Annotated in this window: 51 protein-coding genes, 10 tRNA genes, 3 rRNA genes and 1 riboswitch (2 of these 65 running past the window's edge); of the genes, 57 read left to right on the forward strand and 7 right to left on the reverse strand. The window is 43.8% G+C overall.

Going from position 1 to position 57,671, the window contains the following annotated elements:
• The 14 genes from AABM38_RS00950 to rocF all read left to right on the forward strand — a co-directional run.
• A 16S ribosomal RNA gene (locus AABM38_RS00950) occupies positions 1-910 on the forward strand; it begins 640 nt to the left of the window's first position.
• A 221-nt stretch (positions 911-1,131) separates the two neighbouring features.
• Positions 1,132-4,066, forward strand: a 23S ribosomal RNA gene (locus AABM38_RS00955).
• A gap of 119 nt (positions 4,067-4,185) precedes the next feature.
• A 5S ribosomal RNA gene (rrf, locus tag AABM38_RS00960) occupies positions 4,186-4,301 on the forward strand.
• The 16S, 23S and 5S rRNA genes sit together here with 10 tRNA genes alongside, the layout of an rRNA operon.
• A gap of 77 nt (positions 4,302-4,378) precedes the next feature.
• A tRNA-Asn gene (locus tag AABM38_RS00965) sits at positions 4,379-4,453 on the forward strand.
• Positions 4,454-4,495: 42 nt separating this feature from the next.
• Positions 4,496-4,568, forward strand: a tRNA-Thr gene (locus tag AABM38_RS00970).
• Between the two features lie 19 nt (positions 4,569-4,587).
• Positions 4,588-4,659, forward strand: a tRNA-Glu gene (locus AABM38_RS00975).
• A gap of 10 nt (positions 4,660-4,669) precedes the next feature.
• Positions 4,670-4,745 (forward strand) — tRNA-Val (locus AABM38_RS00980).
• 16 nt (positions 4,746-4,761) lie between these two features.
• Positions 4,762-4,837, forward strand: a tRNA-Thr gene (locus AABM38_RS00985).
• Positions 4,838-4,934: 97 nt separating this feature from the next.
• A tRNA-Tyr gene (locus AABM38_RS00990) sits at positions 4,935-5,019 on the forward strand.
• A 55-nt stretch (positions 5,020-5,074) separates the two neighbouring features.
• Positions 5,075-5,149 (forward strand) — tRNA-Gln (locus AABM38_RS00995).
• Between the two features lie 212 nt (positions 5,150-5,361).
• Positions 5,362-5,434: transfer RNA gene (locus tag AABM38_RS01000), tRNA-Lys, on the forward strand.
• A 72-nt stretch (positions 5,435-5,506) separates the two neighbouring features.
• A tRNA-Gly gene (locus tag AABM38_RS01005) sits at positions 5,507-5,581 on the forward strand.
• A gap of 3 nt (positions 5,582-5,584) precedes the next feature.
• A tRNA-Ala gene (locus AABM38_RS01010) sits at positions 5,585-5,660 on the forward strand.
• Positions 5,661-5,853: 193 nt separating this feature from the next.
• On the forward strand, positions 5,854-6,750 hold the full coding sequence (gene rocF, locus AABM38_RS01015; RefSeq protein ID WP_423408741.1) for an arginase: 897 nt from the start codon (positions 5,854-5,856) through the stop codon (positions 6,748-6,750).
• A 115-nt stretch (positions 6,751-6,865) separates the two neighbouring features.
• Here the strand turns inward: rocF and AABM38_RS01020 are convergent, their stop codons facing one another.
• A complete protein-coding gene (locus AABM38_RS01020; RefSeq protein ID WP_335376204.1) occupies positions 6,866-7,036 on the reverse strand; it encodes an aspartyl-phosphate phosphatase Spo0E family protein in 171 nt (56 codons plus the stop codon).
• Between the two features lie 380 nt (positions 7,037-7,416).
• Here AABM38_RS01020 and sigW point away from each other — a divergent pair, with 380 nt between their 5' ends.
• The 7 genes from sigW to AABM38_RS01055 all read left to right on the forward strand — a co-directional run bounded on the left by sigW (position 7,417) and on the right by AABM38_RS01055 (position 16,330).
• A complete protein-coding gene (sigW, locus tag AABM38_RS01025) occupies positions 7,417-7,980 on the forward strand; it encodes an RNA polymerase sigma factor SigW (protein ID WP_335376205.1) in 564 nt (187 codons plus the stop codon).
• Between the two features lie 15 nt (positions 7,981-7,995).
• On the forward strand, positions 7,996-8,634 hold the full coding sequence (locus AABM38_RS01030) for a zf-HC2 domain-containing protein (protein WP_423408742.1): 639 nt from the start codon (positions 7,996-7,998) through the stop codon (positions 8,632-8,634).
• A gap of 419 nt (positions 8,635-9,053) precedes the next feature.
• On the forward strand, positions 9,054-9,881 hold the full coding sequence (cdaA, locus tag AABM38_RS01035) for a diadenylate cyclase CdaA (protein ID WP_423408743.1): 828 nt from the start codon (positions 9,054-9,056) through the stop codon (positions 9,879-9,881).
• Positions 9,874-11,106, forward strand: a complete 1,233-nt coding sequence (locus AABM38_RS01040) for a CdaR family protein (protein ID WP_423408744.1) — start codon at positions 9,874-9,876, stop codon at positions 11,104-11,106. The genes cdaA and AABM38_RS01040 overlap by 8 nt, the downstream gene beginning before the upstream one ends.
• Before the next feature lie 38 nt (positions 11,107-11,144).
• Entirely contained in the window at positions 11,145-12,494 is a 1,350-nt protein-coding gene (gene glmM, locus AABM38_RS01045) for a phosphoglucosamine mutase (protein ID WP_423408745.1), read from the forward strand.
• A gap of 729 nt (positions 12,495-13,223) precedes the next feature.
• Positions 13,224-15,026 carry a glutamine--fructose-6-phosphate transaminase (isomerizing) gene (gene glmS, locus AABM38_RS01050; RefSeq protein WP_423408746.1) on the forward strand — a complete coding sequence of 601 codons (1,803 nt, stop codon included), beginning with the start codon at positions 13,224-13,226 and terminating at the stop codon, positions 15,024-15,026.
• 335 nt (positions 15,027-15,361) lie between these two features.
• On the forward strand, positions 15,362-16,330 hold the full coding sequence (locus AABM38_RS01055) for a diguanylate cyclase domain-containing protein (protein ID WP_423408747.1): 969 nt from the start codon (positions 15,362-15,364) through the stop codon (positions 16,328-16,330).
• An 88-nt stretch (positions 16,331-16,418) separates the two neighbouring features.
• Here AABM38_RS01055 and AABM38_RS01060 read toward each other — a convergent pair whose 3' ends face one another.
• On the reverse strand, positions 16,419-17,483 hold the full coding sequence (locus tag AABM38_RS01060) for a M14 family zinc carboxypeptidase (RefSeq protein WP_423408748.1): 1,065 nt from the start codon (positions 17,481-17,483) through the stop codon (positions 16,419-16,421).
• Positions 17,484-17,728: 245 nt separating this feature from the next.
• On the opposite strand from AABM38_RS01060, the gene AABM38_RS01065 reads away from it, so the two are divergent.
• The 9 genes from AABM38_RS01065 to AABM38_RS01105 all read left to right on the forward strand — a co-directional run bounded on the left by AABM38_RS01065 (position 17,729) and on the right by AABM38_RS01105 (position 27,420).
• Positions 17,729-18,406 (forward strand): response regulator transcription factor, encoded by a 678-nt coding sequence (locus AABM38_RS01065; RefSeq protein ID WP_423408749.1) that lies wholly within the window; start codon positions 17,729-17,731, stop codon positions 18,404-18,406.
• The gene (locus AABM38_RS01070; RefSeq protein WP_423408750.1) at positions 18,403-19,782 is read left to right on the forward strand and encodes a sensor histidine kinase; all 1,380 of its coding nucleotides are present in this window, start codon (positions 18,403-18,405) and stop codon (positions 19,780-19,782) included. Before AABM38_RS01065 ends, AABM38_RS01070 begins: the two co-directional genes overlap by 4 nt.
• Before the next feature lie 98 nt (positions 19,783-19,880).
• The gene (locus AABM38_RS01075; protein ID WP_423408751.1) at positions 19,881-20,267 is read left to right on the forward strand and encodes a hypothetical protein; all 387 of its coding nucleotides are present in this window, start codon (positions 19,881-19,883) and stop codon (positions 20,265-20,267) included.
• 32 nt (positions 20,268-20,299) lie between these two features.
• Positions 20,300-22,501 (forward strand): MMPL family transporter, encoded by a 2,202-nt coding sequence (locus tag AABM38_RS01080; RefSeq protein WP_423408752.1) that lies wholly within the window; start codon positions 20,300-20,302, stop codon positions 22,499-22,501.
• A 566-nt stretch (positions 22,502-23,067) separates the two neighbouring features.
• The gene (locus AABM38_RS01085) at positions 23,068-23,268 is read left to right on the forward strand and encodes a cold-shock protein (RefSeq protein ID WP_041967029.1); all 201 of its coding nucleotides are present in this window, start codon (positions 23,068-23,070) and stop codon (positions 23,266-23,268) included.
• A 431-nt stretch (positions 23,269-23,699) separates the two neighbouring features.
• Positions 23,700-24,935, forward strand: a complete 1,236-nt coding sequence (locus AABM38_RS01090) for an ATP-binding protein (protein ID WP_423408753.1) — start codon at positions 23,700-23,702, stop codon at positions 24,933-24,935.
• Positions 24,936-25,104: 169 nt separating this feature from the next.
• Positions 25,105-26,325, forward strand: a complete 1,221-nt coding sequence (gene mtnK / locus AABM38_RS01095; RefSeq protein ID WP_423408754.1) for an S-methyl-5-thioribose kinase — start codon at positions 25,105-25,107, stop codon at positions 26,323-26,325.
• A 43-nt stretch (positions 26,326-26,368) separates the two neighbouring features.
• Positions 26,369-27,010 carry an L-fuculose-phosphate aldolase gene (locus AABM38_RS01100; protein ID WP_423408755.1) on the forward strand — a complete coding sequence of 214 codons (642 nt, stop codon included), beginning with the start codon at positions 26,369-26,371 and terminating at the stop codon, positions 27,008-27,010.
• Between the two features lie 272 nt (positions 27,011-27,282).
• On the forward strand, positions 27,283-27,420 hold the full coding sequence (locus AABM38_RS01105; protein WP_423408756.1) for a hypothetical protein: 138 nt from the start codon (positions 27,283-27,285) through the stop codon (positions 27,418-27,420).
• Positions 27,421-27,468: 48 nt separating this feature from the next.
• On the opposite strand, the gene AABM38_RS01110 is transcribed toward AABM38_RS01105, so the two are convergent.
• Positions 27,469-29,109 carry a mechanosensitive ion channel gene (locus tag AABM38_RS01110; RefSeq protein WP_423408757.1) on the reverse strand — a complete coding sequence of 547 codons (1,641 nt, stop codon included), beginning with the start codon at positions 29,107-29,109 and terminating at the stop codon, positions 27,469-27,471.
• Between the two features lie 350 nt (positions 29,110-29,459).
• Positions 29,460-30,038: a YqaA family protein gene (locus tag AABM38_RS01115; RefSeq protein WP_423408758.1), complete on the reverse strand. Its 579-nt coding sequence runs from the start codon at positions 30,036-30,038 to the stop codon at positions 29,460-29,462.
• A gap of 122 nt (positions 30,039-30,160) precedes the next feature.
• On the opposite strand from AABM38_RS01115, the gene AABM38_RS01120 reads away from it, so the two are divergent.
• Positions 30,161-31,027, forward strand: coding sequence for a sulfite exporter TauE/SafE family protein (locus AABM38_RS01120; protein WP_423408759.1), 867 nt, complete (start codon positions 30,161-30,163; stop codon positions 31,025-31,027).
• A gap of 18 nt (positions 31,028-31,045) precedes the next feature.
• On the opposite strand, the gene AABM38_RS01125 is transcribed toward AABM38_RS01120, so the two are convergent.
• Complete coding sequence (locus tag AABM38_RS01125; protein ID WP_423408760.1) at positions 31,046-32,029, reverse strand: GNAT family N-acetyltransferase; 984 nt, start codon at positions 32,027-32,029, stop codon at positions 31,046-31,048.
• Positions 32,029-33,213, reverse strand: a complete 1,185-nt coding sequence (locus tag AABM38_RS01130; RefSeq protein WP_423408761.1) for an FtsW/RodA/SpoVE family cell cycle protein — start codon at positions 33,211-33,213, stop codon at positions 32,029-32,031. The genes AABM38_RS01125 and AABM38_RS01130 overlap by 1 nt, the downstream gene beginning before the upstream one ends.
• A 420-nt stretch (positions 33,214-33,633) precedes the next feature.
• On the opposite strand from AABM38_RS01130, the gene AABM38_RS01135 reads away from it, so the two are divergent.
• The 15 genes from AABM38_RS01135 (at position 33,634) to AABM38_RS01205 (ending at position 49,020) form a co-directional block, all read left to right on the forward strand.
• Entirely contained in the window at positions 33,634-34,410 is a 777-nt protein-coding gene (locus AABM38_RS01135; RefSeq protein ID WP_423408762.1) for a hypothetical protein, read from the forward strand.
• 77 nt (positions 34,411-34,487) lie between these two features.
• A riboswitch (cobalamin riboswitch) is annotated at positions 34,488-34,689 on the forward strand.
• Between the two features lie 354 nt (positions 34,690-35,043).
• Positions 35,044-36,006 carry an ABC transporter substrate-binding protein gene (locus tag AABM38_RS01140; protein ID WP_423408763.1) on the forward strand — a complete coding sequence of 321 codons (963 nt, stop codon included), beginning with the start codon at positions 35,044-35,046 and terminating at the stop codon, positions 36,004-36,006.
• Positions 35,972-37,030, forward strand: coding sequence for a FecCD family ABC transporter permease (locus AABM38_RS01145; protein ID WP_423408764.1), 1,059 nt, complete (start codon positions 35,972-35,974; stop codon positions 37,028-37,030). Before AABM38_RS01140 ends, AABM38_RS01145 begins: the two co-directional genes overlap by 35 nt.
• On the forward strand, positions 37,030-38,472 hold the full coding sequence (locus tag AABM38_RS01150; RefSeq protein ID WP_423410620.1) for an adenosylcobinamide amidohydrolase: 1,443 nt from the start codon (positions 37,030-37,032) through the stop codon (positions 38,470-38,472). Before AABM38_RS01145 ends, AABM38_RS01150 begins: the two co-directional genes overlap by 1 nt.
• A 92-nt stretch (positions 38,473-38,564) precedes the next feature.
• Positions 38,565-38,948, forward strand: coding sequence for a VOC family protein (locus AABM38_RS01155; protein WP_423408765.1), 384 nt, complete (start codon positions 38,565-38,567; stop codon positions 38,946-38,948).
• Between the two features lie 131 nt (positions 38,949-39,079).
• Complete coding sequence (locus tag AABM38_RS01160; RefSeq protein ID WP_423408766.1) at positions 39,080-39,325, forward strand: STAS domain-containing protein; 246 nt, start codon at positions 39,080-39,082, stop codon at positions 39,323-39,325.
• Between the two features lie 86 nt (positions 39,326-39,411).
• Complete coding sequence (locus AABM38_RS01165) at positions 39,412-39,831, forward strand: universal stress protein (RefSeq protein WP_423408767.1); 420 nt, start codon at positions 39,412-39,414, stop codon at positions 39,829-39,831.
• A gap of 487 nt (positions 39,832-40,318) precedes the next feature.
• On the forward strand, positions 40,319-41,401 hold the full coding sequence (locus tag AABM38_RS01170) for a D-alanine--D-alanine ligase (RefSeq protein WP_423408768.1): 1,083 nt from the start codon (positions 40,319-40,321) through the stop codon (positions 41,399-41,401).
• A 158-nt stretch (positions 41,402-41,559) separates the two neighbouring features.
• Complete coding sequence (locus tag AABM38_RS01175) at positions 41,560-42,939, forward strand: UDP-N-acetylmuramoyl-tripeptide--D-alanyl-D-alanine ligase (protein ID WP_423408769.1); 1,380 nt, start codon at positions 41,560-41,562, stop codon at positions 42,937-42,939.
• A gap of 130 nt (positions 42,940-43,069) precedes the next feature.
• Positions 43,070-43,780 (forward strand): alpha/beta hydrolase, encoded by a 711-nt coding sequence (locus AABM38_RS01180; protein ID WP_423408770.1) that lies wholly within the window; start codon positions 43,070-43,072, stop codon positions 43,778-43,780.
• 311 nt (positions 43,781-44,091) lie between these two features.
• Positions 44,092-45,567: a DEAD/DEAH box helicase gene (locus AABM38_RS01185; protein ID WP_335376235.1), complete on the forward strand. Its 1,476-nt coding sequence runs from the start codon at positions 44,092-44,094 to the stop codon at positions 45,565-45,567.
• A gap of 134 nt (positions 45,568-45,701) precedes the next feature.
• Positions 45,702-45,845 carry a hypothetical protein gene (locus tag AABM38_RS01190; RefSeq protein WP_423408771.1) on the forward strand — a complete coding sequence of 48 codons (144 nt, stop codon included), beginning with the start codon at positions 45,702-45,704 and terminating at the stop codon, positions 45,843-45,845.
• A 91-nt stretch (positions 45,846-45,936) separates the two neighbouring features.
• Positions 45,937-46,902 carry a UV DNA damage repair endonuclease UvsE gene (uvsE, locus tag AABM38_RS01195; RefSeq protein ID WP_423408772.1) on the forward strand — a complete coding sequence of 322 codons (966 nt, stop codon included), beginning with the start codon at positions 45,937-45,939 and terminating at the stop codon, positions 46,900-46,902.
• A 194-nt stretch (positions 46,903-47,096) separates the two neighbouring features.
• Complete coding sequence (locus AABM38_RS01200) at positions 47,097-47,579, forward strand: PH domain-containing protein (protein ID WP_423408773.1); 483 nt, start codon at positions 47,097-47,099, stop codon at positions 47,577-47,579.
• Positions 47,572-49,020, forward strand: a complete 1,449-nt coding sequence (locus AABM38_RS01205; RefSeq protein WP_423408774.1) for a PH domain-containing protein — start codon at positions 47,572-47,574, stop codon at positions 49,018-49,020. Before AABM38_RS01200 ends, AABM38_RS01205 begins: the two co-directional genes overlap by 8 nt.
• Before the next feature lie 178 nt (positions 49,021-49,198).
• Here the strand turns inward: AABM38_RS01205 and AABM38_RS01210 are convergent, their stop codons facing one another.
• Entirely contained in the window at positions 49,199-49,786 is a 588-nt protein-coding gene (locus tag AABM38_RS01210) for a rhomboid family intramembrane serine protease (RefSeq protein ID WP_423408775.1), read from the reverse strand.
• A 103-nt stretch (positions 49,787-49,889) separates the two neighbouring features.
• Between AABM38_RS01210 and acpS the strand changes: the two genes are divergently transcribed.
• From acpS to rsbW, 11 genes are all read left to right on the forward strand, one after another.
• Positions 49,890-50,243, forward strand: coding sequence for a holo-ACP synthase (gene acpS, locus AABM38_RS01215; protein ID WP_423408776.1), 354 nt, complete (start codon positions 49,890-49,892; stop codon positions 50,241-50,243).
• A 187-nt stretch (positions 50,244-50,430) separates the two neighbouring features.
• The gene (locus tag AABM38_RS01220) at positions 50,431-51,447 is read left to right on the forward strand and encodes a LolA family protein (RefSeq protein ID WP_423408777.1); all 1,017 of its coding nucleotides are present in this window, start codon (positions 50,431-50,433) and stop codon (positions 51,445-51,447) included.
• 371 nt (positions 51,448-51,818) lie between these two features.
• The gene (gene alr / locus AABM38_RS01225; protein ID WP_423408778.1) at positions 51,819-52,976 is read left to right on the forward strand and encodes an alanine racemase; all 1,158 of its coding nucleotides are present in this window, start codon (positions 51,819-51,821) and stop codon (positions 52,974-52,976) included.
• A gap of 219 nt (positions 52,977-53,195) precedes the next feature.
• Positions 53,196-53,477 (forward strand): CopG family ribbon-helix-helix protein, encoded by a 282-nt coding sequence (locus AABM38_RS01230; protein WP_207503024.1) that lies wholly within the window; start codon positions 53,196-53,198, stop codon positions 53,475-53,477.
• 4 nt (positions 53,478-53,481) lie between these two features.
• Complete coding sequence (gene ndoA, locus AABM38_RS01235) at positions 53,482-53,832, forward strand: type II toxin-antitoxin system endoribonuclease NdoA (protein ID WP_041967053.1); 351 nt, start codon at positions 53,482-53,484, stop codon at positions 53,830-53,832.
• A 566-nt stretch (positions 53,833-54,398) separates the two neighbouring features.
• Positions 54,399-55,232: an RsbT co-antagonist protein RsbRA gene (locus AABM38_RS01240; protein ID WP_423408779.1), complete on the forward strand. Its 834-nt coding sequence runs from the start codon at positions 54,399-54,401 to the stop codon at positions 55,230-55,232.
• Positions 55,229-55,585 carry an STAS domain-containing protein gene (locus tag AABM38_RS01245; protein WP_335376244.1) on the forward strand — a complete coding sequence of 119 codons (357 nt, stop codon included), beginning with the start codon at positions 55,229-55,231 and terminating at the stop codon, positions 55,583-55,585. Before AABM38_RS01240 ends, AABM38_RS01245 begins: the two co-directional genes overlap by 4 nt.
• Before the next feature lie 4 nt (positions 55,586-55,589).
• On the forward strand, positions 55,590-55,991 hold the full coding sequence (locus AABM38_RS01250; RefSeq protein WP_335376245.1) for an anti-sigma regulatory factor: 402 nt from the start codon (positions 55,590-55,592) through the stop codon (positions 55,989-55,991).
• Between the two features lie 11 nt (positions 55,992-56,002).
• The gene (locus tag AABM38_RS01255; protein ID WP_335376246.1) at positions 56,003-57,013 is read left to right on the forward strand and encodes a PP2C family protein-serine/threonine phosphatase; all 1,011 of its coding nucleotides are present in this window, start codon (positions 56,003-56,005) and stop codon (positions 57,011-57,013) included.
• A 58-nt stretch (positions 57,014-57,071) separates the two neighbouring features.
• The gene (locus tag AABM38_RS01260) at positions 57,072-57,404 is read left to right on the forward strand and encodes an anti-sigma factor antagonist (RefSeq protein ID WP_423408780.1); all 333 of its coding nucleotides are present in this window, start codon (positions 57,072-57,074) and stop codon (positions 57,402-57,404) included.
• A protein-coding gene (gene rsbW / locus AABM38_RS01265; RefSeq protein WP_335376248.1) for an anti-sigma B factor RsbW crosses the window boundary here: on the forward strand, positions 57,401-57,671 show its 5' portion. Its footprint extends 203 nt past the window's final position; only the first 271 of its 474 coding nucleotides appear in the window; its start codon is at positions 57,401-57,403; its stop codon lies off the right edge, out of view. Before AABM38_RS01260 ends, rsbW begins: the two co-directional genes overlap by 4 nt.

Below are 57,671 nucleotides of genomic sequence, written 5' to 3' on the forward strand. Positions count from 1 at the left end.
ATTGGAAACTGGGGAACTTGAGTGCAGAAGAGGAGAGCGGAATTCCACGTGTAGCGGTGAAATGCGTAGAGATGTGGAGGAACACCAGTGGCGAAGGCGGCTCTCTGGTCTGTAACTGACGCTGAGGCGCGAAAGCGTGGGGAGCGAACAGGATTAGATACCCTGGTAGTCCACGCCGTAAACGATGAGTGCTAAGTGTTAGAGGGTTTCCGCCCTTTAGTGCTGCAGCAAACGCATTAAGCACTCCGCCTGGGGAGTACGGCCGCAAGGCTGAAACTCAAAGGAATTGACGGGGGCCCGCACAAGCGGTGGAGCATGTGGTTTAATTCGAAGCAACGCGAAGAACCTTACCAGGTCTTGACATCCTCTGACAACCTTAGAGATAGGGCGTTCCCCTTCGGGGGACAGAGTGACAGGTGGTGCATGGTTGTCGTCAGCTCGTGTCGTGAGATGTTGGGTTAAGTCCCGCAACGAGCGCAACCCTTGATCTTAGTTGCCAGCATTAAGTTGGGCACTCTAAGGTGACTGCCGGTGACAAACCGGAGGAAGGTGGGGATGACGTCAAATCATCATGCCCCTTATGACCTGGGCTACACACGTGCTACAATGGATGGAACAAAGGGCAGCGAAGCCGCGAGGTGAAGCCAATCCCATAAAACCATTCTCAGTTCGGATTGCAGGCTGCAACTCGCCTGCATGAAGCCGGAATCGCTAGTAATCGCGGATCAGCATGCCGCGGTGAATACGTTCCCGGGCCTTGTACACACCGCCCGTCACACCACGAGAGTTTGTAACACCCGAAGTCGGTGGGGTAACCTTTTGGAGCCAGCCGCCTAAGGTGGGACAGATGATTGGGGTGAAGTCGTAACAAGGTAGCCGTATCGGAAGGTGCGGCTGGATCACCTCCTTTCTAAGGATATTGCCGTAATGGCAATCGGAATGCGAATCTTATGATTCGTACTGTTGACCGCTTGTTTGTTTAGTTTTGAGGGAGCAAGTGCCTCAAAACTTTTTTGTTCCTTGAAAACTAGATAATCGTAAGTAAGAAGAACCAAGAAAAACCGAGTGATCGCCATTTTAGTTTTTCTCTCTATTAAATAGAGAATCAACCACGACAATTTATTGTCAAACGGTTAAGTTAGAAAGGGCGCACGGTGGATGCCTTGGCACTAGGAGCCGATGAAGGACGGGACTAACACCGATATGCTTCGGGGAGCTGTAAGTAAGCTTTGATCCGGAGATTTCCGAATGGGGAAACCCACTGTTCGTAATGGAACAGTATCTTTACCTTAATACATAGGGTATTGAAGGCAGACCCGGGGAACTGAAACATCTAAGTACCCGGAGGAAGAGAAAGCAAACGCGATTCCCTGAGTAGCGGCGAGCGAAACGGGACATAGCCCAAACCAAGAGGCTTGCCTCTTGGGGTTGTAGGACACTCTACATGGAGTTACAAAGGAACGGGGTAGATGAAGTGGTCTGGAAAGGCCCGTCAGAGAAGGTAAAAACCCTGTAGTTGAAACTTCGTTCCCTCCTGAGTGGATCCTGAGTACGGCGGGACACGAGAAATCCCGTCGGAAGCTGGGAGGACCATCTCCCAAGGCTAAATACTCCCTAGTGACCGATAGTGAACCAGTACCGTGAGGGAAAGGTGAAAAGCACCCCGGAAGGGGAGTGAAATAGATCCTGAAACCGTGTGCCTACAAGTAGTCAGAGCCCGTTAATGGGTGATGGCGTGCCTTTTGTAGAATGAACCGGCGAGTTACGATCCCATGCAAGGTTAAGTTGAGAAGACGGAGCCGCAGCGAAAGCGAGTCTGAATAGGGCGAATGAGTATGTGGTCGTAGACCCGAAACCAGGTGATCTACCCATGTCCAGGGTGAAGGTTGGGTAACACCAACTGGAGGCCCGAACCCACGCACGTTGAAAAGTGCGGGGATGAGGTGTGGGTAGCGGAGAAATTCCAATCGAACTTGGAGATAGCTGGTTCTCTCCGAAATAGCTTTAGGGCTAGCCTCACGTTGTAAGAGTCTTGGAGGTAGAGCACTGTTTGGACTAGGGGCCCTCATCGGGTTACCGAATTCAGACAAACTCCGAATGCCAAAGACTTATCCGTGGGAGTCAGACTGCGAGTGATAAGATCCGTAGTCAAAAGGGAAACAGCCCAGACCACCAGCTAAGGTCCCAAAGTATACGTTAAGTGGAAAAGGATGTGGAGTTGCTTAGACAACCAGGATGTTGGCTTAGAAGCAGCCACCATTTAAAGAGTGCGTAATAGCTCACTGGTCGAGTGACTCTGCGCCGAAAATGTACCGGGGCTAAACGTATCACCGAAGCTGTGGATTGACATCTTTGATGTCAGTGGTAGGAGAGCGTTCTAAGGGCGTTGAAGCTAGACCGTAAGGACTGGTGGAGCGCTTAGAAGTGAGAATGCCGGTATGAGTAGCGAAAGATGGGTGAGAATCCCATCCACCGAATGCCTAAGGTTTCCTGAGGAAGGCTCGTCCTCTCAGGGTTAGTCGGGACCTAAGCCGAGGCCGAAAGGCGTAGGCGATGGACAACAGGTTGATATTCCTGTACCACCTCTTTATCGTTTGAGCAATGGGGGGACGCAGTAGGATAGGGTAAGCGCGCTGTTGGATATGCGCGTCTAAGCAGTAAGGCTGCAAGTGAGGCAAATCCCGCTTGCGTGAAGGCTGAGCTGTGACAGCGAGGGAAATATAGTACCGAAGTTCCTGATTTCACACTGCCAAGAAAAGCCTCTAGCGAGATAAAAGGTGCCCGTACCGCAAACCGACACAGGTAGGCGAGGAGAGAATCCTAAGGTGAGCGAGAGAACTCTCGTTAAGGAACTCGGCAAAATGACCCCGTAACTTCGGGAGAAGGGGTGCTCATTTGGGTGAATAGCCTAGATGAGCCGCAGTGAATAGGCCCAGGCGACTGTTTAGCAAAAACACAGGTCTCTGCGAAGCCGCAAGGCGAAGTATAGGGGCTGACGCCTGCCCGGTGCTGGAAGGTTAAGAGGAGGGGTTAGCGCAAGCGAAGCTCTGAATCGAAGCCCCAGTAAACGGCGGCCGTAACTATAACGGTCCTAAGGTAGCGAAATTCCTTGTCGGGTAAGTTCCGACCCGCACGAAAGGCGTAACGATCTGGGCACTGTCTCAACGAGAGACTCGGTGAAATTATAGTACCTGTGAAGATGCAGGTTACCCGCGACAGGACGGAAAGACCCCGTGGAGCTTTACTGTAGCCTGATATTGAATTTTGGTACAGCTTGTACAGGATAGGTAGGAGCCTGAGAAACCGGAGCGCCAGCTTCGGTGGAGGCGTCGGTGGGATACTACCCTGGCTGTATTGAAATTCTAACCCACGCCCCCGATCGGGGCGGGAGACAGTGTCAGGTGGGCAGTTTGACTGGGGCGGTCGCCTCCTAAAGAGTAACGGAGGCGCCCAAAGGTTCCCTCAGAATGGTTGGAAATCATTCGCAGAGTGTAAAGGCACAAGGGAGCTTGACTGCGAGACCTACAAGTCGAGCAGGGACGAAAGTCGGGCTTAGTGATCCGGTGGTTCCGCATGGAAGGGCCATCGCTCAACGGATAAAAGCTACCCCGGGGATAACAGGCTTATCTCCCCCAAGAGTCCACATCGACGGGGAGGTTTGGCACCTCGATGTCGGCTCATCGCATCCTGGGGCTGTAGTCGGTCCCAAGGGTTGGGCTGTTCGCCCATTAAAGCGGTACGCGAGCTGGGTTCAGAACGTCGTGAGACAGTTCGGTCCCTATCCGTCGTGGGCGCAGGAAATTTGAGAGGAGCTGTCCTTAGTACGAGAGGACCGGGATGGACGCACCGCTGGTGTACCAGTTGTCTTGCCAAAGGCATCGCTGGGTAGCTATGTGCGGACGGGATAAGTGCTGAAAGCATCTAAGCATGAAGCCCCCCTCAAGATGAGATTTCCCATAGCGCAAGCTAGTAAGAACCCTGAAAGATGATCAGGTTGATAGGTCAGAGGTGGAAGCGCGGTGACGTGTGGAGCTGACTGATACTAATCGTTCGAGGACTTAACCAAATATAGATTACTCGTGCTTCTAAATTCTTCTTACACATTATCTAGTTTTGAGGGAATGAAAAATTTCTCTTGCAAAATGCATAAAAGACGGTATAATCAATATTGTCTTTGAAAAAATGTCTGGTGGCGATGGCGAGAAGGTCACACCCGTTCCCATATCGAACACGGAAGTTAAGCTTCTCAGCGCCGATGGTAGTTGGGGGTTTCCCCCTGTGAGAGTAGGACGCCGCCGGGCAAGATGCATTTTCATCCTGGACATTCCTGGATGAGGCATTCGAATCAACTGCATAGAGTTATGAAAAATACCATTATTCCGCAGTAGCTCAGTGGTAGAGCACTCGGCTGTTAACCGAGCGGTCGTAGGTTCGAATCCTACCTGCGGAGCCATTATCTCTAAATGACATTGATCATTTGAGCTGGCAGCAAAATGCTTCCATAGCTCAGCAGGTAGAGCACTTCCATGGTAAGGAAGAGGTCAGCGGTTCGAGCCCGCTTGGAAGCTCTGAAAATATTAATAATATGGCCCCTTGGTCAAGCGGTTAAGACACCGCCCTTTCACGGCGGTAACACGGGTTCGAATCCCGTAGGGGTCACTTTTTAAACGGAGGATTAGCTCAGCTGGGAGAGCATCTGCCTTACAAGCAGAGGGTCGGCGGTTCGATCCCGTCATCCTCCACCATATTTTTTCAAACCACGCCGGTGTAGCTCAATTGGTAGAGCAACTGACTTGTAATCAGTAGGTTGGGGGTTCAAGTCCTCTCGCCGGCACCATCTTTCTAACATCTCTGAATAAACTTCAGTGGAAAGATGCGAGAAAGACCGAAGGTCTTTTGAGCATGTAGCTTAGTAAAGAAGCTATTTGTTTTATGGAGGGGTAGCGAAGTGGCTAAACGCGGCGGACTGTAAATCCGCTCCCTCAGGGTTCGGCGGTTCGAATCCGTCCCCCTCCACCATTTTAATACATATTAAAATTGGACAAGTAACTGATGTCCTTTTTATTTTTCCCATTGGGCTATAGCCAAGCGGTAAGGCAACGGACTTTGACTCCGTCATGCGTTGGTTCGAATCCAGCTAGCCCAGCCATTTATTTTCTTTTAGCATTTCATGCTTAGCGGACGATAAATAGGGTAGATTAAGCTTATTAGCGATTCACTCAGTCGGTAGAGCAAGGTGCTCACTTCCTGGTTTTGCTTCTGCGACAACTTGCGAGAAAGACCGTAAGGACTTTCGAGCATCTAAGATGCGACAGTGAAACTGATTGTGTAAGTCCAACTTTGAATTAATTTAAACTTCATGAGCCATTAGCTCAGTCGGTAGAGCATCTGACTTTTAATCAGAGGGTCGAAGGTTCGAGTCCTTCATGGCTCACTCATGTTAAGACCCCTAAGAATAAACTTAATCCTTTATTTTTAGGGGTTTTATCGAATATAATAAAAATATGCGGAAGTAGTTCAGTGGTAGAATACAACCTTGCCAAGGTTGGGGTCGCGGGTTCGAATCCCGTCTTCCGCTCCATATGGGGCCTTAGCTCAGCTGGGAGAGCGCCTGCCTTGCACGCAGGAGGTCAGCGGTTCGATCCCGCTAGGCTCCACCATTACACTACATAAATACCATTTCAGTCATAAATCCATTAGGGTTTATGGCTTTTTTTATTCTCTCTTTTAAACATTCTCGATTTTATTATTCGCTAAATTCTAAACTGTATATATATTCATGAAATTGTCCAGTTGAGTCATTGGATTGAAAGCGGTTAAAATGGTGTAAAAGGGGAGAAAGTAGGGGTTGGTATGAGAAAGCTTTCAATTATCGGTATGCCTATGGATTTAGGACAGATGAGAAGGGGCGTAGACATGGGGCCAAGCGCCATCCGCTATGCTGGGATCAATGAAAGATTAAAAGAATTATTTGATGAGATTGAAGATTTAGGAGATATCGCTGTTGGCAGGCCCGAGGTTAAGATTGATCCAAACAGTAATTTGAGAAATCTTGAGTTGGTGGCAGAGAAAAATAACCTGCTTGCGACTGAAGTTGATAAAATCATAGAATCTGGTTCTTTTCCCCTCGTTTTAGGTGGGGACCATAGCATTGCGATCGGAACATTGGCTGGAGTTTCTAAACATTATAAGAACTTGGGTGTCATTTGGTATGACGCGCACGGGGATTTAAATACTGCTGATACATCACCATCAGGGAATATCCATGGAATGCCTCTGGCGGCCAGCCTGGGACTTGGACATGAATCTTTGACTCGATTAGGGGGATTTGCGCCTAAAATAAAACCTGAAAATATCGTCATCATCGGCGCCCGTGCTCTTGACGAAGGTGAAAAAGATTTAATAAAGGAACTCGGCATCAAGGTGTTCACGATGCATGAAATTGATAGACTTGGAATGGCGAAGGTTATGGAAGAAACCATCAACTATTTGAAAGATAAAACGGATGGTGTCCATCTTTCTTTGGATCTTGACGGTTTGGATCCTACCGATGCACCAGGTGTGGGAACGCCGGTTTTCGGGGGCATCAGCTACCGGGAGAGTCATTTAGCAATGGAGATGCTGGAAGAGGCAGGCATTATCACCTCCGCAGAGTTTGTTGAGGTCAACCCGATTCTTGATGAAAAGAACAAGACAGCAATAGCTGCTGTGGCTTTGATGGGTTCTTTATTCGGAGAGAAACTATTATAAGAATTTATTTCACCACAAATATTCGTTTCATATCCAACACTTTTATTGAATATAAATATCTGTATGATTGGAAAAATAGGAGCAGCAGCCAGATCCGGCTGCTGCTCCTTTATAGTTAATACATAACTGTCTTATTGGATAATAAGTTATAATATTTATTTAGTAATCGATCCAGCTTTGTGCTGATATCTACCACTCTTTGGTTTGACAGCGAGGTTTTAGCAGCTAGTTCAACCATTTCTTTACGGCATTGTTCAATATCCTTCAACAAAGTTTCTGCGCACATTGCGAAAATTCCTCGCTTTCGTTAGAATATAGTTCATTTATACCCTAAATTAAAGTTTTTAAACCAATATGGTAAAAATTTGTTAATATTAACTTATTGGGTTTTTTTAGAGTTTTACCAGAACCGGTCTGTTAAAACTGAATATTGATTTTACCACCCTATTGGTTGTAGTGGAGGCACGAAGACTCTTCCAAAAATGCTAACGCATTTCCTTCTTGCGTGGGTCCATAGAAAAAAGGGCATCAATCAGCCGTTTTTCGTAAGAATGTGTCTAATTGTAAACTAATTCAAGGTGAAAATATTTTTATATAAAAAAAACGAAACCTTTTCCGGAATCGATTCGTATATCGATTAGCCGCATGAAGCGCGGAGGTAAATTAATGGAAACCATCGTAAAACAAAGAATAAAGCAAGTGATCAAGGGAGACCAAAATGCCTATGGCGAGATTGTTGAAATATACAAGGACAAGGTATTTCAGCTTTGCTACCGTATGCTTGGGAATCGTCATGAAGCAGAGGATATTGCACAAGAAGCCTTTATTCGTGCATATATCAATATTAATAGCTTCAATCAAAGCCTAAAATTTTCTACATGGCTATACAGAATTGCAACCAACCTTTGCATAGACCGGATTCGGAAAAAGAAACCAGACTACTTTCTTGATGCTGAAGTTCCGGGAACAGAAGGCTTGAATATGTATTCACAGGTGCCATCTGACACGCCATTGCCAGAGGATGAGGTGGAAAGTATTGAATTGCAGGACACGATTCAAAAAGAAATTTCAAAACTACCCGATAAATACAGGTCGGTTATCGTATTAAAGTATATTGAAGAGCTTAGCCTGAATGAGATCAGCGAGATTCTGGATCTCCCGCTTGGAACGGTAAAGACAAGAATACATCGCGGCAGAGAAGCCTTAAGACAGCAATTGCGACACGTATAATGTGAGGTGAAAGAAATGAAATGTCCAGAACATGTGATTGAATATATGCATGAATATTTAGATGATGAAATTCCTGAAGAACATGAGAAAATCCTGCGAGAACATTTACAGAGCTGTAACGATTGCCAGGAATACTTCAGGGAACTCAATAAATCCATTGCTCTCGTGCAGAGCACATCCCATATCCAGGCGCCAAGCGATTTTACCTCAAAGGTAATGGCTGGCTTGCCAAAGGAAAAGAAAAAGACAGAAATCCAGCGTTGGTTCAGAAGTCATCCGTTGTTGACAGCGGCTTCGCTTTTCCTGGCCTTGATGACAGGCAGCATATTGACTACATGGAACGAGGAGCACCAATTTTCAGTTTCAAAGCAGCCTAATCTTGTGGTGGAAAATGACACGGTCATTGTTCCTGAAGGAGAAGTGGTAAAGGGCGATGTGGTTGTCAGGAACGGCAAGGTGAAAATTGAGGGCGAGGTTCAGGGGAATGTGACTGTGATCAACGGCGAACAGTACATGGCTTCCGCGGGAAATGTCACAGGAGAAATAACAGAGGTTAATGAAGTTTTTGAATGGATTTGGTACCACATAAAAAAAACATTCAAAAACGCGGCGAACCTTTTCGAAACCGAAAAGAAAGAACAGTCATTCCAATAGGATTGGCTGTTTTTTTATCATGGATCTATACAGCTGGTTATTATGATTTTTAATTACCGTGGATTTTTCGGTTCAGACTTGTAGCTTTCCTTTGAATGTATGCTGACAATCCTTGTGAATTTACTTCATTATTAATTAAACTTCTCTTATGTTATAATAAAAAAGTTATATATGATTATGAGCAGAGGAGCGCGTTATATTTTTTGCTTATGAACCTGAGCTGTTTTCGAGATTCATGCTTTTTAAGGCAAGCCGAAAAGTTTTTGAAAAGAGCTTTTCTAAAGGCTGTTTTCTCTTTAAGGCAGGGCGTTTTCTTACATAAAATGTTGTTTATCTTCTGGAATTGAAATGGAGATCGTTTGTATGAAAAGCCACAAATAATACGAAAAGAGCCTTACTAATCTAATGGAGGAAGTGCAATGTCGTTTGCAGATTTCGATTTATTGGAATATCTAGCCAATATTGTTGACATACTCCTGGTTTGGTTCGTCATTTATAAGCTGATTGCCATCATTCGAGGAACGAAAGCTGTGCAACTTTTAAAAGGAATCTTCGTGATTCTAATTGTTAAATTTGTCAGTGATTTCTTCGGATTAAATACACTCAGCTGGATGATGGAACAAGTTTTAACCTGGGGATTCCTTGCCATCATCATCATCTTCCAGCCGGAATTAAGGAGAGCACTTGAGCAATTGGGCCGAGGGCGGCTTTTCTCCAGATCGGGGCTGCAGGAAGAAGAAGAGGAAGAGAAAATGGTGGAGGCAATTATTAAGGCAACCGATTATATGGCAAAGCGCCGGATCGGAGCATTGATCTCGATTGAAAGAGAGACCGGAATGAGTGATTATATCGAAACGGGCATTCCGCTTCAATCTAAGATTTCCTCTGAATTACTGATTAATTTATTTATACCGAATACACCGCTTCATGATGGAGCTGTCGTCATACAGAAAAACATCGTTGCAGCTGCTGCCTGTTATTTACCGCTGTCAGAAAGTCCGTTCATTTCTAAAGAGCTGGGAACAAGGCACAGGGCGGCGCTTGGAATCAGTGAGGTAACAGACAGTATTACGATCGTTGTTTCCGAAGAGACAGGGAATGTATCGGTTACTCGAAATGGAGAGCTTTATCGGGATTTGAGCGGGGAAACGCTAAGAGAACTGCTCGCCGCCGAATTAATTACACCATCAAGAATCAAGCAGGCAGCTTCTACCCGCTGGAATTGGAGGGGGAAGAAAAATGGATAAACTCATGGATAATCCATGGTTCATTAAAATGGTTGCCCTGGTTCTTGCGATTCTGCTCTTTGGGTCTGTCCCTAAAAATGAACCTGGTAAACCCGGGGATGTAAATGTCCCATCGGACGAAAAGGTTGAAACAATCGAAGAAGTGCCGGTAAAAAGCTATTACGACACAGATACACTTGTTGTAACAGGTGTTCCTGAGACAGTAACCATTACCCTTCAAGGTCCAAAAAACCTTGTACAGCAGGCAAAAGCGCTACGAAATTTCGAGGTGTTTGTGGACTTGACGAAGGCTGACATGGGCAAACAGCGAGTTCCAATCACTATAAGGGATATTTCCGATCGCCTTACGGTCACCATTGAACCCGGCTATGCCAATGTTTCCATTCAGGAAAAAGTAACGAAGGAATTCAAGGTAGAGGCGGAATACAGCCGCAATCTCGTTGAAGAAGGTTATATTGCCGATAAACCTACAGTAAATCCAAGTAAAGTTCAAATCACTGGTGCGAAGGATATCGTGGATAGAATTACTTATGTAAAAGCAACCGTTAATTCGAACGGGAAAATATCTGACAGCATAACGCGTGAGGCCAGTGTCCTCGTTTTAGATAAAGACATGAATAAGCTCGATGTCAATGTTGAACCTGATATGGTGGAAGTAACGATCCCTGTCAGGAGTTCCAGTAAAAAGGTACCAATCGATATCGTCCGAAAAGGGAATCCTCCCGAAGGAGTAACGATTGATTCCATTAATGTGGATACAAAGGAAGCGGAAATCATAGCGGCTCCGGAGATTTTAGCTGAAGTGAAAAATGTTCGAGTCGAAGTGGATCTCAGTGAAATTACGGATGACACCGAGTTGACGCTGCCAGTAATCATTTCTAATGGGGTCGTGAAGGTTTCACCGGAGACGGTAAAGGTTTCAGTGAGAATTACAAAGGAAACCGAAAAAACAATCTCAAATGTCCCAATTGAGATTGAAGGGATGAACGATGAGTTTGAAGTTGACTTTCTCAACCCTGCCAATGGCCAAACGGACATTACGGTAACTGGTCCAAGCAGCATCGTTTCTCCGCTTGGCGTCGGCAATTTTAAAATCCTGATAGATGTGTCCGGTTTGGATGAAGGGGAGCATGAAGTAGACATGAAGGTGACAGCACCTGAAAATATTACATGGAAACTGGCTAAAGGAAAAGCCAGCATAACTGTTGCGAAAAAAGAAGCATAAATTGACTGCAATTTTTCAAACAAGGAGAGATTTTAAGAATGGGTAAATATTTCGGTACAGATGGAGTACGCGGCGTTGCAAATAGTGAATTAACACCAGAATTGGCGTTCAAACTTGGACGTTTCGGAGGCTATGTTCTTACGAAAGACCATAACAGACCAAAGGTGTTGATTGGCCGTGATACCCGCATCTCGGGCCATATGCTTGAAGGAGCACTTGTTGCCGGCCTATTGTCAATTGGAGCAGAAGTAATGAGGCTCGGTGTGATTTCCACTCCAGGTGTATCTTACTTAACAAAGGCCCTTGGTGCTCAGGCAGGAGTTATGATTTCTGCTTCGCATAATCCAGTAGCGGATAATGGGATTAAATTCTTTGGTCCAGATGGCTACAAGCTTTCTGATGATCAAGAACTTGAAATTGAACAATTAATGGATCTAGATTCTGATGAACTTCCACGTCCGGTTGGTGCAGAACTTGGACAGGTTAATGACTATTTCGAAGGCGGACAAAAATACCTTCAATACTTGAAGCAATCTGTTGATGAAGATTTCACCGGCCTGCATATTGCATTAGACTGTGCTCACGGAGCAACATCTTCATTAGCGGCACATTTGTTTGCTGACCTGGATGCTGACCTTTCAACAATGGGCGCATCTCCCAATGGCTTAAACATCAATGATGGTGTGGGCTCGACTCACCCTGAGGCACTTGCTGCATTTTTAAAAGAGAAGGGTGCAGATCTTGGGCTTGCATTTGATGGAGATGGCGACCGCTTAATTGCAATCGATGAAAAAGGAAATATCGTCGATGGCGATCAGATCATGTACATTTGCGGTAAGTTCATGAAGGAAAGAGGCCAGCTGAAGCAAGGTACTGTTGTTTCTACAGTAATGAGCAACCTCGGCTTCTATAAGGGACTTGAAGAGCACGGAATCCAAAGTGTCCAGACTGCTGTCGGTGACCGTTATGTTGTGGAAGAAATGAAGAAGACTGGCTATAATCTCGGTGGAGAGCAGTCAGGCCACATCATTTTCCTTGATTACAATACAACAGGTGACGGTCTGTTGACAGGCTTGCAGCTGGCAAACATCATGAAGGTGACAGGAAAGCCGCTTTCAGAGCTTGCAGGCGATATGAAGAAATATCCACAGGTTCTTGTGAATATCCGTGTAACAGACAAGCATCACGTAACGGATAACCAAAAAGTAAAAGAAGTAATCGAGCAGGTTGAAGCTGAAATGAACGGAAATGGCCGCATACTTGTTCGCCCTTCCGGAACTGAACCACTAGTGCGTGTCATGGCTGAGGCCCCTTCCGCGGAGCTTTGCCAGGAATATGTTAACCGTATCGCAGCGGTTGTTGAGGAAGAAATGGGATTGAAGGAATAGAATTTATCCAAGCTTAGGCACCTTGTTGAGGTGCCTAAGCTTTTTTTCTTCTGGTACAAAATACGCATAAGTAACAGGGCTAACAGCCTTTTGTTTTTACATAATTAAGGATGTCCGGAACAAAACAAGGCCCTTTTGCATATTTATTTATGAAGGAATGTTTTAGCATGCCTGTGATGGGTAAGTGTACAGGTAGGCAGTTTCCTTTGTTTTCTATTGACGGATTCATCAGTATCATGTATGATAATCCTGTTTTTGTAAAAAGGTTCATTTCGTAAACTTTGTAGCAAATCGGTTTCTGGATTATATGCTCTTTGCTGCTTTCTTGTTTCAGGAATGTCTCGAAGGCAATCAGAAATGTTGTTCGAAAGTTACAGGTAATGCGGAAAAAACCTGTTAAAATCAAAAGCACCATTCCAATTGAAAGGTGGGCAGCGGTTCAAATAGAAAACTTAAAAGCGCCAGGACTAATCCTTGATCGGATATTTGGATTAGTTGACGAGGTGGAGGTTTATCGAATTTTCGGCGGATGCCTCCCGGCTGAAAGCACAGCCGCGAATTCCTTCTTTAAAACATTTTGGCAACTTAATGGACAAAGAGAAGGGGATGCTAAAACTAGAGAGGCAAGGATGTAAAAGTCTGACCTCAAACCAACTATAATAGAGATAAGGGGGCAAGCTGCCCCTAAAAAGGCTTCTTGCCCCCTATCGTTCAGGAGGAAAAGAAGTTATGTGTGGAATCGTTGGATATATTGGAAATAATGACTCGAAAGAGATTTTATTAAAAGGTCTTGAAAAGCTTGAGTATAGAGGTTATGACTCTGCGGGAATCGCAGTCATCAACGGCAATGGCGTGCATGTTTTTAAAGAAAAAGGACGCATTGCAGACCTTCGCAACGCAGTAGACCTTGATGTTATGGCAAACGCAGGTATTGGCCATACTCGCTGGGCTACCCATGGGCCGCCAAGCAAGGTGAATGCTCACCCTCACCAAAGCACTGCTGGCAGATTGACTCTTGTCCACAATGGTGTAATCGAGAATTACGATCTTTTAAAGCGCGAGTATTTGCAAAAGGTTGAATTGAAAAGTGAAACAGACACAGAGGTTATCGTTCAGTTAATTGAACTGTTCGTAAACGAAGGTTTGAGCGTGGAAGACGCATTCCGCAAAACGCTGACACTTTTACATGGTTCATATGCACTTGCCCTTATCGACGAGCAGAATGATGAAACCATTTTTGTGGCAAAAAACAAGAGCCCGCTTCTAGTAGGTCTTGGAGAAGGCTTCAATGTTGTAGCGAGTGACGCTATGGCAATGATCCAGGTAACAAGCCAATATGTTGAACTGATGGACAAGGAAATGGTTCTTGTCACGAAGGACGAAGTGACAATCAAGAACCTTGAAGGAGAAGTCATCGAACGTGCTCCTTATACAGCAGAGCTTGACGCAAGCGATATCGAAAAGGGAACATACCCTCACTACATGCTCAAGGAAATCGATGAGCAGCCGCTTGTAATGCGCAAAATCATCCAGAACTACCAGGATGGCCAAGGCGCTCTTGAAATCGACTCTGACATCGTTGCTGCGATGAAGGAAGCTGACCGCATCTACATCATTGCTGCGGGTACTTCTTACCACGCTGGTCTTGTCGGCAAACAGTTCATTGAAAAATTGGCGAAGATTCCTGTTGAAGTCCATATCTCAAGTGAGTTCGGCTACAACATGCCGCTTCTTTCTGAAAAGCCATTGTTCATCTTCATTTCACAGAGCGGTGAAACTGCGGACAGCCGTCAGGTACTCGTTCAAGTGAAGGAAATGGGCTATAAAGCTCTTACAATTACGAATGTTCCTGGTTCTACACTTTCTCGTGAAGCTGATTACACATTATTGCTTCATGCAGGTCCTGAGATTGCGGTTGCTTCTACAAAGGCTTATACAGCACAGCTTGCTGTTCTTTCTATCTTAGCTGAAGTGACAGCTCGCGGTCTTGGCCATGAAGTGGACTTTGATCTTGTACAGGAATTAGGTATCATCGCAACTGCTATGGAAGCTCTTTGTGATGACAAAGAAGAATTCGAAAGCATCGCTCGCGAATACCTGACTGTAACAAGAAACGCATTCTTCATCGGACGCGGAATTGACTTCTACGTAGGCCTTGAAGGCGCGTTGAAGTTAAAGGAAATTTCGTATATTCAGGCTGAAGGCTTTGCAGGCGGAGAATTGAAGCACGGAACAATCGCTTTGATTGAAGAAGGCACACCAGTCATCGCCCTTGCAACTCAAGACTTTGTAAACCTAAGCATCCGTGGAAACGTCAAAGAAGTCGTAGCCCGCGGAGCTAACCCGTGCATCATTTCCATGAGTGGACTGGAAACAGACGAAGATCGTTTCGTCATTCCAGAAGTGCACAGCCTATTAACACCTCTTATCTCTGTAATACCAATGCAATTGATTTCTTACTATGCAGCATTGCACCGCGACTGCGACGTAGATAAGCCGCGTAACCTGGCTAAGTCGGTTACGGTTGAATAGAATTATCATTAAACCTCTTCAGATCTAATCTGGAGAGGTTTTTTTGGATAAAATAGCGGGAACGCGACTGGTAAAAATATCGGGATATTTCCAGTTCACTGATAAAATGAAGATTTCGCCAAAAAAATTGAACACCGCCAAAAAAAAGGTTTTCCACCAATATCCGGTTTCCTGCTGCTTAAATAAATGAGTTACTGCTCAGAAAGTTGCAGTTTGGGTGATCAACTGGCCAAATGGTGCTCTTGTTTTTTAAAAGCAAACATATAGACGCTTGTTTGTCCCATTGCCCTGCTGTAAAATTTATGTGAAGGAAAATACTAGAAGAAGGTCAGTCTATGATACATCCATACTTTATATCAGGCTTCGGCACAGGAATTGTTGTTGGCATTATTGTTATTGCTTTGTTCTTTTACAGGTGGAAAAAAAGAGAGAAACGCTTGAAGGAACGGCATGATAATTTTATCCATGTTGTTGAGAATACAAAGGATTTTATTTATTATTATCAACTTTATCCTAAAAGGGGATATCAGTATCTCAGCCCATCGGCGGAGCATTTTTTCGGAGAAGGTTCTATTGAGCGGGCATTTAAAGATCCTGATGTGCCTTTTAAGGAAGCACATCCTGATGATTATGAGATCTTGATCAAAAAGATCAACGGTGAGCTCGATTTTAACAAGGGAATCGTCCAGCGATGGCTCGATAAAAATGGGGAATACAGATGGTTTGAGGAGTATGCCACGCCCATCTATCAAAATGGGAAGTTGGTTGCTCTTCAAGGTGTATTGAGAAATATTGATGAGAAGGTGAAACTGCAGCAGGAATTAGAATATCAACTTCATCATGATTCTTTGACGGGTATATACAATCGGACGTATTTCGAATCATGCTATTCAAAATATAACGAGAAAACGGACACATCCATTGCATTCATATTATGTGATTTGGATGATCTTAAAAATATAAACGACAGCTTTGGTCATAAGTATGGAGATGAGTTACTTAAGGAAGCGGCAGGATTGCTGAATCAATTCTCCGAGGATGGGATAACTGTAGCGAGGCTTGGGGGAGATGAATTCGTACTCCTTATACCAGGCATCACAGAAGAAGAGTTAGCTCAATTCGTTAGTAACCTCGTAAGAAGAATAGACGACCATAATGAAAATGAAGATGCGATAACGATAAAGCTGTCAATAGGCTGCGCCTTTTCGGCAACATCACTCGGATTAATGCCAGATTTGTTTTCTCAAGCTGATCGAAACATGTACAGGGATAAAAACAAAAGAAAGCAAGCTGGTCTAGTGTGACGATTGTAGGTTAATCTAAAATCGCAACTAGATCAACTTAGTACTAGAAAGAAGCAGTGTGACTTTTAAAATCACACTGCTCTTTTTATTATTCGTCCGCTTCCTCGCCCTGTCTGCTCTTCTGTGTAGGAAGGGTATCCCAGAAGCTTGTGTCCGCTTTTTCAATTGAATCATCGGCGATGGCTCTTACCGTTGCATCGAGGGTGGCGATGGTCTGCTTGATCAAATAGCCATTGCTCTTTTGGCCTAATGCATAAGACTCGATATAATGGTCGGACATGCCGCGCATTTCGAATAGAAGGGTTGAGATGCCGTAACGGGAAGCGGCTCCGTTGCGTCCGATGTTGTCTGTATTGCCGCCGGCATATTTGCCGATATGGCCCCACCCAGTATCTTCAAGAGCATTATAGACAACTGCACCCAGCTTTTTGGAGCCCTCAAGCACCTCTGGCTTCACATTCGGGCTGGTAGGATAAAGGATGGATCCTGAAACAAGCTCACCTTCTGTTTCGCTGAGGGTACCCTGGTGATGCAGGTCGATCATATAATCAATCTCATACTTGGCATAGACATTTTCGTGCAGTGACCTAATTTCAGGCTGCATCTCGCTCGTATTTTTATCGTGTTCACGGTTAAGGTCAATTTTGTTTGCGTTATAGCGGGTCAGGTGGCGGTCTCCATCGGCGTGGTAGTCCTCAAGTGAGAAGTCAACATCGCCCATCGCGCCATCCGCGTTCAGCATTGGGATGACGAGGATGTTCACATTCTCCAAAACCCCGCTGGTCTTCGAAGTGCCTAAATGCTTAATGAATTCCATTGCACCTTCTGTAGTCAGCTGCTCATTCCCATGCTGCTGGGTTAAAAATAATACCGTTGGATTCTCCTGATTTGAAATGTACTTCGCCATATAAATATCGCGGCCCTTCACCGTCTGTCCGATCACCTCAAGCTCCATCGACTCTTGTTTGGCATCCTGTGTTTTAAGGTAATCTACTAAACTCTCATATGTATGCAGAATGGAAGTTTGTACAGATCCATTTCCGGCACCAGGACCATTGCCGACGGCTCCAACAGGCAATGAAACAGCAGTCACGGCACCAAATGTCATGATACTTGATAAAGAAACGGATAAAACTTTTCTCTTAATGTTCATCTTCATACCTCCATAAAAGTAGATTCTACATAATTTTACAGAAGATTATAAATATATTTAATAGAGTATCCAGCCTATCTTTCAGACAAATTTCGAGCTGCGAAATAAGTAAATTTGGAGCAGTTTAGAATGTTAAAAAATGGGTGCTGGACAATTGCATAGGCAAAAAGTAATTAACTAGGATGCACAGACAGGAATCGCTATAATGAAAGGAACTAAGACCTTTGTAAGGAGACAGACAAACAATGGCAGCCATTTTAATTGTTGATGATGATGTGAATATTTTATATTTGGTAAAAAATCAGCTCCAGCAAGCGGGACATCATGTTTTCCAGGCATCACAAGGGAGTGAGGCTTTAAAGATTCTTGATCAGACCGTTATCGATTTAGCCGTGGTCGATGTCATGATGCCTGGCATGAATGGCTACGAACTGACTAGACAAATCAGGGGAACGCATGACATTCCTGTCATCATGCTGACGGCCAAGGGGCAAATCGAAGATAAGGAATTGGGTTTCCTTTCAGGTACGGATGATTATATCGTGAAGCCTTTCGATCCAAAAGAACTGACTTTCAGAATCAATGCGCTGTTTCGCCGTTATCAAAAGCGAAGCAATCTCATGATTACAATTGGAAATGTAACGATCAACCAGCAGAATTTTGAGGTTCAAGTTAATAACCGTACGATTCTTTTGCCGCTTAAAGAATTTGAACTGCTCTCATATATGGCTTCAAAGCCGAATCAAGTATTTACGAGAAACCAACTGATAGAGGAAATATGGGGACTGGATTTTACGGGAGATGAACGGACTTTAAACGTTCATATCAAAAGGCTGCGCGACCGTTTCTCTGAACTGACCAATGACTTTGTCATTAAGACAATCAGAGGAGTCGGATATTTAGTCGAGGTACAGGGCAAATGAAATCGATCTATTCAAAGTTTGTTTTTGCGACGGTTGCCATAATTTTCATAAGCACGATTCTTGGCTTCTTTATTTCCAATACGTACTACCATCAGTATATAAAGCCTTTGAATGATGAAAAAAATGTCAGTGTGGCGTACAATCTTGCACGGTATATTGATGGCGAGACAAATGTTAAGCTGGAAGCCTATTTGAAAAGTGCTGCTGCTATGGGCTATCAAATATACATAGTCAGTGAAAGCGGGTATGAACGATATTTTGGAGCGAATTTTAAACGACAGAACCTCGAGCAGAAAGCTGTGGATTCGGTGCTAAAAGGGAAAGTCTATCATGGCATGAAGGAATTCCCGATGGAAACCTTCGTGACCGGCTTTTTCGCTAATGAATTGCGTAATACAGTGGGTGTTCCGTTCAATTATCAAAACGAACGATATGCGATGTTTCTCCGCCCTGACATTAAGTTATTGTTCAGCGAAGTCCATGTCCTGATGGGCTGGATGATCCTGATTATGTTTTTAGTCAGCGTCATCCTTGTGCTGATTGCATCCAAATTCCTGGTCAAGCCAATCGCACAGTTGACCTCGGCAACCAAGGAAATCCAGGAAGGAAATTTTAATATCAAACTGGATATCAGCAGGCAGGATGAAATAGGGGTGCTGGCAAGGAGCTTTGAGGAAATGAGTTTAAGGTTGAGCCAGCTTGATCAGATGCGGACGGAATTTGTATCGAATGTGTCACATGATTTTCAATCACCGTTACAGAATATCCAGGGCTATACTCAACTATTGGCGAAGGAAAATCTTCCTCCAGCGGAAAAAGCGCAGTACATCCACGTTATTCAGCAGGAAACAGGCCGGCTTAGCTTGCTGACAAAGCAGCTGCTTCTTCTTACTTCTTTGGAAAAAGAGGATTTTTATTTCAAGCCTGCAGTTTTTCAATTAGGAAATCAGCTGAAGGATTTGGTTCAAACCTATTTATGGCTGCTTGACGAGAAGGGAATTACGATTACCTACAACATTCCGAGTTTAATTTTCTACGGAGACTCTTCGCTGCTTTATAATGTTTGGGAAAACCTTTTAACAAATGCCATTAAGTACAATAAAGAAAACGGAGAAATAGAGCTCTCTCTCCGTGATGAATCAGATTGCATCACAGTGGCCATCAAAGATACCGGAATCGGGATGGATACCGGAGAAATGGAGCGGATTTTTGAAAGGTTTTACCGGGCTGATCCTTCAAGGTTCAGAGGAATAGAAGGCACTGGCCTTGGCCTGTCAATTGTAGACCGAATCATAAAATTGCATAAAGGAACAATTTTGGTAAACAGTGAGCCTGATCAAGGGACTGAATTCATTGTTACTCTTCCGAAATTGTAATCTCTTGTTCACCTTCCGTTCACTTTCGATTCTTATAATGAGAATCGTAAGTAAACAGAAGGTGTTTTTTTTTGAAATCATTTAAGGGGTGGATTTTTTTGAAGGAAAGAAATTTAGCGCTACTCAGATTCTCAGCTATATTTTCAGTGATTGGAGCGATGCTGGGAGCCCACATGGCCGGCTCTGGCTCATATGCGTTTCGGCCGATCCATGCTCACATATTGGTGGTTGGCTGGTTAACTCTGTTTGCCTGGGCAGTCTATTATGAGGTTTTTACCATCACATCGAAAAAACTGGCTTTAATGCACACATGGTCAGCGATCATCGGGGCAACTGGGCTTACGGCAGGAATGTGGCTGCAAAATTTGAAGCCATTTGATCTGCCGGAAGCGGCTTCGCTGATTTTATATATTGGCGGTGGCGTGACTCTGCTAGTCAGTTTTATTCTATTTCTGGTTTCAACATTTTTTATCGAAAAGAAGTGAGGCGGAAAGGTCTCTAATAGTGGGGGGAACGTATGCTGAATTTGGCTAAGAAATTAACGGTTTTTTCAAGCGGTAAAAAGGGTGCAAAGGGCATTGTTGCAATCTGGTTTATAGCTGCCATGCTGATGGGATGGCTGGCACCGGGAGCGAGTGATTATGCGACTAGCATCAATGAGTCGGGCCTGCCGGAGGATTCTGTTTCAATTAAAGCGGATGAAAAATTGAAAGAGTATTTTCCAGAGGATAAAGGTACGCCAGCATTGCTTGTTTTTACTAAGAAGGGTGAATTCACCGATACCGATTTTGCGGTTATTGATAAAATCAGCAAAAAAATAGAAACGGCGAAGCTTGAACCTGTAAAGTCGGTTGTTCCTTTTCATAAGCTGCCTCCTCAGGCAAAAGCGTCGTTTCTATCAGAAAACAATACGACATTGATTTTACCGGTGTCATTGAAGGAAAATCTTGAGCGTAAGTCGATTAACGAGACGATCGAGAAGTTAGGCAAGATGGCGAAAGCAGAATTAAAGTCCAATGATGAAGTGAAGCTGGCTATTACCGGCCCAGCTGGTATTGTCGCCGATATGATCAGCATTTTTGCTAGAGCTGATGTGGTCCTGCTGCTTGGAACGATGGGGTTGATCTTTGTTTTGTTAATCCTGATTTACCGTTCACCACTTTTGGCTTTCGTTCCGTTATTGGGAGCGGGGATTGTCTATGAGGTAGTAAATAAAACAATCGGTATTTTTGGCTCAGCGGGCATGGGTATTGATAGCCAATCGACCTCGATTATGTCGATCCTGCTTTTTGCTGCATTAACTGATTATTCCTTGTTCATAGTGGCGCGTTTTAAGGAAGAATTGAAGAAAGAGGAAAATAAATACACAGCAATGAAGCGGGCGATGGAGGAGGTTACAGAGCCGATTCTCTTTAGCGGAGGTACGGTCCTTGCAGCGATGCTCGTCTTGTTTGCTGCTATTTATGAACCATACCGGAACTTTGCTCCGGTATTCTCGCTTGCTTTAGTGCTGATCATTTTAGGCGGACTCACTTTGCTGCCGGCCTTATATGTTCTCTTTGGAAGAAAAGCGTTCTGGCCAGCGATCCCGAAGGTCGATTTTACAGCAGAGGCAAAACAAACCTTTTGGGCGAATCTCGGCTCTGTTGTTGTAAAAAATCCATTGAAAAGCAGTTTTTTTGTGCTGATTCCGCTTGTCATCATTGCCTTGAACACATTGAACATAGAGTACTCCTTCAATTTGATCAAGTCATTCCCTGATGATATCGAGTCACGTCAAGGGTATGAAATCCTGGAAAAGAATTTCTCTCCAGGGGAGTTGGCGCCTACAACGGTTGTCGTTGAAAGCAGCCAGAAATTGGACTTGGAGAAGCTCCAGTTGTTGAGAGACGAGCTGCTGGAAGTTAAAGGGGTTGAAATGGTCAATCCGGACTTTTTATCGAAAAATCCAATGGAGGCAATGAAACTCGATTCATCTTTTTCGGAGGACCGCAAAGCGGCTTCGCTGGAGATTGTATTTTCCGGGAATCCTTATGATCAGAAAACATTTGATCTATTAAACGGGATTCACCATGACAAGTCTGAGCTCATTAACAATGCCGGTCTGGAAGGGGCAAAGCTTTATTTTGCTGGTGAAACAGCGAAGCAGGCGGAAATTCGGGAAGTGAATGATAGGGATACGATGGTGGTGGTCGTTTTAACCACTGTTGTCATAATGCTATTGCTGGGATTGCAGACGAAATCACTGCTTGCACCCATCTACATGATGGCGACCATCATCCTGTCATATTTTACAGCGCTTGGAGCTGGCTCATTTATCTTTGACCAATTCTTCGGCTATACGGAAATCAGCTACAGAATCCCTTTGTACACCTTTATTTTCCTTGTGGCTTTAGGGGTGGATTATAATATCATGCTGATTTCCCGGATAAAAGAGGAAGCGAGAAAACACCCGATCAAAGAAGCTATCAGCCTCGGACTGGCGCATACAGGGGGAGTCATTTCTTCCGCAGGAGTCATTCTGGCTGCGACATTTGCCGTCCTGATCACCCAGCCAATCATGGAATTGTTCATGTTTGGATTTACAGTCGCCATAGGCGTGTTGATCGACACATTCCTGATACGGACCATTTTGGTGCCTGCGATCATGGTGAAGCTGGGAAAATACAGCCTGTGGCCGCAGAAGGTGATGGCTGAAGAGGTTGAATTGAACGTATAAGCGAGAATGAGAGTTGGGAAAATTTTCGGTGTTATTTTTCCAAATAAAAAAGCGTGCTCATCAATGTGGGCGCGCTTTAGCAGAAGTCATTAGCTTTTTTCTAGTTCTTCCTCGAAATAAAAAGTGCTGGGATGTTCCTTTACAATATAAGAAAACCTCTTCATGTTTTTAACATATTGGGATTTCATGATCGTAACAGTTTCCCCAGTCTCTTTAATGTTCACTGACTGACCAGCTTTGTATAAGTTGCTCGAGCTTTTCAATTAGACACGCCCTTTCATATCTTTTTATTATAACATATTTTTTTACTTTCTTTCCGGAATTATAAGCGGGTCATATAAGCTCTTGCTCTACCATTATTGACTAGTTTTGTTCGATTTATAAATTTATCCTATATTTTGGTATTTCTTTTAAAGCTTGCACAATTCTATTATTTCTGTTATTCTTAGGAAGAATTATTTTTGCCGGTATGTAAGGGAAGAACATGTAATGCTTTTTCGCCTGGATATCACTGAGAGCAAGAATAGTAACAAATTGTGTGGATTACACACTAGGAGGCAACAAAAATGGAAAACGGTAAAGTAAAATGGTTTAACGCAGAAAAAGGTTTTGGATTCATCGAACGCGAAGGCGGAGAAGACGTATTCGTACATTTCTCAGCTATCCAAGGCGAAGGTTTCAAATCACTTGAAGAAGGTCAAGAAGTTTCTTTTGACGTAGAACAAGGCGCTCGTGGACCACAAGCAGCTAACGTTACAAAACTATAATAACGATTGGCACATACAAACAAGCTCTGAGTAATCAGAGCTTGTTTTTTTATACCCTGCTTTAGCACACCACCGTACTGGGTGTCAGATCCCCAGTGGTTTAACGCGTTGCAGTGCCGGGGGTCTGACCCCCGGCGCTTTAGTGTGTGAAAGGTTTTTTGTTATAAATACATAACAAAAAAGTCTATAAATACATAACAAAAAACCCCACTTGGTTAGAGTGGGGTTTTTACTGCGGTAAAGCAATGGTTGATTTCATTATAGCATAAGTTCTTTAGACCCAGTATAAAACTTTTCAATGGAAGCGATTTTTTAGAATATCTAAAAAATCTGAATTTTCCCGTTGAAGAAATGCGCTGGGCAGTGGATAATAAGAAGTGGATCATAAGTTTCTATTTATTTACATTCTGGCCGTTCCCGGAGGAGCATTAATGGTAGAGTTTTTAAAAGATTTAATCCTTCATTTATCTATAATCCTTTCGCTTGGATTTATGTACAATTTCTTATTGATGCAAAAGCGGGCTGTGTACCATAAGCAATATTTTAAGTTGTCGATTTTGGCCGCTTTATTATTGACGATGGCTTTCCCGGTTAGATTCGAGGCCGGGATGGAATTTGATTTGAAATTGATTCCGGTATTCATTGCCTTTTTCTATCTAAGCAAGACAGATGGAATCTTGCTTGTTGCCGTTATGCTGATATTAAAAGGCTTTGTGGATTTTGGAGGATTAACCGTCACTGCGATTAATTACGCCATTATTGTAATTTTATTTTTCGCGATAGAAAAAATGTACCAGAACTCATCCGTTAAAAAGAAGATTGCACTGGGACTCTTTGTTTATTCACTGATCACTTCGACGAGGCTGGCAGCCCTGATCAACTCTGGCAATCAACAAGAATACCTCTATTTGCTGGTGTTTTCAATCGTTTCCTTCATTGCTTTGTCTGCAACGATTTACATAATAGAAATGACAAACTTCCAGTTAAAGATGATGCATGAATTGCACAAGGCCGAGAAATTTTCGGCCATCAGCCAGCTGGCAGCATCGGTTGCCCATGAAATCCGTAATCCAATGACGACCATCAGAGGCTTCATGCAGGTGCTGCAGGGAGAAAGAAATTTGAGTGACGATCAGAATCTTTTTATTTCCATTTCGCTGCAGGAGCTGGATCGAACTCAAACGATCATCGATAATTTTTTATCGCTGGCGAAACCGAACACCGGCAGTACGGCTAAAATGAATCTAAGCAGCCTTTTGAAAGAGATTATCGATTTCATGAGGTCGTACTCCCATCTGGCAAATACGGAATTAGTTGAAGGGATAGAAAAGGAACTTTGGATCAGGGCGGATGCCCATGAAATCAGGCAGGTTTTTATTAATATCATAAAAAATGGAATAGAAGCTATGCCTGGAGGCGGAAGCATTTATATCATCGCAAAAATGGACAGGGGCCAGGTGAAAGTCCAATTCCGGGATGAGGGCGTCGGGATGAGCAAAGCCCAGCTTGAGCGTCTCGGCAACCCTTATTATTCTACCAAGGAAAAAGGAACAGGCCTTGGGCTGATGATTTCTTATGATATCGTCCACAGGATGAGAGGCAGAATTATCGTTGATAGCGAAGAGGGCAAGGGAACAACCTTCACCATCCTGCTGCCATGTGAATGAGGAAGGCGGAAGAAATCCGTCTTCTTTTTTATTGCTTCTTGCTAGTGTTAGTGCGAAGCAGAATTTTCCTCGTTTTTAAAACAGAATTAGTGCCTCAATTAAGAATATTGAGATATAATAATTTTTAAAAGATTTCTATAATTGTTTTTTCGGGAAAGGGGTCAACACCATGGCAGATTTTAATTCATACTTTTTGATGAATGCCGATGAGGTCATTCAATATGTAAAATCCAAAACCAGCTTTTTTGACGGCTCAAATAATTTGAAGTGCGCTGAAATTGGCGATGGCAATTTAAACTATGTATTTCGTGTGATCGATGAAGAGTCTGGCAAATCCGTGATTGTAAAACAGGCAGGCGACACGGCGAGGATTTCAGATGAGTTCAAGCTTTCAACGAACAGAATCAGGATCGAGTCAAATGTTTTGAAGCTTGAAGGAGAGCTGGCCCCTGGCCTTGTTCCCGAAGTTTATTTATATGACAATGTGATGAATTGCTGCGTCATGGAGGATCTGTCGGACCATACCATTCTGCGGACAGCACTGATGGAAGAGCGTATTTTTCCAAAGCTAGCGGATGATCTGACGACATTTATGGTCAATACCCTGCTGCTGACTTCGGATGTGGTTATGGAACATAAGGAGAAGAAGGCTCGTGTTCAGGACTATATCAACCCTGAATTGTGCGAAATTTCCGAGGACCTGGTATACTCTGAACCTTTCACAGACCATAATAATCGCAATGACCTGTTCCCGGCTAACAAGGAATGGATTGAACAGAACATCTATGCTGATGACGCATTGCGCTTTGAAGCAGCGAAGCTGAAATTCGCGTTTATGACGAATGCCCAGGCCCTTGTCCATGGTGATCTTCACTCTGGTTCTGTTTTTGTAAAAGAAGATTCGACTAAGGTCATTGATCCGGAGTTCGCTTTCTATGGTCCAATGGGCTATGACGCAGGAAACGTGGTCGCAAACCTGATGTTCGCATGGTCAAGAGCTCATGTAACGAAGGCAGATGAGAAGTACCTTTCATGGTTAGAAGAGACAATCAGGGACACCGTCGATCTTTTTGCGGAAAAATTCCTTGCAAGCTGGAAGGGAAATGTCACTGAGATTATGGCGAAAGAACGAGGCTTCGACCGCTGGTATTTGGATACTGTCCTTAAGGATACAGCGGCTGTAACGGGAATGGAAATGGTCCGCCGCATCGCCGGTTTGGCAAAGGTCAAAGATCTTACCACCATTTCAGACGAGCAGCAGCGGGTAAAAGCAGAAAGGCTTTGCCTTACAGCGGCAAAGCAATTCATCCTGAAAGCCGCCCGTTTTAAAACGGGAGAAGATTTTTTACGTGTATTAAAGGATTCAGCTTTGAACCATAATGTGCAATAATAAGACGTTCCTAATCTAGACTTTGAAAGAGAGGCTTTAGGCCATGTTACTTCTAGAAGAACGGATGAAGGTCGTAGAATATGGCAAAAAAATCATTACAAGCGGACTGACAAAGGGCACTGGCGGGAATATCAGCATTTTTAACCGTGAAAAAGAGCTGGTTGCCATCAGTCCGAGCGGGATCGATTATTTCGATACGAAGCCGGAAGATGTCGTCATTATCAATTTGAAGGGCGAAGTGGTGGATGGCAGCAAAAAGCCATCGAGCGAGCTGGATATGCACTTGATCTTTTATCAGCGCCGCGACGATCTGAATGCTTTGGTCCACACACATTCTCCTTACGCGAAAACCATTGCTTCACTAGGCTGGGACATTCCGCCGGTGTCGTATTTGGTTGCATTTGCCGGACCGAATGTCAGATGCGCTCCGTATGCGACGTTCGGGACGAATGAGCTTGCGGAAAAAGCATTTGAAGGAATGGCTGACAGAAGAGCAGTTCTTCTCGCCAATCACGGAATGATTGCTGGCGCCCATAATATTGAGACAGCATTCACTGTTGCGGAAGAAATCGAATTCAGTGCCCAGATCTTTTACCAGGCAAAAGCAATTGGTGAACCGAAACTGCTTTCTGATGAAGAAATGCAGCTGCTTGTGAAGAAATTTGAAAGCTACGGACAGCGATAATTGCGAAGGGACCCTCTTATTAAGAGGGTTCTTTGTTTTATGTGGGCTGATTTTAAGTTATGCAGGATCAGTATCGCCAACCAGACGAGTGTAACAGAGCCACTCAGGCAAAAACTATAAACGATATGAGGTCTGTAAAATAGCATTACCGACTCCCTTATTTTCATGGCAGCCTATTAAAAAAATTAAAATACAAAATTAGTAGAATATGCTATGATATTTTCAAAGTTATGGAGAGATTGGATAGATTTTCTAAGGAGGATAAAAGGTGTATGAGAGCAAGAACAAGGAAAAGTGAACCGATTTCGTTTGAAAAACTGAAGGACTTTCTCACTACCGTGCTATTGCATCTTAGTTTTTATGCCTTCATAGTATTTCTAGTCATCTTTTTCATTGATAATTTCAGTTAATACATACAAAAAGCACAGCTGCCATTATAGCAGCTGTGCTTTTTAATTTTATGGGTTCAGTGGATCATGATTATTATTTAAATCCAATGGATTGTTAGGTCCTGTCTGGTTCAGATTGCTCAGGTTCGGCGGTGTTGGCGGTGTGCCAGGGTTTACTGGGTTGTTATTTTTCATTTTCTGCTGCTGCACCGCTGCCTTATTGATGCTTGTTTTTTCGATCTGATCATCGAACTTAGCCAAATATTTTGACGCGAAGTTCTTGCCGCCAAGTCCGAATGCCAGTCCAAATGCTAAAGCGAGTCCGCCTAGAGTCAGGATGAACGCAGCATTCACAATAGCTGGAGCTACTCCTAATTGATCAAGTGCCATAAACACAGAGATTGTTATGATCGCATACTTGGCGATCGTGGCAAGCACGTTGGAGGATTCACCCTGCAGGACGCTGCCAAGGACCTTTTTCGCAAGACTGCCCAGCCATAGGCCGACACCAAGGATGACCAGCGCGGCTACAACGTGTGGAATATAACCGATGACCGCTGTGGCGAGACCCACGAAGAAATCTAGTTTCACAACATTCAGTGCTTCCGCTACAAATAGAAGGACGACGAAAACCTGGACAATATAGCCGATGACTTCAGAAAAGTTCAATGAGTTTGGACGTTTAGCGACGCCCATCCCTTTAAAATAGGAATCAAGACCAATACGTCTTAATAAATCTGTTGTGAACCTCTTAAGCCATTTGCCAAGCCACAGACCGATTAAAACTAGAACAATCCCAACGGCGATGTTAGGAATCATCGTCAAGATGTCATTAAGCATAGCGATCGCCGGAGTTGAGATACCTTCAATATCAAGGCGCTCAAGTGCTGCAATCACAGTCGGGATCAAGATGAATACAAAAGCAATTGTACCGATTACACGGGAAAGACTCGTACCCTCAAATAAACGGGATAACCCAAAACGATGGACTAATTTTTCGGTCCCAATGCTCTGCAGAAAGTTTGTCAGGATATCGCGGACAATTTTAGCGACAAAGTAACCGACGAATAGGATTAATGCTGCAGCGAACAATTTAGGGATGAAGCTCAGGATACCCTGAACCATGTTTTCGAACGGCTCGGATACTCCGCCTAAATTGAGTGCTGATAAAACTGCCGGCAATGCCATCAGCAGCACAAGATAGAACACGATGTTAGCAACCTTGTCGACTGCACTTGTTGTTTGCATGTTATCATCTGTCAGCTTGTACTTGCTTAGTTTTTCATGTACACCTAATGTCTTGCCGCCTTTTTGAATCAGGAACTTCAATCCTGAAGCAATCAGCCAGGCAAATAATAGAATAATTCCTGCTTTTAAAATATTCGGGATCGCTGATGTGATCGTAGAAATCATTCCAACGAGCGGTTCAGTAAGAATATATAAATCCAGGATGTTCAAGAACATGATGAAGACGAATACTAGAATCAAAATATAGACGATTTTACTGATGATTTTCTCTGCTGAATATTTCTTGTTATTCATGTTAGAAAAAAGCTTGTTATCAAGGCTTGTTTTTTGCAGTCCTTTGTAAACCGCTTTTTCAATCAATTTTGCCACAAGCCATCCAACTAACAGGACAGCAAGAGCGATCAGCACATTTGGCAGTTTGCCGAGGATGCCGTCCCAACTGTTATAAAAATTATTGTACAAACTTCTCACTCCTTATTCATTTGGCTTTGTGATATCAGCTAACTTGGCGCTGCAAACAATGAATCTATTAGGAAAAAATCTTAGTTAGCTAGCAAGCATACTTTAATCTACCCAAATGATGGCAATGTAAACAGGGATGTATATATTGCTTCTGACAAGTGTTTTGGAAGTCTCCAGAAATATGAAAGAGTCAAAACAGGATCTTTGAGCGCTGGGAAAGGACTTGTAAGAGATGCAGACAGGAGAAATCCTCAGGCTGGATATTGTAAGGGTTTTGAGGGGGGAGTTCTTTTTATAATTCTTCACTAACAAAAAAACCGGAACCAGTCGCCTGGGTCCGGCTGAAATCATCACGCTTTTTTTGTCTTGCGCACAAACAGGTAAATCAGATAACCAACAATCGCCACTCCGCCTACACCTGCTGTCAGGATGGCGAAGTTCTGTTCAATAAACGGCATCGCCTTGTCCCCAAGGGCAACAATGATCGCGGCTTCAAGGAAGAATCGCGCTCCTCGGCCGATGATCGACCAGATGATGAGTGTCGGGATCTTAACTCGGGAGATTCCAGAGAAAATCGTGAATACTTTATATGGAATGGGCGTGAAGCCAGCAATCAAGATTGCCATCGCGCCATATTTCTCAAAATACGTTTCTACCTTGATAATTTTTTCTTCTTTTATAAAATATCGCAGGATTGGCCGGCCAACCTTTTTTCCGATATACCATCCCAGCAGTGCTCCAAGAACGGATCCGGCCGTTGTAAGGAAGGCGTACCAGAACGCCCGGTCAGGGTTTGCAATTCCCATCGGGATCATCAAAACGTCAGGCGGGATCGGGAAGAAGGAGGACTCCATAAAGGACACAATAAATAGTCCAACAGAGCCGAATTCAAGCAGCCAATCTTCAAAAGTATGTATCCATTCAGACATTAAGCAGTTACTCCTTTAAATTGATATAGTAGAAAGTATAACATTACTGCATCGTTAAGAGCCAATTATACAAGTGAACATGGTATCCTAAAGAAGAATTTGAATGTAAAAGGATGTTGTAAATGGAATACATACTTTTCTTTGTGCTTGGCGGACTGATCAGTGTTTTGTCGGGATTCTTTGGAGTAGGGGGAGGGTTCATCCTGACGCCGATTTTACTGCTGATGGGATTCTCTCCACTTCAAGCCATCACGACAAGCTTGTTTTTTACGGTGGGAACCTCTTTATCGGGAATCACAGCCCATATTAAGCTGAAAAATATCCTCTGGAAAGAGGGACTGATCATGGGAACGAGCGGAATTGCGGCTACACAGCTGGCGAGACCGATGGTTTATTATCTTGAAGCCCGTGGCTGGGATGATATCGTGATCCCATTCATGTATATCGTATTGCTCGCTTATTTTGCGTTCAGTATGATTCGCCAGGGCAAAAAGTCAGACGAAGGCGTCATCGCACCCGAATCATTTTCAGTGCCTAAATTAATGGCGATCGGATTTGTCGGCGGTTTCGCTTCTGCTGCGCTCGGTGTAGGAGGAGGCTTCATCATTGTGCCGCTGATCATCACGATGCTTGGATTTAATCCGAAGAAGGCTGTTGGGACAAGCCTTTTTGCAGTTCTCCTGATCGTGAGTGTTGGTTTCGTATCCTACGCTGTCAAAACCGAGATCGACTATGTGATCGGCTTGATGCTGATCGCCGGCGGGCTGATTGGCTCTCAATTCGGCGCGAGACTGACGGGTTATTTTCAGAACAAGGAAATGAATGCGATGCTTGGCATGCTTTACCTTGCTACACTTGCAGGAGCCGTGCTGAAGCTGTTTGCTTTAAATAAAACAGGCCTGGCAATCATGAGCATCTTCATTGTCTATTTCTTTGCCCGTTCTTTTGTGAAAATAAATCAAGCAAAACACATACCAAAAAAAGGCTGAGGATCCTCAGCCTTTTTCTTATGCCTCAGATGTAACAGGGTGTTTTGCATGCAGTGGAAAGGATAGGCTGCCGTTTATTTTTACAAAAAGGGCACCCTCTCTTTCAAATGGACTGAGTGAATATTCCAGTTCTTGATAATCAGGTGTGTAGTGGAACACAATCTCGTTTGTGACTCCATCGGCTATTGCAGCAAGAATCTTTTCTATGTTTATCGGTGACTTGCTGACTAAATCAATCAGGTGAACTGTGCGCTCCTCTTTTGAAAAAATAATGACCGCATCTTCCTGCTCCGAGTAATAAAGGGATTCTGGAAATACATTCAGTACATGAAACATCGAAATGCAGCCTGAATTTGCCGTGCCAAACACCTTTGAAACAGGCATTCTTTCGGAAACCATTTTTTCGACTAACTGAAGGTCCTTGGTATTGGAGATATCCAACTTTCTTAACAATTTTTCACTATAAGCTGAAGCAGATTCAGATTCCTTCGCAAAGCCAGAAGACTGGTACTCTGGATAGTTGGAGCCTGCCACTGTATTTGAAGAAGGGTTCACCGTTTCTTGTGATTCCACTTCAAAGCCTGAAGGGGATTTTACCGTATATAATGATTCTTCCACCCGTTCAAATCCGAATTTTGGGTAAAAATCGAGAACGCTGTCATTGGCAAAAAGGTACATGAAGTCGTATTGATCTTTGTACTCCTCCAGAATATGATTCATCAGGATTGCTGACAGTCCTTTGCTGCGGTAATCAGGATGGGTCATCACGGTGCCAATTTGCAAAGCTCTGCAGCTGGCTCCTTCAATAATAAAGTCAAGCTTGTTGACTGACACATTCGCGACGATTTTGTCCCCGTCTGCATAGGAGTAAGGGATATAGCGGTTGCCCCAATACCCCAATTCATGCCAGCTGCTAAAATTGATGCCGAAAATTTCATGGGCGAGATCGATAAAACTGTTTCTTAAAAGATCATTGTCGCGGTAATGGCTGATTAATTTCATTAGTTAAAACTCCTGTCATTTGATGCAAACATATATGTTTTATGGTGATAGTGAATGCCGTAGATCAGACCCATGGCGAGCATATTGCCCATGAGTGAGCTGCCGCCGTAGCTGATGAAGGGCAAAGGGATGCCGGTGATTGGCAGCAGCTGAATAGTCATTCCAATATTCTGAAAGACATGAAAAGTGACCATGCTGATCACACCAGCGCTTATATAAGTATTAAATGGATCGTTTGTATCCAAAGCTGTTTTTACTAAATGATAGATTAACAGGAAAAAGAGACTGATGACCACGCTCCCGCCCACGAAACCGTATTCTTCTCCAATCACACTGAAAATAAAATCCGTATGGCTTTCGGGGATATATACTTCCCGGCCGCTGAAGCCTTTACCAGTCAGCATCCCAGAGCCAATTGCTCTTAGTGATTTGATCAAATGGTAGCCATACTCACTCTGGTAGCTTTCAGGATCGATCCAGGCATAAATGCGTCCAAACTGATAGGTCTTCACTTTTAAATATTCCTTGAGTATTTCAGGTTTCCAGATGACGAGATATAGAATTCCCGCACCAAGCGCCGCACCGCCGCCGTAAAGAGGCAAAATGATTTTCCAGGTGATGCCGGAAACGAGAATCAAGCCGGTGAAGATGGCAAGGATAACAAGCGCTGTTCCGAGGTCAGGCTGAAGCATAATCAGTCCGAGTGGGAACGCAGTAATCGCTCCCAGTTTGATAAAGAGTAGCAAGTCTGTTTGGAAGGTCTTTCTTTCATGTTTTTCATGGTGGATGTAAATGGCTTTGCTGAGGGCGAGAATCAGAAAGACTTTCATGAATTCTGAAGGCTGGATGGAACCAATTGGATCGATGACAAACCAGCTTTTTGCATTATTGATATGGGGAGCGATACTGGCAGGCGCAAGGTACAATCCGATAAGAAGGAAAATGCCAAATCCGTATAAATACCAGGAAAGCCTCCTTGATTGCTCGCTGTCAAATTGCATGACAACACCGATGATGCCTGCGCCGACGACGTACCAGAATATTTGCTTGAACATGAAGTTCTCACTGTATTGTCCAGTTTTCTGCGCACTGTAAATGGCTGCGCAGCTTGTCAGAAAAAACAGCATCAAAATGAATGTCAATGTCCAGTCAAACCGATCATACTTTTTCGAAGGATTTCCCATAACATACACCCTGTCCAATCTGTCTCTTGATACTTACAAATTTATGCTAACAAAGAAAAAATATCCTTACAATGCCTCTGGAGGAAACATTTTCTTATACAGAAATAATAGACGAAGGATGGGAACATTTAGTTGCTCCATATAAACAGTTTGGGCCAAATATTATCTGCTTCAGCGGTCGGGATTCTTTTGGCAGGGATAGACAATAATAAAGATGTTTTTTATCCGAAAAGCTGCAATTATACCGGAAAAATTTTGCGTATCAAAATAAGCTATTTTTGATGTTTTTTGTTAGAATGGAATGAGCGTCATTATGAACGGAAATGTAGCTCAATTTGTCTGAACTCAAATTCGTTCTTTCGCGAATTTGAATCCACAATCCATCTTCACAGCCAAGAAATTGTCCGGGAGGTTTGCCCCTTGAAAAAGCACCATCCTTATAACCGGGAAATGGTATATGTCCATTTGAACGACCGGGATCAATATGTCCTTTCATACGGAATCGAATTTTTTGAATTTGCCCGCTCATTATCGGATTCACTCAATCATTTGCTGCTCCTGAAGCATCAATATGAAGATGGTGAATTTAACAGGCATACCTTATTTGAGTATGTCCCGGAAGATAGTGTGGAAAAACTTGTTGTGGAAAATGTACATGCCTTCGGGGATTTCTGCTGGATTGATTTTGAGGAACTTGAAGCGCTGAATGTGCTTACAGGTCAGGAAATAGCGGAACTCCTCTATCTTGGACATATTAAGCATCATCTGAAGCTCCCATTCTATAATCAGCTGGGCAACCGTTTTGCTTATCTTGCACACGAAGATGGCTGGTTCAATAAGACGTATTACCGGAACTTCAATGACTTTTTCCGCATGCTCGGAATTGTGATTGCCGGCAAACTTGGTGAATTGAAGCCTGAGAAAACATTGCTTGGTATTAGGAAAAAGAAATCCTACCCATCTGTCAGCAAGGAAATTTTAAAATCGCTGACTCCTGCTTTGAAGGAAGGCGCCGTCTTTTCCCTAAAGAATATGCAGCAAAACCGCAACCGGCTTGAAATCCCGATTTGGATTATCGGCGATTTTTCCAATATGGATGATATGTATGATGAATTTAAAGAAGCAAGCGGGAATGCTTGCGACGGCAAACTTGTATTCGATAAAAAGCTGAAGGAATGGAGCCTGCAGGCACTATAATCCTGTTTGCAGCGAAATTTGATCTTTTTTGAAGCATTTTTTCCGCCATCGTGTATAATTGGATTTAGCGGAAAATTACATAATCATATGAATCGGGTGTCTTTTAAGGCTATGCAAAGCCTTATGAAAACAAGACTTAAAAGGGAAGTTGGTGTAAATCCAACGCGGTCCCGCCACTGTGAATGGAAGCGAGCTGCAAAATGTCACTGTACAAAGTATGGGAAGGCGCAGCAAGCGATGACCATGAGCCAGGAGACCTGCCTGTTCATTGCACCAGCAAACCTACGAGGATAGGGAGGTGCCGACAGGCTCTATGTCTTTTTGTATTTTAAAGAACATTTGCTTACTCGGACATCTCCCCTTTAGGTGGAGATGTTTTTTTATTTTATGGCTCTGTTAAAGCTGAATGATGATTTTTAATACCCTGTTGATTGTAGTGGAAGGCGCGTAGACTCCTGCGGGCTCAAGCTGGACAGGTGAGACCCCGCAGGAGCGAAGCGACGAGGAGGCTCAGCGCCAGCCCCGCGGAAAGCGAAGCGCCTGGAACGAAAATCAACAGACTTGTTTAACAGAGACACTTTATTAAGAAGCTTTTCCGCACATAGCGGAAAACCAAAAATGGAGGAGAAGCAATTGAAAAAGTACTATTCATTCTTATTGGCCATGCTAATGGCGGTCATCGTGCTCGGCGGATGTGGAGACAAACAATCCGAACCGAAACAAAAGGAAAAAGCCACCGAGGAACAGCAGACAGAATTCCCGGTAACGGTAAAAGATGCACTTAATGATAAAGTAGTAATTAAAGAAAAACCGGAAAAAATCATATCACTGATTCCAAGCAATACGGAAATCGTTTATGCACTTGATCATGGCGATGCGATTGTTGGAGTGACGGATTTTGATAATTATCCTGAAGAAGTGATGTCGAAGGAAAAAATCGGCGGGATGGAATTCAATGTAGAAAAAATGATTTCGCTGAAACCTGACCTGGTTTTTGCACATGAGTCAACGGCTGATAGTGCAGCAGCTGGCCTTCAGCAATTGCGGGATGCAGGAATTGCTGTCGTGGTCGTGAATGATGCACAGAAATTTGACGGAGTATACACATCCATTGAGATGATCGGAAAAGCGATAGGCGAGCAGGAAAAGGCCGCTGAACTTGTTGATGATATGAAAAATAGATTTTCAGAGCTGAAGAAACAGGCTGAGAGCATTAAGGAGAATGAGCAAAAGACAGTATTCGTCGAGGTTTCCCCTGCACCAGAAATCTATGCTGCAGGAAAAAACACCTTCATCGATGAAATGCTCGCTTTAATTGGTGCTAAAAACGCGATTGGCGATATGGAAGGATGGCCAAAGGTCGATCAAGAGGCAATCGTCGAGCGTAATCCGGACGTCGTTGTCACAACCTATGGTTATTACTCAGAAAAGCCGGTTGAGCAGGTACTTGCGAGACCGGGCTGGAAAAATGTAAAAGCCGTCAAGGACCAGCAGGTTTTCGATGTCCATTCCGACCTCGTTACCCGTTCAGGTCCAAGGCTGGCTGAAGGAGCAGAGGAGCTTGCAAAAGCCATATATCCGGACGTTTTTAAATAAAAAAGGTTCAGCATATGTTGCTGCTACAGCCTTTTTAATTATATCGATGCTGTTTGGCATATCAATCGGAACTGTTCCCATCCCTGTACCCGCTATTATTAAAATCATTGGTGCTGAAATTTTCCGCTTTCAGGGACAGGGAATCGTTCCGATGCATGTAAGTATTGTAATGGAGATACGGTTGCCGCGCGTATTGCTTGCAGGTCTTGTCGGTGCGTCCCTTGCCATGGCAGGAGCAGCCTTCCAGGGACTGTTAAGGAATCCGCTGGCAGATCCATATACATTAGGAATTTCTTCAGGAGCTTCAATAGGCGCGGTTATTACCTTGTTTTTGGGGATATCGCTTCCTATTGTCAAGTCTTTCACGCTGCCAGTGCTTAGCATTTTGTTTGCATTCGCAACGATTCTATTTGTGTTATTTTTTGCCCGGCAAATCGACCGGCTGCTCAGGGTAGAAACGATCATCTTAACTGGAATCATTTTAAGCTCCTTTCTCGGTGCGTTCATTTCGTTGATGATTGCCCTTTCCGGAGAGGAGCTGCGGCAAATTATCGGCTGGCTGCTTGGCAGCGTATCGATGAGGGGCTGGGAGTATATAAAAATAATCCTTCCATTCTTTATTGTTGGTCTGGTCATTTTGATGGCAAATGCACGGGAACTGAACGCGATGTCCTTTGGAGAAGAGCGTGCCCAGCATCTTGGCGTCAATGTGGAAAGAAGGAAACTGTTGATTCTCCTGTCAGGCGCGCTGTTGACAGGTTCAGCTGTTGCAGTGTCAGGAACAATCGGCTTTGTCGGATTGGTCATTCCCCATTTAACAAGGACTATTTGGGGGCCGGATCACAGACATTTGCTTCCGCTATCGGTTTTAATCGGCAGCGGCTTTCTGATTCTGGCCGATCTTGTATCACGAACCGTGATTGCGTCGGCCGAACTGCCGATCGGTGTGATTACGGCGCTGATTGGCGCTCCGGTGTTTGCGTTTATTTTAATGAGAAATCGTAAGGAAAGAAGTGCTGGATGATGATAACCGTTAACGATTTAACAGGAGGCTATTCGGGAGGAGAAGTCCTGAAGGGGATATCGTTTGCCGTGGGAAAAGGGGAGCTCTTTGGCATTCTTGGTCCGAACGGAAGCGGGAAAACCACTTTGTTAAAAATGATATCCGGTGCTTTGAGTACGAAAAAAGGTGGTATTGCCCTTGATGGCCGGCCGTTGGATGACTACACTCCAAAGCAGCTTGCCCGGCTGATGGCAGTGCTCCCGCAGCATGCTGACCAGGCCTTTCCTTACAGTGTAAAGGAAACGGTATCGCTTGGCCGTTACGCACACCAAAAAGGATGGCTGAACAGCTGGACGAAAGACGATGAGTTCATTGTTCAAAAGGTGATGGACCAGACGGGAATCACCCATTTACAAGGGAAGTCCATTGCTGAATTATCCGGAGGCGAAAAACAGCGGGTGTTCCTGGCCCAGGCTCTTGCCCAGCAGCCGAAGATCCTTCTGCTTGATGAGCCAACGAATCACCTCGACCTTTCTTTTCAAAAAGAACTGCTCGATTTGCTGAAAAAATGGACTGTTGGAGAAGAATTGACGGTTGTGTCTATTTTTCATGATTTGAACTTAGCATCGCTATATTGTGACCGATTGCTGCTGATGGAAGATGGACAGATTTTAATCGTTGATACACCTGTGGAAGTTTTAAAAGAAGAGCGGATTCGGAAGGTGTATAAAACTGAAGTGAAAAATCATCCACATCCTGAAATCGCAAAGCCGCAGCTGCTATTGCTACCGAAAGCTGGGGATGGGGAGAAACAAAACGTGAAAATCGATTCGAGGGAGCTCGATATGTGCAATGACCGTATCGTCCTCAAGTCACCGATCCCGTTAAGGACGATGTCATCGGGAATCACCGGTGCGGGGATAGGTTGGCATCGTTCATTTGTGAACAGGATTGTTCCAGCAGAATATAACTGCAGCGACCATAAGGCGGAAATGGCGGAATATTTGCAGGAGAACGGCTTTCTTCCAAGTGAAACGGTCGGCATGATGACCGCTGTTCCGGCAGAGACTGCCTCCTACGAGCTTTTCGAAGCTGATGAATTTTCGATTTTTGTGCTGGTCTCAGCAGGAAACACGTCGAGGGACCTTCCGCGTAATATCAATACATGGTTGTTCATTAACGGGAAAATTTCCGAGGAAGCTTTTATCCAGAGCGCGATGACGGCGGCTGAAGCGAAGGTGAGTGTCTTGCAGGAAATGGATGGAAGCCATTCTGGCACAGCTGGCACATCACCTGGAATTTCCACGGACAGTATTTGTATCGCCGCTACTCAGCAAGGAGGATTAATATCCTATGCCGGCACAGCAACTCCGCTTGGGAAATTGATCAGCCAGGGAATTTACACTTGTACAAGGGAAGCAATTTTAAACTATCGATCAGCACAATCCGTAATGAAAAGCTGAAGCACAAAGAATGGCGGATATATTTATCCAGCTGCAACGTTGAAGAAGGAATCCTGGAACTGTTCACGAATGTATAAGATGAGGTGATAATCATGGATTTAAAACTAGGGTATGTTATTTTATACGTTGAGGATTTGGAAAAAACAAAACACTTTTACGGTGAATTGCTTGGCCTGAAGCTTCGCAATGAATTTGGCACTTATATCGAATATGAAACAGGCAATACCGTCCTTTCCATGAACACAAGGGAAAGCGGCCGGGAGATCACGAAGCTTCCAATTCCGGATGGACAAAGGAAGGAACAGACCTTTGAACTTGGTTTTGTGACCGAGGATGTAACAGGTACTGTAGAAAAATTACGCGAGGCTGGCGTTCCGATTTTATTGGAACCAACCGAAAAGCCATGGGGCCAGGTAGTTGCCTATGCCGCAGATCCTGATGGGCATTATATTGAGATCTGTACGCCGATTGGATAAAGAAGAATGAATCCCTGTTGTTACGCAGGGATTTTTTTATGTAATCGGATTCCAGTTAGTGAATGTAATTTTAGCGTTTAAATATGAAAGATGGCGGAATGTGAAGAAATTTTATTACAGGTCAGGTGTTTTTGGCTTCCGTAACAGACTTGATTGCCTCCATCGATTTTAAAGAAACAGCAAAAGAAGTAGTGATTGACCTCACTCATGCACATGTATGGGATGATTCAGCCGTTGCGGCAATTGATAAAATTGTCCTGAAATTAAGAGAGAACGGTACGGTAGTCCGTTTGCATGGCTTGAATGAGCCAAGCTCTCATCTGATTGACAGGCTTGCTGTTCATAAACAGGAGGGCGCCAAGCTTTCCGGGCATTAAATAAATTTTGGAAAAGCACGTTGACTATTCAGCGTGCTTTCTTTTATATATTAGATAATAGATTCATAGGCAGGGGGAGAGTATCGATGTTTCATAAAATTTTACTCGCGGCAGATGGTTCTGACCATTCTGTGCGAGCGGCAAAAAAAGCCGCAGAACTGGCAAAATTAAGCGGGGATAGTGAAATCACTGTAGTTTACGTCATTGATGGACAGACATCGAAGGAAGATATACTCCACAATCCCGATCGTTCTGTGGTTGAGGAAAAAAGGAGACTTAGACTCCAGCCAGTGACAAGCCTGTTTAACAGCGAAGATTTGAACTTTAAGCTGGAAAAATTATTGGGCGAACCTGGTCCGGCAATTGTTGAATATGCTAACAAGAGTGACTTTGATGTAGTGGTAGTCGGAAGCCGCGGATTGAATGGCCTTCAGGAAATGGTGCTTGGGAGCGTCAGCCATAAAGTGGCGAAACGAGTAAAAGCACCGGTGATGATTGTTAAATAGTTTTGATGAACTCGCCTCGTGGCGGGTTTTATTTATTATTTCCATTGGCGGAGAATTGTTTTTTTAAATTCTTGAAGTTCTGTTTCGAATTTTTTCCTTGTGTTGAAGAATTCCATTTTCACGGAATTAGTAATTGGTTCATATGGTATTTTAAACAGGAATAATGGGTTCTTTTCCTAGAAATGGAGCAATTAAAGTACTTTTGTTTCACTGCAGTCAGGTATTAAACTAGGCTTGAGGTTTCATATAAATAAAAGAGGAAATAGTATAGCTGGAGAACTAATATTAAAAATTGATAACATTTAACTTCTTAAAATATAAAGTGGTAAAATAAAAAGCGGAAGTGCCATGGCTGGACCTGGGCCGCTTAAAGATTATTCCTTTATGGGGATGATTGGAATAGGCTAATCGGGATGAACTCGGGCTAAGACACTCGACATAAATGTTATCAGAATTGAAAAGTGAATCATAATGGAGGTCAATTTTTATGAAGACAAGAATCGGGCTGCTTTACGGCGGCAAATCGGCTGAACATAAAGTATCCATGCAGACAGCGCTGGCTGTAACAAAAGCATTGGATTTTGAAAAATTCGAGATTTATCCTATATACATAACGGAGGAAGGAGAATGGGTCAAGGGTCCTCAATTGAGCGCTCCGGCTGAAAATGTGAAAGCTCTTGCGTTTTCTGATGCTTCAAACCTGCCATCCCCTTCATTTACTCCCGCGCTATTCCAGGCTGGCGGTGCGGAATCAAGCCAGACTCTTGATGTCATTTTCCCATTGCTTCACGGTCCAAACGGTGAAGATGGAACGGTACAAGGTCTGTTGGAATTATTGAACCTTCCTTATGTCGGCAATGGTGTCCTAGCATCAGCAGCTGGTATGGATAAAGTCCTGATGAAAAACATCTTTGCCCAGGCAGGACTGCCTCAGGTCGATTATGTATCTTCCCTTCGCAGCGAATGGGAAAAGGATAACGAAAAAGTTTACAGCCTGGTTGAAGAACGACTTGGCTATCCATGCTTTGTAAAGCCAGCGAACCTTGGATCAAGTGTTGGTATCAGCAAGGCTTCAAATAAGGAGGAGCTTGAAGCTGCGTTCAAAGAAGCATTCCAATTTGACCGTAAAATCATCATTGAGCAGGGTGTCGTTGCGCGTGAAATCGAAATCGGCGTATTGGGCAATGACGAGCCTGAATGCTCAGTAGTCGGTGAAATCGTTCCTAAGAAGGATTTCTATGATTATAAGGCTAAATACGAAGATGGCGATACAGCGATGATCATTCCAGCTGAAATCACGGAACAGCAATATGAAGATATAAAAGAGATGGCCGTTACAGCGTTCAAAGCGCTTGATTGCTCAGGCCTTGTCCGTGCAGACTTCTTCCTTACGAAAGAAGGAGAATTCCTGATCAACGAAGTCAACACAATGCCTGGCTTCACACCATTCAGCATGTTCCCGCTGCTATGGAAACACACAGGAGTTGAGTATCCGCAGCTGATCGAAAAATTAGTAAACCTGGCAATCGAACGCCACACCGAAAAACAAAAAATCAAGTATACCTTTTAATGCAACATCACATTAGATTACCGCGTTAAAGCACCGGGGGTCAGACCCCCGGCGCTTTAACGCGGTGGGGTATTTACTTCTTGGGAAACACGGCAGGGAAGCGATTGGCTTTTTTGGCCGTGTTCCTTCATTTTTGCTGTCTATGGGAGGAAGTTATCATGATTCAAAAAACACTAGCGGAAATTGCTAAAATGGCAGGCGCATTGAACGATGTCAGCAGTTTTGGTGATGTGATGGTCAAGGGTGTTACAATCGATACCCGAAAAATCGAAGAGAACAATCTGTTTATTCCTTTCAAAGGGGAAAGGACAGATGGACATAAATTTGTAGAAGATGCGATTACAAATGGCGGAGCTTCAGCTGCACTATGGCAAAAGGATGTTCCGAATCCTCCTGAAGATTTGCCAATCATCATCGTTGAAGACACAACAGTTGCGTTGCAGGAGCTGGCAAGGAGCTACCGCAATTCACTCGATATTAAAGTAGTTGGGATTACAGGCAGCAACGGGAAAACAACGACGAAGGATATGACAGCGGATTTGCTGGCATTAAAGTTCAAGGTTCAGAAAACAGAAGGCAACTTCAACAACCATCTTGGCCTGCCTCTGACGCTTCTCCGCCTCAGGGAAGATACAGAAGTTGCTGTGCTTGAAATGGGCATGAGCAGCAAAGGAGAAATTGAATTTTTAACAGAAATGGGCCGGCCTGACGCTGTCATCATCACAAACATTGGCGAATCACATTTGCTTGACCTTGGTTCAAGGGAAGCGATCGCGGATGCGAAGCTTGAGATTATCAGCGGGCTGCGGGAAAACGGCTTGATTATTTTTAATGGCGACGAGCCGCTGCTCCAGGAAAGGCTCAAGGATTATAATGGAACAGGCAATCTGAAGACATTTGGATCAAGTCCTGATAATGACCTTTATCCTGTCAGCGTCGAACCGATGGAAAATGGAAGCAGGTTCAAAACAAATCAAGGCACTGAAACTTTCGAATTGCCGGTTCTCGGCAACCATAACATTTTAAATGCGCTGGCAGCGATGCTTGCGGCAGAGTTCCTTGGGGTTCCTTTTGGAAAAATGAATGAAGGATTTGCAGGCCTGAAGCTGACAAACATGAGGATGGAGCTCTCAGAAGGCGCAAAAGGCGAGAAGATCATCAATGATGCCTACAATGCCAGCCCGACTTCAATGAATGCTGCAATTGATCTCGTTGCGAACCTGACTGGTTATAGCCGCAAGATTCTTGTCCTCGGCGATATGCTTGAGCTTGGGCCGCTTGAGGGAGAGTACCATTACAAGGTGGGGACTTCCCTTGATGCCGGAAAAATCGACTTTGTCTTCACTTATGGCAAGCTTAGTGAAATGACTGCCAAAGGTGCAAGAGAGGTGCTTGGTGAAGAAAAGGTGTTTGCATACCAGGATAAACAAGCTTTAAGTGACGAACTGAAAAAACACGTCACGAACGAAACGATTGTCCTTGTAAAAGCTTCCCGCGGAATGAAGCTGGAAGAAGTGGTACAATCCCTGCAAAAATAACAACATCAAGATGTCCTTAACAGGGCATCTTTCTTACGTTTATACTGAGTCGTTATTATAGGATTTTAAGGGTTAAATGATTTAAAATGGGGAAAGATTAAATACGAGAAAAACTAATGGGTGATTGGTTATGATAGGTTGTCTTTTAATCCATGGATTTACCGGGGCGCCATATGAAGTAGAGCCCCTTGCTCAATCGTTAAAAGAAAGAACGGACTGGAAATTAGCTGTCCCCACGCTTCCTGGACATGGTGAAGAGCTTAGTTTAAAAGGTATCACCTATGATCAGTGGATTCACCATGCCGAAAAAGAGCTGAAAATGCTCTTGAAGGAATGCGATACTGTTTATGTCGTCGGTTTTTCAATGGGTGGTTTGATCGCAAGCTATCTTGCATCGAACTATCCGGTAGAAAAACTCGTCCTGCTCAGCGCCGCTGCCTATTATGTCAACCCTAAGCAGCTCGCCGTCGATGTCAGGGAAATGATGAAGGATACAGTTAAAGGAAAATTGAAGGAAAATGAACTTTTCCGGCGTTATATGCGAAAAATTAAAGAAACACCCATGACCGCTACCTTGCAGTTTCGCAGGCTCGTTACTAAAATCAAGCCTATTCTCAATGATGTGAAGGTCCCAACTTTAATAGCACAGGGAGAGAGTGATGGCATCGTTCCTCCAAAAAGTGCCCAGTATTTATATGAAAATATTGGGTCTGCACAAAAACGGCTGATTTTTTATAAAAACTCCAAACATCTGATCTGTCACTGTGATGAAAAGGAACAGCTTTTCGAGGAAGTGTACGATTTTTTAACTTCCAGGCAAAGAAAGGGAATGGGCACTTAAAGGGTCTTCCACAAAAATTGCTTTTCCTTCCTAAAGATGGTATGATAAATATTGAGTGTCTATCTGAGAAAATCCTTTAAGCGGACATACTCCCGTGTTTGGAGAATGTCTTTTTTTGCTAATATTTCAGGTTCTGTGCTTCAGCGTACTAATTACAATGCTGATTCAGCCCTGCTTAAAACCAAGGTGCTAGCACCTATTTTGCCAAAAAACGGTACAATAAACTAACCAGAATCAGAAATGGTTTGGATCATACTTAAACAGCCACTTAAAATAAAAGTATATGTGAATATAAAGGAGAATGAGCAAAGTTGACAATGTTCCAAGAGATGGGCATTAGCCCCGCAACGTTAAAAGCTGTAAAGAATATGGGTTTTGAGGAAGCAACTCCTATTCAGGCGCAGACGATTCCGATCAGCCTTGAAAATAAAGACGTAATCGGCCAGGCACAGACAGGTACTGGTAAGACTGCAGCGTTCGGTATTCCTCTAGTTGAAAAGATCAAAAAGGAAAACCATAACATCCAAGGAATCATCATTGCCCCGACTCGTGAATTGGCAATCCAGGTTTCTGAAGAATTATATAAAATCGGTGCTGGCAAGCGAGTAGGCGTTCTTGCGATTTACGGCGGACAGGATATTAGCCGCCAGATTCGTGCATTGAAAAAAGGCCCGCATATTATCGTTGGTACACCAGGACGTCTTCTTGACCACATCAACAGAAAGACAATTGACCTAAGCAACGTTGAAACGGTCATCCTTGATGAAGCAGACGAAATGCTGAACATGGGCTTTATCGAAGATATCGAAGAAATCTTGGCTAAAATCCCTGGCGCACGCCAAACATTGTTGTTCTCTGCTACAATGCCTGGTCCAATCCAGAAGATTGCTGAGCGTTTCATGAACGATCCGCAAATCGTTCGCGTAAAAGCCAAAGAAATGACAGTACCTGCAATCGAGCAATTTTATGTTGAAGTTCAAGAAAAGAATAAATTCGATGTCCTTACAAGACTTCTTGATATCCAATCTCCTGAATTGGCAATCATCTTCGGCCGTACAAAGCGCCGTGTTGATGAGCTTTCAGAAGCATTGAACCTTCGCGGCTATACTGCTGAAGGAATCCACGGAGACCTTACGCAGGCTAAGCGTATGTCTGTTCTTAGGAAGTTCAAAGAAGGTTCTATCGATGTTCTAGTTGCGACAGATGTTGCAGCACGCGGACTTGATATTTCCGGAGTAACGCATGTTTACAACTTTGACATCCCGCAAGATCCTGAGAGCTATGTTCACCGTATCGGTCGTACTGGCCGTGCAGGTAAAACGGGTATGGCGATTACTTTCGTTACTGCAAGAGAGCAATCTTACCTACAGGTAGTTGAAAGAACAACTAAGAAGCGTATGGAAAAGATGAAAGCTCCAACATTGGATGAAGCATTGGAAGGCCAGCAAAGAGCAGTTGTTGACAAGATTACTCAAACAATCGAGTCAAATAACCTTCAATACTACCGTCAGGCAGCAGATGAGCTTCTAAGAAATCATGATGCTCAAACAGTTGTTGCTTCTGTATTGAAAATGCTGACAAAAGAGCCAGATATGACTCCTGTCAAGCTGACTGAGGAAAAGCCTCTTCCGAACAGAAACAAAAAACCTCAAGACCGCAGAAGATACGATTCTAACAGCGGCGGCGGCGGACGCAAGAAGCCACCTTTGAAGCCAAGATCAGGCGGCGCTAAGCGCTCCGGCGGCAGCAGAGAAGGCGGCGGCTTTAAATCTAGATCACCAAGATAAATAAAATGATGAAAATCCCTGGTTTTTTATAAAACCGGGGATTTTTTTATAGGTAAATGACATTGTCTATGATGTTCCATGTAAAAAAACTCAGAAAGAGAAAATTTATAGTTTTGATGAAGGGGGAATTCATAGTGAAAGAAGGTATTCCGCGAAAATCCACTTTAATTCCGCAAAAACAGCAGTCTATTCCGCGTAAGTTTACATTATTCCCGCGAAATTTTGTCGAAATCCCGCAAACTGGAAAAAAACAAGGTTTTTTTCCAATTTTATTATAGGCTGCAGTTGAGAATTTCGGAACTTCATCAAGAAATTCAAACATTCAGTTGGGCATACTACCAGTAAAAAACGGGTGAGGTGCAGCCGGATATGACGATTGTGAGACTCGGATATGTTGCGATGAGTGAGGAGCTAAAAAATGCTTCGCCGTCGCAGACGATGACATTTAAACAATTCCAGGCAATCAAGGACCGGGAAGCGGCGATCAATAAACTTGAAAGGATTGCGGTCTCAAACCTGGAAAATTGCCTGCGCCTTTTGAGGCACAGTAAAGCGAACGAGATTCATTTTTTCAGGCTGAGTTCGAGGCTGATTCCGCTTGCGAATCACGAGGAGCTTTCAGATTGGAAATTCATGCGTGTGTTAAAAGAGCCATTGCAGGACATAGCCGATTTTTTAAAAAAGAATCCGATGCGTGTGGATTTCCATCCGGATCATTTTGTACTGCTGAATACTCCCAAAACAGACACACTCAATAATTCGGTAAAGACTCTTGCGATGCACCATGCCTTGCTGAAGGGGATGGGGATTGATCCGGAGCACCGCTGCGTCTTGCATGTTGGCGGGGTTTATGAAGATAAGGAGAAGGCGCTGGAACAGTTCATCCATAACTGGGGACTTGTCTCAACAAGGCTGCAGAGTATGATCATCCTTGAAAATGATGACACATCTTTCACGCTTCACGACACCCTTTATCTCTGTGAAAAACTGGGCATCCCGCTTGTTTTCGATTACCACCATCACCTGGCGCATCATGAGGATATCAATTGGCAAGAGCAGTGGGAACGAGTCGCTGCTACATGGGAGCTTTCCAAGCTGCCTGTGAAAATGCATATATCCAGCCCGCGGTCTGAAAAAGAATTCAGGGCCCATGCCGAATATGTGGATGCAGAAATGTTCATCGATTTCCTCCGCGGCATAAAGGGTTCAGTACCCGAAATTCATTGCATGATCGAAGCGAAAAAGAAAGATCTCGCCTTATTCAAGCTGGCGGACGATTTAAAGAAGATTCCGGATGTAGAAGCGATTGATGGCAGCAGCTTTCTTTTAAAATAAAGTCGTTTTTCCGTAAAGGATTCTGCCGGCATTCTGCCAGGCGGAAAGTCACACATAGAGCGGCCTGCCTTTTCCACCCCAAAAGCGGACTCCTAATCCTAAACACACCTGTCACCTGAAATTAATGCCCAACAAAGTATTCATGTTGTATACTTAGGAAGGTGCTATTAATTGGAAAAGCAGGAGGTTGCTTTATGACGATTTCTGAACCGCAGAAGCGTATTTCCGAGCGGGCTTTGACTGTCTGGAAAATATCCGCTTGCCTCCATTCCTTGGTGGTCTGGCTTATAGCGGGCGGTCTGATTACTTTAACTGTTTTATTTGATTGGCCTTATTGGATTATTGGGGCTGCCTTGATGGTGGCAGCATTATATAGCTATATATTCATTTTTTTCTTGCCGACTCTTCGCTGGAAACGCTGGCGTTATGAGGTCAGGGAGCAGGAAATTGAACTTCAGTACGGGGTATTTATTATAAAGAAAACATTAATTCCGATGATTCGGGTACAGCATGTTGATACACAGCAAGGTCCGCTGTTGAGGAAGTACCGGCTATCGACAGTAACGGTTTCCACGGCTGCAACGGTCCATGAAATACCCGCGCTTGATATGGAGGAAGCGGAGAATTTGAGGACTTCCATCTCAAGGCTGGCAAGGGTGGCGGATGAAGATGTCTGAACCGAAAAGACTGCACCCCGTTGCTGCCGTCGTCAACGCTCTTCGTCAGCTGAAGGAATTGATTATCCCGTTTCTGTTATTTGTGGTGTTCGGAAGCAGTGGGACGAAATGGGACCATTTTTATTTTTACGGATCGATCGCTGCTGTGATTCTCGTATTCGTGTACGGGGTACTGACCTGGTACAGGTTCACCTATCGCATCGAGCAAGGGGAACTTAGAATCGAATATGGGTTGATCGTGCGCAAAAAGCGGTATATTCCTTTTGAAAGAATCCAGAGCCTTGATTTATCAGAGGGGATTTTACAGAGAATGTTCGGCCTTGTGAAGGTGAAGGTTGAGACAGCTGGGTCAGGTGGAATGGGACTTCAGGATGGAGAAGCGGTCCTGACCGCAATCACAAAGCAGGACGCAGAAGAAATACATAATTATTTAGTTTCCATCAAAAGGACTGACAGGCTCGTTCATGACGAACAGGAACAGGAAGCTAGTGAAAACGTTCTTTATAAAATCTCGATAAAAGAATTGCTGATGCTCGCTTCGACTTCGGGGGGAGTCGGTGTCGTCATTTCGGCTGTAATGGCATTTGTTTTTCAGTTCGAAGAATTCATCCCGTATGAACAAATTTTTGATGGTGTAGAATCTTTCGTTCAAAGCGGATTCGTATTTGTCAGTTTCGTTGTCTTTGCAGGGTTTTTGCTGGCCTGGATCATCGCTCTATTTGGCACGATGCTGAAATACGCGAATTTTACCGTAAGGAAAGTGGATAACGACCTAGTTATTACTAGGGGGCTGCTTGAGAAGCGGCAATTTACGATTCCTTTGAATCGCATCCAGGCAGTACGGATCAGCGAAAACTTGATCAGGCAGCCGCTTGGCTACGCTGCAGCCTACATTGAAAGTGCAGGGGGCTCTGCTCTTGATCACGAAAGCTCAAAGGTCATCATTCTTCCAATTGTAAAAAAAAGCCGGACCCCAGATTTACTCGAACTTTATTTGACGGATTACCAGTTTCGGAATAAACTGACGCCTGCGCCTTTGCGGTCGTATGGCAGATACTTATTCAAAGGCTGGGTGCTCGTCCTTCCTTTCATCCTCGCGGCCATTTGGTTTTTCAGGCCATGGGGATATACAGCGCTGGTTCTGCTAGCGGTTTCTGCACTGTGGTCATTCTTGAATTTTAAGGATGCAGGCTGGGGCATAGACAACGGAATGCTGACATTCCGCTACCGCCGAATTGTGAAGAACACCGTTTTTATGAGGAAAAATAAAGTCCAGTCCTTTAGCGTCAAGGAAAGCTTTTTCCAGCGAAAAAAGAAGCTGGCAACCGTTGAGGCCATCGTGAAATCAGGCCATGGCGGATCAGGAGGCAAGGTTATCGACCTTGAGAAAAAGGATGCCGAGGCGATTTATCATTGGTATTCGCATGAAGCTGCAGAATAAGAAAAGCGCAAGCGCCTTGTAAAAAGGAACGGCGGCTAACTACGCCACGTCCTGTGGCAACGCCGCCGTCAGCACATCCTGTGCAAGTCCGACAAGCGCTGGAGCTGGACAATTCTCGAAGTGTATTTTATTCATTCTTATCCATAAGTAAAAGCGCCAACGCGGCGCTTTTTTTACGTCATGCATTCTTGAAAATAACAGTGCCGATCAGGAATCCGGCAATCAAACCGAAAATATGGGCTGTGATATTAATGTTTGACTGGACGAAGGTCATGACAATTCCAATGATGGCAATGGTCATGATCGTCTGGGAGTTTTCCCTGGACATCATGGCTTTTCGGAAAATGATAATCGCTATATAGAAACCGAACAACCCAAAGATGGCTCCGCTGGAACCAACATGTGTATACGTTAATGGCTCAAGTGTCAGGGTGGCAACATTTGCGGCGATTCCTGTAGCTAAATAAAGCAGGATGAATTTCGTTCTTCCAAGCAATTGTTCAAGGGCCGGCGCAAAAAGGACGAGCGAAAAGCTGTTAAACAGCATGTGGGCAAAGCCGGAGTGCATGAAAATCGGAGTGACCAGCCGCCAGTAGTCACCATTTACAATGTACAAATTAACTCCCGAAAGCAGCTCGAATAGGTATCTGCTTGGGAAGAATGGTATGGTAGTGACCAAATATAATAAAATATGGATAGAGATAATCAATGTAACAATTGGGTAATACCTGACGAAATCACGAAAGCTTTCAGTTCTCGTAAACATGCCGAACCTCCTGGGTACTAATATATAAAGCTTATCCTTAATCTCAGATAGTTGTACAATATTTTGTATGCAGAATGTATCTTTTTTAGAAGGAGCATGAAAAATGATCATAGGAACTGGCGTTGACATTGTTGAAATAGGCCGGATCAGGAAACTGATTGAATCCCAGCCGCGTTTCCCTGACAGGGTGCTTACGGAAAAAGAAAAGAGCATTTACAGTACATATAACGAGCGAAGAAGAGCGGAATTTCTTGCTGGCCGCTGGGCTGCGAAGGAAGCTTTTTCAAAAGCTAAAGGGACGGGCATCGGCAAAGAATTATCCTTCCTTGATATTGAAATCGAAGCGGATCTCCAGGGCCGTCCAACCGTGACGAAGCCGATGAAGGATGGAGTTCACCTTTCAATATCCCATAGTGAGCAGTATGCGATTGCGCAGGTCATCATCGAAAAAAATTAAAAGCTTGTCATCGCTTGGTCATATTCACCCGGGTTGTCTCATATATTCATAATGCAGTAAGGGAGACAAGGCTAGGCGGCGGGAACATGGCTGCAACGAGACAACTCAGGCAATTTGCAGCCAGTGTCTTATTCCTGTCCTTTCTTTCCCTTTACACGTTTAAATGAGACTAAAAGGGGTTGGAAGAATGAAGAAAAGGTTGTTGCTGCTTCTCGCCGGGCTCATGGTTATTTTTGCTCTGGCTGCCTGCGGTACAAAATCACAGGAATCTGTGGTTAAGGAGTTGGATGGAACGCTCAATGATTTAAAGAGTTACAAGGCTAAGGCAAAAATGACATTGCAGATGGGTACGGAACCTCAGGTGTATGAGGTGGAAATTTGGCACAAAGATCCGTCATTTTACCGTGTGAACCTGAAGAATGCCCAGAAAGACCAAAGCCAGATGATTCTGCGCAATGAAGAAGGAGTTTTTGTTTTGACACCTGCGCTGAACAAAAGCTTCCGATTCCAGAGCGACTGGCCGAAAAACAGCAGCCAGGCGTACTTATACGAATCTTTAATCACAGATATCCTTGAGGACAAACAAGCGAAGTTCTCAGCAACAAAGAACCATTATGTTTTTGAAACGAAAACAAGGTACCAAAACAATAAGATGCTCCCGATCCAGGAAATCAAGCTGAATAAAAAGAATCTATCACCGGTAAGTGTGAAGGTAATGGATCCTGACCGCAACTCACTTGTTACAGTGGAATTCTCAGAGGTTAAATTCGATGCAAGCTTTGATAAAGACGCATTTGACATGAAGAAAAACATGACGCGTGTGCAGCTTGAAGTGCCGGTTATGGCAGATGTCAATGACAAGGCATTCACAGTCAAGTATCCAATGGCTGAAATTCCTGGCGTCACATTAGTGGATGAAAAGGAAATCACAACTGAGAATGGCAAGCGAGTCGTCTTAACATACGAAGGTTCAGACAAGTCGTTTACGCTGGTCCAGGAGAAAGCAGACGCAATGCCAGCCATGTCTTCTCCAATCAACGTGACAGGCCATCCAGTTGACCTCGGATTTACAATCGGCGCCATGACGGAAACATCGATTTCATGGACGCACCTCGGTGTAGACTATATGCTTGCTTCTGCCGACTTGTCACCAGAAGAATTAGAAATGGTAGCAAAATCCGTAGTTGCCGATATGGAAAAATAAGAACCCGAACAACAGGCTCAGAGCAACCTGAGCCTGTTTTTTATTTGGGTGAAATTGATATTCGGAATATATCCATTTTTTCGGAATAAACGAGATGATTTCCGGAATAAATCGGATTTTTTCGGAATAAATGCCGGGGGATTCCGGAATAAAAGATGAATTTCCGGAATATCTTAACTCTTGCTGTCTGTGCTGAACTAATGCTTGAGATAAAAAGTAGGAAAATATAAGTGAATAGGATACGAACGATTGAATTTTATGAAAACAAAGGTCTTTCTCCACAAACTATATTAACCATTTGACATTGAACCGATGGAATTCGATAATGGTAAAATAAATAAAATGTTCGGTCTGAAGGAAGTGGAGTTTCGGTGGAGGAGCAAGGATTTTTTTACCGTGATACATGGGCAGAGGTGGATTTGGATTATATTAAAGAAAATGTAAAGGCGATTAAAGCTAACCTGCCTGAAGAGGTTGATTTTATAGCGGTAGTGAAAGCGAACGCATATGGACATGGGGATTCACAAACAGCAGAAGCAGCGCTGGAGGCGGGAGCGTCCATGCTGGCAGTTGCTTTTATGGACGAGGCTCTTGCGTTAAGGAAAAAAGGGGTAACGGCACCAGTCCTAGTGCTTGGCGCAAGCCGGCCTGAGGACGTTAATATTGCTGCAGAGGAAGGCGTCATTCTAACCGTTTTCCAGGAGGAATGGCTGGCAAAAGCACGCGAAGTTCTTAAAGGTGATGCTTCCATTTCTCTTCATATAAAAATAGATACAGGCATGGGCCGGATTGGCATACGGTCAGCAGAAGAACTGAAATCAATTGAAAAGTCGATCCGGGAAGATTCGCGGCTTGAGCTTCATGGAGTATATACGCATTTTGCAACAGCCGATGAACTGGATGAAACGTACTTTAAGGAGCAGCTCAGCCTTTTTAAAGAATTGCTCGGGACGCTGGATGAGCTCCCTCCATGTGTACACAGCAGCAATAGCGCGGCTGCCCTTATGCATACAGATGCACAATTCAATGCAGTCAGGGTCGGTATTGCTATGTACGGATTAACGCCTTCATTGGAGATTGAACCGGAGCTGCCAGTTCGATTAAATGAAGCGTTCACCCTCCATTCCCGGCTTGTGCATGTGAAGAAGCTTGAAAAGGGACAGAAGGTAAGTTATGGGGCAACCTATGAAGCGGCTGAAGATATTTGGGTCGGAACATTGCCGATTGGTTATGCTGATGGCTGGATCCGCAGGCTACAGGGGCAGGAAGTGTTGATAAATGGCAAACGATCTCCGATCATCGGGCGCATCTGCATGGACCAATGCATGGTCAGGCTGCCTGAAGAGGTTCCTGTAGGGACGATTGCCACCTTGATTGGGGAACAAGGGGAAGAGATGATTTCCATCAATGAAATTGCGAAAAGGCTGGAAACAATCAATTATGAAGTTCCTTGCATCATCTCTTCACGTGTACCGAGGATTTACAAACAACAGGGTAAAATAGTGGATTTGAATAATTCATTGCTTTAAAGAGATACAACGGTTTGAATAGGGTAATTTTATCCAAATATTAACAACCTTGTTTATTTCGCCTAAAACCATGCATAAAACCCTATTTTTTTGGCGGATAATACAGAAGAATTGCTGATTAGCCTTTGCATCTGGGATAAATAGTGATAAGATTAGAAATGGTAGAGAGATAAAGAACTTAATAACGGTATGTAGTGATGATGGTGGAGGTGTATGTTTGTGTCTGAATCCAGCGCAACAACTGAGATTTTGGTAAAGTTACCGCAGCATCTATTAAGCGAATTAGATGGATTTGTTAAGCAGGAGAACGTAAACCGCAGCGAATTTATTTATCAGGCTACAAAAATGTATTTGCGTGAGAAGAAAAAGAGACAAATTCGTGAATCCATGAGACGTGGCTATATGGAAATGGCCAAAATTAATCTGACCATTGCATCTGAGGCATTTCAAGCAGAATACGAGGCAGAACACACAGTTGAACGTCTAGTCAGCGGAGGATAATCCCTTGATTGTCAAACGTGGTGACGTCTATTTTGCGGACCTATCCCCAGTTGTTGGTTCAGAGCAAGGCGGAGTCCGCCCTGTACTGGTCATCCAAAACGACATCGGGAATCGGTTTAGTCCCACAGTCATTATCGCAGCGATCACAGCTCAAATCCAAAAAGCGAAGCTTCCGACTCATGTTGAAATTGATGCGAAGCGGTACGGTTTTGAACGAGACTCGGTTATATTATTGGAACAAATTCGCACAATCGACAAACAGCGCCTAACCGATAAAATTACCCATCTCGATGACGAAATGATGGAAAAAGTGGATGAAGCCCTTCAGGTAAGTTTAGGTCTTATTGAATTTTAATTTAAAGTACGCTCTGTGTAAGAGCGTTTTTTTGTAACCCGAATCACTTGGCCTGGACTCCAGGTCCTTTACATAACCCATAAAAATAAAACGGATGTGTTCTGTGTGGAGGCAAGCCATGAAGGCTTGTCTCTTTTTTTATATGCACTTATCAGCAGTAAACCAAATAATTAACGCATTAACACACCGGGGGTCAGACCCCCATCGCTTTAATGTGTGAAAGTCGGCTTGCTCATATAAAGCTCTATAATAAGGAATAGTAAGAATAACTTTTTTGTCCACTGGATGTTAGAAAACTTGTGTTGTATTCAAAAGATTGTATTTTTCTGATAATAAGTGGAAGAAGTCTCCTTAAAGCTCCCTTTTGATATTGGTAAATAGTGTAAAATACCCAAAAAGGAGCGTTGTCGACAAGTTGATTTTATTTGACGAACATAGTCTGTTATCATTAAATGGAGATATAAACATTGATCTTATGAATAAATTTTTACATTTTTAAGATTGGTTTACATTTGGACGGAAGAGGGTAATATAAAATTTTTGTGTGATAGAATGGAGAGGATGAAATGAACAATACAATTTCAAATTACATTCAGTCTCATAAGCAGGAGATTCTGGATGAATGGATAAATAGAACAAAAGAAGAGGCTGATGAACGAGTGGTACGCCTTGTTTCGGACAGGGTTTTTAATGCTACTAGCAAAGAATTCATCGACTTGATCATTTCAAATTTTAAAGGTTCGAATGAAGAATACCATAATAAACTGACGGATTTTGCTGAAAAGGTCGTCAGGCTTGGCTGGCCTTTGACATTCGTAACCAAGGGTCTCCATACTTTCAACTTAATTGTTTTTGAAGGAATGCAAAGCGAAGGGATCGTTACAAAGGAAAACCAGATGGAAGTGGTGTATGAATTTGACCGTTGGGCAACGCCGATGAACAATGAAATTGTCAGCGTGTATTCATCAACATGGGAAAGAACGGTTTCCTTGCAGAAGATTGCCCTTCAGGAGCTATCTGCACCATTGATTCCGGTTTTCGATGGGATCACTGTCATGCCGCTAGTAGGTACAATTGATACGGAACGGGCAAAGCAAATTATGGAAAATTTGCTGAAGGGTGCTGTCAAGCATCGCTCCGAAGTTGTCCTAATTGATATCACTGGTGTACCCGTTGTCGATACGATGGTAGCCCATCATATTATCCAGGCTGCGGATGCGGTCAGGCTGATTGGTGCTAAGTGCATGCTCGTAGGGATCCGTCCCGAAATCGCACAGACGATCGTGAATCTGGGTATTGATTTGAACCAGTTTACAACAAAGAATAACCTCAAAAAAGGGATCGAAGCAGCTCTAGAGCTGACAAATAAAAAAATTGTTTCTATGGGGGGAGCTAAGTGAGAATACCTATCCTTAAGCTGAATGATTGCCTATTAGTCTCCATTCAATGGGAGCTTGACGACCAGACTGCTCTTCAATTTCAAGAGGATTTGCTCCATAAAATACATGAAACAAGCGCCAATGGCGTGGTCATTGATTTAACCTCAATAGACTTCATTGACTCATTTATTGCTAAAGTTCTTGGGGACGTAATCAATATGTCCAAGCTTATGGGCGCAATTGTTGTCATTACCGGAATCCAGCCTGCTGTAGCCATAACGCTAATTGAATTAGGGATCAGCCTCGATGATGTCCTAACTGCATTAGATTTAGAAAAAGGTTTGGAGAAATTACAACAGGAATTGGGGGAATAGGTGAATGGACATCCAATCCTGCGTTACGATCATAAACGAATGGGACATCGTAGCAGCGCGCCAGCTTGGCCGGAATGTTGCGAAAGAGCTTGGTTTTGGGACAGTTGACCAGGCCAGAATCACCACCGCCATCAGTGAATTGGCCAGGAATATTTATTTGTACGCCGGCAAAGGGCAAATTTGCATCGATAAATTGTACGACGGCGGAAAAGCGGGATTGCGAATCAATGCAGTGGATAGCGGCCCAGGAATAAAAGAAATACGCCAGGTCATGGAAGATGGCTTTTCCACATCAGGAGGACTTGGAGCCGGCCTTCCAGGAGTGAAAAGACTCATGGATGAATTCGATATCGAGTCAACTCCAGGAGAAGGAACACAGATAAGAGCAACTAAATGGCTCCGTTAGGGGGAAACAATATGGAATTCCGAGAAATGATGGAATCAAAGTATCGGGACATTCTTGACAATTATATTAAAGAGCAATCGGAACAAGCTTTATATGCAGGGCAAAAATTCAGCCGTAAGTCGATTGAGCATAAAATCGCCCCTGAAGAAATCATCAGCCTTCATAAAAGCTTGCTTCTTGAGATGTATCCTGAACTTCCGGAAGATTTAATGCATTCGTTTGACATCCTCCTTGAGGTCATGATCGGCTATGGTATTGCTTACCGGGAACACCAAAGCCTAAGGCACCAGCAGGAGGAACTAAGATCAGAAATGGAGATTGCCGCCAATGTGCAGCAAACGCTGCTGGGAACTAAGATCCCTACTGTACCGGGTCTCGATATTGGTGCAATCAGTGTGCCTGCGAAGCATATGAACGGTGACTATTTCCATTTTGTCCAGGATGAAAACAATAATATAAGTGTCGCGATTGCAGATGTTATCGGAAAAGGGATTCCGGCTGCGCTTTGTATGTCCATGATCAAGTATGCAATGGACAGCCTGCCAGAAAACCGTCTGGACCCAAGCAGTATCCTTGAAAACCTGAATAGAGTAGTTGAACAGAACGTTGATCCAAGTATGTTCATCACGATGTTCTATGGAATGTTTAATCCAGACAATAATATCTTCTACTATGCCTCAGCCGGACACGAGCCTGGTTTCTATTACGATTCAGTTACCAAGGAATTTACAGAGCTTACGGCAAGGGGCTTGCTTCTTGGGGTAGACAAGCGAACCAAGTATACTCAGTATGAAAAAGAAATCCATCCTGGGGATATGGTGATCTTAATGTCTGATGGAGTCACGGAGTGCAGAACGGAAGAAGGATTCATCGAAAAGGAAACATTAATCGGATATATAAATAAATATATCCACTTAAATGCTCAGGAAATTGTCAATAATATCTTTAGGGAACTCGAAAAACTTCAGCATTTCCAATTGCGTGATGATTTCACCTTAATTATTTTAAAAAGAGATGTTTAAACCGGTTCAGAACCGGGTAAATCTAAAAGGCAATTGAATTGTAAAGGGTGGGTCAGTTATGAATATTTCGATAGATGTTAAAGAAACAGAATCCGTATTAGCAGTTAAGGTTAATGGTGAAATTGATGCATATACAGCACCACAGCTTCGGGAAAAACTTTTCCCTTTGTCCGAAAAAGAAGGCGTAAAGATGGTTGTTGATCTTTCTGAGGTCAATTATATGGATAGTACTGGGCTGGGAGTGTTTGTAGGAGTATTTAAAAATGTCCGAGCCCATAACGGAGAGTTTAAAATTGTCGGATTATCCGATCGTTTGCAGAGACTTTTCGAAATTACCGGCTTGGCCGATATTATCGATATCAACAGCCAGATTGAGGGTGGAGTGCAATGAGCCAAGCATTTGATTATATAGAAATGAAAATCCCGGCAAAACCGGAATTTGTAGGCGTGATCCGTCTGACGCTTTCCGGCATTGCAAGCCGCATGGGTTTTTCATATGATGAGATAGAAGATTTGAAGATCGCAACAAGTGAAGCATGTACAAACGCTGTGCAGCACGCTTATAAAAATAACGACAACGGCGAAGTGATCATCGGTTTTGGACTGTACGAAGACCGACTTGAGGTAATGGTTGCAGATAATGGGCAGAGCTTTGATT

Source organism: Heyndrickxia sp. MSNUG, from assembly GCF_049532715.1.
Lineage (GTDB): Bacteria > Bacillota > Bacilli > Bacillales > Cytobacillaceae > Mesobacillus.

Excerpts from the sequence above, each read along its gene's own strand:
- glmS (WP_423408746.1), top strand. The coding sequence starts at position 13,224 with ATGTGTGGAATCGTTGGATATATTGGAAATAATGACTCGAAAGAGATT.
- AABM38_RS01120 (WP_423408759.1), top strand. The coding sequence starts at position 30,161 with ATGGAATACATACTTTTCTTTGTGCTTGGCGGACTGATCAGTGTTTTG.
- rocF (WP_423408741.1), top strand. The coding sequence starts at position 5,854 with ATGAGAAAGCTTTCAATTATCGGTATGCCTATGGATTTAGGACAGATG.
- uvsE (WP_423408772.1), top strand. The coding sequence starts at position 45,937 with ATGACGATTGTGAGACTCGGATATGTTGCGATGAGTGAGGAGCTAAAA.
- AABM38_RS01085 (WP_041967029.1), top strand. The coding sequence starts at position 23,068 with ATGGAAAACGGTAAAGTAAAATGGTTTAACGCAGAAAAAGGTTTTGGA.
- AABM38_RS01020 (WP_335376204.1), bottom strand. The coding sequence starts at position 7,036 with ATGTGCGCAGAAACTTTGTTGAAGGATATTGAACAATGCCGTAAAGAA.
- AABM38_RS01065 (WP_423408749.1), top strand. The coding sequence starts at position 17,729 with ATGGCAGCCATTTTAATTGTTGATGATGATGTGAATATTTTATATTTG.
- AABM38_RS01080 (WP_423408752.1), top strand. The coding sequence starts at position 20,300 with ATGCTGAATTTGGCTAAGAAATTAACGGTTTTTTCAAGCGGTAAAAAG.
- AABM38_RS01220 (WP_423408777.1), top strand. The coding sequence starts at position 50,431 with ATGAAGAAAAGGTTGTTGCTGCTTCTCGCCGGGCTCATGGTTATTTTT.
- AABM38_RS01240 (WP_423408779.1), top strand. The coding sequence starts at position 54,399 with ATGAACAATACAATTTCAAATTACATTCAGTCTCATAAGCAGGAGATT.
- AABM38_RS01105 (WP_423408756.1), top strand. The coding sequence starts at position 27,283 with ATGAGAGCAAGAACAAGGAAAAGTGAACCGATTTCGTTTGAAAAACTG.
- AABM38_RS01070 (WP_423408750.1), top strand. The coding sequence starts at position 18,403 with ATGAAATCGATCTATTCAAAGTTTGTTTTTGCGACGGTTGCCATAATT.
- AABM38_RS01250 (WP_335376245.1), top strand. The coding sequence starts at position 55,590 with ATGGACATCCAATCCTGCGTTACGATCATAAACGAATGGGACATCGTA.
- cdaA (WP_423408743.1), top strand. The coding sequence starts at position 9,054 with ATGTCGTTTGCAGATTTCGATTTATTGGAATATCTAGCCAATATTGTT.
- AABM38_RS01180 (WP_423408770.1), top strand. The coding sequence starts at position 43,070 with ATGATAGGTTGTCTTTTAATCCATGGATTTACCGGGGCGCCATATGAA.
- AABM38_RS01100 (WP_423408755.1), top strand. The coding sequence starts at position 26,369 with ATGTTACTTCTAGAAGAACGGATGAAGGTCGTAGAATATGGCAAAAAA.
- AABM38_RS01205 (WP_423408774.1), top strand. The coding sequence starts at position 47,572 with ATGTCTGAACCGAAAAGACTGCACCCCGTTGCTGCCGTCGTCAACGCT.
- acpS (WP_423408776.1), top strand. The coding sequence starts at position 49,890 with ATGATCATAGGAACTGGCGTTGACATTGTTGAAATAGGCCGGATCAGG.
- AABM38_RS01030 (WP_423408742.1), top strand. The coding sequence starts at position 7,996 with ATGAAATGTCCAGAACATGTGATTGAATATATGCATGAATATTTAGAT.
- glmM (WP_423408745.1), top strand. The coding sequence starts at position 11,145 with ATGGGTAAATATTTCGGTACAGATGGAGTACGCGGCGTTGCAAATAGT.
- AABM38_RS01130 (WP_423408761.1), bottom strand. The coding sequence starts at position 33,213 with ATGGGAAATCCTTCGAAAAAGTATGATCGGTTTGACTGGACATTGACA.
- AABM38_RS01165 (WP_423408767.1), top strand. The coding sequence starts at position 39,412 with ATGTTTCATAAAATTTTACTCGCGGCAGATGGTTCTGACCATTCTGTG.
- AABM38_RS01255 (WP_335376246.1), top strand. The coding sequence starts at position 56,003 with ATGGAATTCCGAGAAATGATGGAATCAAAGTATCGGGACATTCTTGAC.
- AABM38_RS01060 (WP_423408748.1), bottom strand. The coding sequence starts at position 17,483 with ATGAACATTAAGAGAAAAGTTTTATCCGTTTCTTTATCAAGTATCATG.
- AABM38_RS01040 (WP_423408744.1), top strand. The coding sequence starts at position 9,874 with ATGGATAAACTCATGGATAATCCATGGTTCATTAAAATGGTTGCCCTG.
- AABM38_RS01115 (WP_423408758.1), bottom strand. The coding sequence starts at position 30,038 with ATGTCTGAATGGATACATACTTTTGAAGATTGGCTGCTTGAATTCGGC.
- AABM38_RS01175 (WP_423408769.1), top strand. The coding sequence starts at position 41,560 with ATGATTCAAAAAACACTAGCGGAAATTGCTAAAATGGCAGGCGCATTG.
- AABM38_RS01055 (WP_423408747.1), top strand. The coding sequence starts at position 15,362 with ATGATACATCCATACTTTATATCAGGCTTCGGCACAGGAATTGTTGTT.
- AABM38_RS01260 (WP_423408780.1), top strand. The coding sequence starts at position 57,072 with ATGAATATTTCGATAGATGTTAAAGAAACAGAATCCGTATTAGCAGTT.
- AABM38_RS01150 (WP_423410620.1), top strand. The coding sequence starts at position 37,030 with ATGATAACCGTTAACGATTTAACAGGAGGCTATTCGGGAGGAGAAGTC.
- AABM38_RS01090 (WP_423408753.1), top strand. The coding sequence starts at position 23,700 with ATGGTAGAGTTTTTAAAAGATTTAATCCTTCATTTATCTATAATCCTT.
- AABM38_RS01170 (WP_423408768.1), top strand. The coding sequence starts at position 40,319 with ATGAAGACAAGAATCGGGCTGCTTTACGGCGGCAAATCGGCTGAACAT.
- AABM38_RS01155 (WP_423408765.1), top strand. The coding sequence starts at position 38,565 with ATGGATTTAAAACTAGGGTATGTTATTTTATACGTTGAGGATTTGGAA.
- AABM38_RS01200 (WP_423408773.1), top strand. The coding sequence starts at position 47,097 with ATGACGATTTCTGAACCGCAGAAGCGTATTTCCGAGCGGGCTTTGACT.
- mtnK (WP_423408754.1), top strand. The coding sequence starts at position 25,105 with ATGGCAGATTTTAATTCATACTTTTTGATGAATGCCGATGAGGTCATT.
- sigW (WP_335376205.1), top strand. The coding sequence starts at position 7,417 with ATGGAAACCATCGTAAAACAAAGAATAAAGCAAGTGATCAAGGGAGAC.
- AABM38_RS01125 (WP_423408760.1), bottom strand. The coding sequence starts at position 32,029 with ATGAAATTAATCAGCCATTACCGCGACAATGATCTTTTAAGAAACAGT.
- AABM38_RS01210 (WP_423408775.1), bottom strand. The coding sequence starts at position 49,786 with ATGTTTACGAGAACTGAAAGCTTTCGTGATTTCGTCAGGTATTACCCA.